47 protein-coding genes (1 of these 47 cut by a window edge) are annotated in these 57,671 nt (G+C 37.1%); 21 read left to right on the plus strand and 26 right to left on the minus strand.

The genetic code is table 11. From position 1 onward, the window contains the following. The 3 genes from posA to RFH42_RS05270 all read right to left on the minus strand — a co-directional run. A protein-coding gene (gene posA, locus RFH42_RS05260; RefSeq protein ID WP_308974534.1) for a delta-poly-L-ornithine synthetase PosA crosses the window boundary here: on the minus strand, window positions 1-2,295 show its 5' portion. The gene continues 1,695 nt to the left of window position 1, outside the view; the window shows 2,295 of its 3,990 coding nt (coding positions 1-2,295); the start codon lies at window positions 2,293-2,295; its stop codon lies beyond the left edge, outside the window. A 756-nt stretch (window positions 2,296-3,051) separates the two neighbouring features. Then, window positions 3,052-3,630 (minus strand): YceI family protein, encoded by a 579-nt coding sequence (locus RFH42_RS05265; protein ID WP_308974535.1) that lies wholly within the window; start codon window positions 3,628-3,630, stop codon window positions 3,052-3,054. Window positions 3,631-3,892: 262 nt separating this feature from the next. Beyond that, window positions 3,893-5,743, minus strand: coding sequence for an esterase/lipase family protein (locus RFH42_RS05270; RefSeq protein WP_308974536.1), 1,851 nt, complete (start codon window positions 5,741-5,743; stop codon window positions 3,893-3,895). 853 nt (window positions 5,744-6,596) lie between these two features. Here RFH42_RS05270 and catA point away from each other — a divergent pair. The 3 genes from catA (at window position 6,597) to RFH42_RS05285 (ending at window position 10,454) form a co-directional block, all read left to right on the plus strand. After that, window positions 6,597-7,532 (plus strand): catechol 1,2-dioxygenase, encoded by a 936-nt coding sequence (gene catA, locus RFH42_RS05275; RefSeq protein WP_308974537.1) that lies wholly within the window; start codon window positions 6,597-6,599, stop codon window positions 7,530-7,532. 88 nt (window positions 7,533-7,620) lie between these two features. Then, window positions 7,621-8,874 carry a GTPase gene (locus RFH42_RS05280; protein ID WP_308974538.1) on the plus strand — a complete coding sequence of 418 codons (1,254 nt, stop codon included), beginning with the start codon at window positions 7,621-7,623 and terminating at the stop codon, window positions 8,872-8,874. A gap of 2 nt (window positions 8,875-8,876) precedes the next feature. Then, the gene (locus RFH42_RS05285) at window positions 8,877-10,454 is read left to right on the plus strand and encodes a dynamin family protein (protein WP_308974539.1); all 1,578 of its coding nucleotides are present in this window, start codon (window positions 8,877-8,879) and stop codon (window positions 10,452-10,454) included. A 114-nt stretch (window positions 10,455-10,568) separates the two neighbouring features. On the opposite strand, the gene RFH42_RS05290 is transcribed toward RFH42_RS05285, so the two are convergent. From RFH42_RS05290 to tssB, 10 genes are all read right to left on the minus strand, one after another. Beyond that, window positions 10,569-10,838 carry a PAAR domain-containing protein gene (locus RFH42_RS05290; RefSeq protein WP_308974540.1) on the minus strand — a complete coding sequence of 90 codons (270 nt, stop codon included), beginning with the start codon at window positions 10,836-10,838 and terminating at the stop codon, window positions 10,569-10,571. Window positions 10,839-10,851: 13 nt separating this feature from the next. Next, the gene (locus tag RFH42_RS05295) at window positions 10,852-11,628 is read right to left on the minus strand and encodes an OmpA family protein (protein ID WP_308974541.1); all 777 of its coding nucleotides are present in this window, start codon (window positions 11,626-11,628) and stop codon (window positions 10,852-10,854) included. 84 nt (window positions 11,629-11,712) lie between these two features. Further along, window positions 11,713-15,438: a type VI secretion system membrane subunit TssM gene (tssM, locus tag RFH42_RS05300; protein ID WP_308974542.1), complete on the minus strand. Its 3,726-nt coding sequence runs from the start codon at window positions 15,436-15,438 to the stop codon at window positions 11,713-11,715. Window positions 15,439-15,463: 25 nt separating this feature from the next. Continuing rightward, window positions 15,464-16,729, minus strand: a complete 1,266-nt coding sequence (locus RFH42_RS05305; RefSeq protein WP_308974543.1) for a hypothetical protein — start codon at window positions 16,727-16,729, stop codon at window positions 15,464-15,466. Then, window positions 16,726-17,721 carry a type VI secretion system baseplate subunit TssG gene (gene tssG / locus RFH42_RS05310; protein ID WP_308974544.1) on the minus strand — a complete coding sequence of 332 codons (996 nt, stop codon included), beginning with the start codon at window positions 17,719-17,721 and terminating at the stop codon, window positions 16,726-16,728. Before tssG ends, RFH42_RS05305 begins: the two co-directional genes overlap by 4 nt. Then, window positions 17,685-19,493, minus strand: coding sequence for a type VI secretion system baseplate subunit TssF (gene tssF, locus RFH42_RS05315; RefSeq protein ID WP_308974545.1), 1,809 nt, complete (start codon window positions 19,491-19,493; stop codon window positions 17,685-17,687). The genes tssG and tssF overlap by 37 nt, the downstream gene beginning before the upstream one ends. Before the next feature lie 14 nt (window positions 19,494-19,507). Continuing rightward, window positions 19,508-19,981, minus strand: a complete 474-nt coding sequence (tssE, locus tag RFH42_RS05320; protein ID WP_308974546.1) for a type VI secretion system baseplate subunit TssE — start codon at window positions 19,979-19,981, stop codon at window positions 19,508-19,510. Window positions 19,982-20,017: 36 nt separating this feature from the next. Then, complete coding sequence (locus RFH42_RS05325; RefSeq protein ID WP_308974547.1) at window positions 20,018-20,521, minus strand: Hcp family type VI secretion system effector; 504 nt, start codon at window positions 20,519-20,521, stop codon at window positions 20,018-20,020. 37 nt (window positions 20,522-20,558) lie between these two features. Next, window positions 20,559-22,043, minus strand: a complete 1,485-nt coding sequence (tssC, locus tag RFH42_RS05330; protein WP_308974548.1) for a type VI secretion system contractile sheath large subunit — start codon at window positions 22,041-22,043, stop codon at window positions 20,559-20,561. Further along, window positions 22,036-22,545 carry a type VI secretion system contractile sheath small subunit gene (gene tssB, locus RFH42_RS05335; protein WP_308974549.1) on the minus strand — a complete coding sequence of 170 codons (510 nt, stop codon included), beginning with the start codon at window positions 22,543-22,545 and terminating at the stop codon, window positions 22,036-22,038. Before tssB ends, tssC begins: the two co-directional genes overlap by 8 nt. A 615-nt stretch (window positions 22,546-23,160) precedes the next feature. On the opposite strand from tssB, the gene tssA reads away from it, so the two are divergent. The 3 genes from tssA to icmH are packed head-to-tail and all read left to right on the plus strand — an operon-like array spanning window position 23,161 to window position 26,429. Beyond that, window positions 23,161-24,255, plus strand: a complete 1,095-nt coding sequence (gene tssA / locus RFH42_RS05340; RefSeq protein WP_308974550.1) for a type VI secretion system protein TssA — start codon at window positions 23,161-23,163, stop codon at window positions 24,253-24,255. Between the two features lie 6 nt (window positions 24,256-24,261). Continuing rightward, window positions 24,262-25,623 (plus strand): type VI secretion system baseplate subunit TssK, encoded by a 1,362-nt coding sequence (gene tssK / locus RFH42_RS05345; RefSeq protein ID WP_308974551.1) that lies wholly within the window; start codon window positions 24,262-24,264, stop codon window positions 25,621-25,623. Window positions 25,624-25,628: 5 nt separating this feature from the next. Further along, window positions 25,629-26,429 carry a type IVB secretion system protein IcmH/DotU gene (icmH, locus tag RFH42_RS05350; RefSeq protein ID WP_308974552.1) on the plus strand — a complete coding sequence of 267 codons (801 nt, stop codon included), beginning with the start codon at window positions 25,629-25,631 and terminating at the stop codon, window positions 26,427-26,429. Window positions 26,430-26,503: 74 nt separating this feature from the next. On the opposite strand, the gene RFH42_RS05355 is transcribed toward icmH, so the two are convergent. Beyond that, entirely contained in the window at window positions 26,504-27,052 is a 549-nt protein-coding gene (locus RFH42_RS05355) for a helix-turn-helix domain-containing protein (RefSeq protein ID WP_308974553.1), read from the minus strand. 92 nt (window positions 27,053-27,144) lie between these two features. Between RFH42_RS05355 and RFH42_RS05360 the strand changes: the two genes are divergently transcribed. Together RFH42_RS05360 and RFH42_RS05365 are read left to right on the plus strand one after the other, a co-directional pair. Continuing rightward, window positions 27,145-27,801: an AzlC family ABC transporter permease gene (locus RFH42_RS05360; protein WP_308974554.1), complete on the plus strand. Its 657-nt coding sequence runs from the start codon at window positions 27,145-27,147 to the stop codon at window positions 27,799-27,801. Continuing rightward, window positions 27,798-28,121 carry an AzlD domain-containing protein gene (locus RFH42_RS05365; RefSeq protein ID WP_308974555.1) on the plus strand — a complete coding sequence of 108 codons (324 nt, stop codon included), beginning with the start codon at window positions 27,798-27,800 and terminating at the stop codon, window positions 28,119-28,121. The genes RFH42_RS05360 and RFH42_RS05365 overlap by 4 nt, the downstream gene beginning before the upstream one ends. Before the next feature lie 56 nt (window positions 28,122-28,177). Here the strand turns inward: RFH42_RS05365 and RFH42_RS05370 are convergent, their stop codons facing one another. Genes RFH42_RS05370 through RFH42_RS05395 form a run of 6 tightly spaced genes read right to left on the minus strand, consistent with a single transcriptional unit; the run spans window position 28,178 to window position 35,006 of the window. Beyond that, window positions 28,178-29,236: a 2,3-butanediol dehydrogenase gene (locus RFH42_RS05370; RefSeq protein WP_308974556.1), complete on the minus strand. Its 1,059-nt coding sequence runs from the start codon at window positions 29,234-29,236 to the stop codon at window positions 28,178-28,180. Between the two features lie 21 nt (window positions 29,237-29,257). Beyond that, window positions 29,258-30,043, minus strand: coding sequence for an acetoin reductase (locus RFH42_RS05375; protein ID WP_308974557.1), 786 nt, complete (start codon window positions 30,041-30,043; stop codon window positions 29,258-29,260). Between the two features lie 11 nt (window positions 30,044-30,054). Next, a complete protein-coding gene (gene lpdA, locus RFH42_RS05380) occupies window positions 30,055-31,455 on the minus strand; it encodes a dihydrolipoyl dehydrogenase (protein ID WP_308974558.1) in 1,401 nt (466 codons plus the stop codon). A gap of 10 nt (window positions 31,456-31,465) precedes the next feature. Then, the gene (locus tag RFH42_RS05385; RefSeq protein WP_308974559.1) at window positions 31,466-33,007 is read right to left on the minus strand and encodes a 2-oxo acid dehydrogenase subunit E2; all 1,542 of its coding nucleotides are present in this window, start codon (window positions 33,005-33,007) and stop codon (window positions 31,466-31,468) included. Between the two features lies 1 nt (window position 33,008). Further along, window positions 33,009-34,028 (minus strand): alpha-ketoacid dehydrogenase subunit beta, encoded by a 1,020-nt coding sequence (locus tag RFH42_RS05390; RefSeq protein ID WP_308974560.1) that lies wholly within the window; start codon window positions 34,026-34,028, stop codon window positions 33,009-33,011. Window positions 34,029-34,043: 15 nt separating this feature from the next. Continuing rightward, window positions 34,044-35,006: a thiamine pyrophosphate-dependent dehydrogenase E1 component subunit alpha gene (locus RFH42_RS05395; protein ID WP_308974561.1), complete on the minus strand. Its 963-nt coding sequence runs from the start codon at window positions 35,004-35,006 to the stop codon at window positions 34,044-34,046. 355 nt (window positions 35,007-35,361) lie between these two features. On the opposite strand from RFH42_RS05395, the gene lipA reads away from it, so the two are divergent. After that, window positions 35,362-36,357: a lipoyl synthase gene (lipA, locus tag RFH42_RS05400; protein ID WP_308974562.1), complete on the plus strand. Its 996-nt coding sequence runs from the start codon at window positions 35,362-35,364 to the stop codon at window positions 36,355-36,357. A gap of 110 nt (window positions 36,358-36,467) precedes the next feature. After that, window positions 36,468-37,565 (plus strand): transcriptional regulator, encoded by a 1,098-nt coding sequence (locus tag RFH42_RS05405; protein WP_308974563.1) that lies wholly within the window; start codon window positions 36,468-36,470, stop codon window positions 37,563-37,565. 101 nt (window positions 37,566-37,666) lie between these two features. Here the strand turns inward: RFH42_RS05405 and RFH42_RS05410 are convergent, their stop codons facing one another. The 4 genes from RFH42_RS05410 to RFH42_RS05425 all read right to left on the minus strand — a co-directional run bounded on the left by RFH42_RS05410 (window position 37,667) and on the right by RFH42_RS05425 (window position 42,516). Next, complete coding sequence (locus RFH42_RS05410; RefSeq protein WP_308974564.1) at window positions 37,667-38,890, minus strand: MFS transporter; 1,224 nt, start codon at window positions 38,888-38,890, stop codon at window positions 37,667-37,669. Further along, window positions 38,880-39,290, minus strand: coding sequence for a hypothetical protein (locus RFH42_RS05415; protein ID WP_308974565.1), 411 nt, complete (start codon window positions 39,288-39,290; stop codon window positions 38,880-38,882). Before RFH42_RS05415 ends, RFH42_RS05410 begins: the two co-directional genes overlap by 11 nt. Before the next feature lie 164 nt (window positions 39,291-39,454). Beyond that, the gene (locus RFH42_RS05420) at window positions 39,455-41,560 is read right to left on the minus strand and encodes a TonB-dependent siderophore receptor (protein ID WP_308974566.1); all 2,106 of its coding nucleotides are present in this window, start codon (window positions 41,558-41,560) and stop codon (window positions 39,455-39,457) included. Window positions 41,561-41,676: 116 nt separating this feature from the next. After that, window positions 41,677-42,516, minus strand: coding sequence for a helix-turn-helix domain-containing protein (locus RFH42_RS05425; RefSeq protein WP_308974567.1), 840 nt, complete (start codon window positions 42,514-42,516; stop codon window positions 41,677-41,679). Window positions 42,517-43,139: 623 nt separating this feature from the next. Between RFH42_RS05425 and RFH42_RS05430 the strand changes: the two genes are divergently transcribed. From RFH42_RS05430 to RFH42_RS05460, 7 genes are all read left to right on the plus strand, one after another. Next, a complete protein-coding gene (locus RFH42_RS05430; protein ID WP_308974568.1) occupies window positions 43,140-44,342 on the plus strand; it encodes an SfnB family sulfur acquisition oxidoreductase in 1,203 nt (400 codons plus the stop codon). 9 nt (window positions 44,343-44,351) lie between these two features. Beyond that, complete coding sequence (locus RFH42_RS05435) at window positions 44,352-45,575, plus strand: SfnB family sulfur acquisition oxidoreductase (protein WP_308974569.1); 1,224 nt, start codon at window positions 44,352-44,354, stop codon at window positions 45,573-45,575. Next, on the plus strand, window positions 45,575-46,954 hold the full coding sequence (locus tag RFH42_RS05440) for an LLM class flavin-dependent oxidoreductase (protein ID WP_308974570.1): 1,380 nt from the start codon (window positions 45,575-45,577) through the stop codon (window positions 46,952-46,954). Before RFH42_RS05435 ends, RFH42_RS05440 begins: the two co-directional genes overlap by 1 nt. Before the next feature lie 83 nt (window positions 46,955-47,037). After that, entirely contained in the window at window positions 47,038-47,868 is an 831-nt protein-coding gene (locus tag RFH42_RS05445; RefSeq protein ID WP_308974571.1) for a MetQ/NlpA family ABC transporter substrate-binding protein, read from the plus strand. A 9-nt stretch (window positions 47,869-47,877) separates the two neighbouring features. Beyond that, window positions 47,878-48,714 carry a MetQ/NlpA family ABC transporter substrate-binding protein gene (locus tag RFH42_RS05450; protein WP_308974572.1) on the plus strand — a complete coding sequence of 279 codons (837 nt, stop codon included), beginning with the start codon at window positions 47,878-47,880 and terminating at the stop codon, window positions 48,712-48,714. A gap of 10 nt (window positions 48,715-48,724) precedes the next feature. Further along, window positions 48,725-49,801 carry a methionine ABC transporter ATP-binding protein gene (locus RFH42_RS05455; protein ID WP_308974573.1) on the plus strand — a complete coding sequence of 359 codons (1,077 nt, stop codon included), beginning with the start codon at window positions 48,725-48,727 and terminating at the stop codon, window positions 49,799-49,801. Further along, on the plus strand, window positions 49,779-50,441 hold the full coding sequence (locus RFH42_RS05460) for a methionine ABC transporter permease (protein ID WP_308974574.1): 663 nt from the start codon (window positions 49,779-49,781) through the stop codon (window positions 50,439-50,441). The genes RFH42_RS05455 and RFH42_RS05460 overlap by 23 nt, the downstream gene beginning before the upstream one ends. 116 nt (window positions 50,442-50,557) lie before the next feature. On the opposite strand, the gene RFH42_RS05465 is transcribed toward RFH42_RS05460, so the two are convergent. Continuing rightward, window positions 50,558-51,313 (minus strand): phosphodiester glycosidase family protein, encoded by a 756-nt coding sequence (locus RFH42_RS05465; RefSeq protein WP_308974575.1) that lies wholly within the window; start codon window positions 51,311-51,313, stop codon window positions 50,558-50,560. A 164-nt stretch (window positions 51,314-51,477) separates the two neighbouring features. Between RFH42_RS05465 and RFH42_RS05470 the strand changes: the two genes are divergently transcribed. The 3 genes from RFH42_RS05470 to bioB all read left to right on the plus strand — a co-directional run bounded on the left by RFH42_RS05470 (window position 51,478) and on the right by bioB (window position 54,347). Continuing rightward, window positions 51,478-52,008, plus strand: a complete 531-nt coding sequence (locus RFH42_RS05470; protein ID WP_308974576.1) for a lecithin retinol acyltransferase family protein — start codon at window positions 51,478-51,480, stop codon at window positions 52,006-52,008. A gap of 119 nt (window positions 52,009-52,127) precedes the next feature. After that, complete coding sequence (gene queG / locus RFH42_RS05475) at window positions 52,128-53,231, plus strand: tRNA epoxyqueuosine(34) reductase QueG (RefSeq protein ID WP_308974577.1); 1,104 nt, start codon at window positions 52,128-52,130, stop codon at window positions 53,229-53,231. A gap of 126 nt (window positions 53,232-53,357) precedes the next feature. Then, window positions 53,358-54,347 carry a biotin synthase BioB gene (bioB, locus tag RFH42_RS05480; RefSeq protein ID WP_308974578.1) on the plus strand — a complete coding sequence of 330 codons (990 nt, stop codon included), beginning with the start codon at window positions 53,358-53,360 and terminating at the stop codon, window positions 54,345-54,347. A gap of 58 nt (window positions 54,348-54,405) precedes the next feature. Here the strand turns inward: bioB and RFH42_RS05485 are convergent, their stop codons facing one another. After that, complete coding sequence (locus RFH42_RS05485; RefSeq protein ID WP_308974579.1) at window positions 54,406-54,615, minus strand: hypothetical protein; 210 nt, start codon at window positions 54,613-54,615, stop codon at window positions 54,406-54,408. Window positions 54,616-55,263: 648 nt separating this feature from the next. Here RFH42_RS05485 and RFH42_RS05490 point away from each other — a divergent pair. Further along, complete coding sequence (locus RFH42_RS05490) at window positions 55,264-56,895, plus strand: long-chain-fatty-acid--CoA ligase (protein ID WP_308974580.1); 1,632 nt, start codon at window positions 55,264-55,266, stop codon at window positions 56,893-56,895. Window positions 56,896-57,671 lie beyond the last annotated feature (776 nt).

Raw genomic sequence — 57,671 nt, forward strand, 5'->3', positions numbered from 1 at the left:
TGAACCAATACTAACGCCATCTTCCACAGTAAGTAACGATGGCATACGAATATGTACCGAACTCATATTCACATCATGCCCAATTTTAGCGCCTAATGCTTTTAAATATAAATTAAGTAATGTTGAACCTGAGAGTAAATAAACAGGTGAAATACTCAATATGCGGTCAGCCAACCACCAACGGAAATAAGTCATTCCCCAAAGTGGATAACGCCCTGCTTTAACACCTAGCATCAGTAAACGTTTCACACCAATAGAAATCACAAAACTACTGATGATCACCGCAATATACACGACTAAAGACATAAAAATAGCAAAAGGAATACTATCTCGACTGCCGCCAGTAAAATAATGATAGGTAAAAAATGGTGCCAGCCACTGTAGAATATTGATTGAAATAAGCACGGGAATCGTAACCAATTGTGCTAACGCACAGCACCATTTATAGACATGATTACGCGGATTATCTTGACCCAACTGACGATCTGTTTCCAGCTGTTCAGGCTGTTGTAGCATTACGTTAGCAATAGCACCAACTTTACGTGTCTGATATAAGTTTTGGATCGTTAAGTGACTATATTCAGCGTGCTGACGTAAATTAGAAATTAATACCGCAGCAAGCAATGAATGCCCACCCAAATCATTAAAGAAGTCTGAGTCTAATTTAATCGGTACATTAGGAAATAATCGAGTGAGTACTGCAAATAAAACCTCTTCTGCTGCATTTTGAGGTTGATCTGATTCACTACGATCTACCACACTGGTTAATTCACGTGCTTTAAGTGCCTTACGATCAATTTTCCCAGATAATAATCGTGGTACTTCTTGAATAACTTCAAAACGATTCGGCACCATATAAGGTGGTAACCGTTGCATTAACGTTTGCCGTAAATATTGAACATCAACAGGTTGCTTTGCTTCGAGTTCAGTGGCAATAAAGGCGATTAATTGATCTACGCCATCTTCTGCTCTTAAAATTACAGCAGCGGTTCCAATGCCCTCAATATCACAGAGTGCTGCTTCAATTTCACCCAACTCAACGCGAAAACCACGTATTTTCACCTGATCATCAGCTCGACCCAAACAGTGAACTTGGCCATGTTCATCTATTTTTGCAAGGTCACCTGTACGATAGAGCAATTGTTCTTGCTCATTTTGCGCCCAAGGATTTTGAATAAACTTATCTGCAGTTAAATCAGCACGCCCCAAATACCCAGGTGCAACGCTTGGACCAAAAATACAAAGCTCACCTGTTTCTCCTTGGGGGAGTAATTCTCTATCTGCATTAATAACCAACATACCGTAATTCGGTAATGGCTTACCAATAGTTACTAACTTACCTTTCGCCAAACGTTCTAAACTGGCCGTTACTGTTGTTTCAGTTGGTCCATAAGTATTAAACATTTGATGATGATCGAGTGCCCAACGTTCTACTAATGAATCTGGGCACATCTCTCCCCCCAGATTGATAATACGTAAATTGGGAACATCTTCAGGAAACAGTGCTAATAAAGTTGGCACAGCATGTAATACAGTAATTTGTTCTTGCTGTAATGTTTTACATAATCGTTCTGGGTCACTAACCAATGATTTAGGTGCAATCCATAGACTCGCCCCAACCAAATAAGATAGCCAGATCTCTTCAAAAGACATATCAAAAGCGACTGAAAAGCCTTGATATACTTTATCTTGTGTTTCAATCCCAAGAACTTCATTCTCACTACGTAAAAAATGACAAATATTACGCTGAGTAATTAAAATTCCTTTGGGTTTCCCTGTAGAGCCTGAGGTATAAATAATGTATGCAGGCTGCTCAGGTGTAGTTTTTTTCAACTCAACTGGTTGATCAAGTTTCTGCTGTAATTCTGTATTGCGCCATTTCGTTTGAGGTACATCAATTAATGCCTCATACCAGTCATCACTGGTAATGATTCCCACTGCTTGAGCATCTTCTAAGCAAACAGCAATACGATCTGCTGGAGTGTCCATATCAAATGGCAACCAAGCAGCACCACTTAAACAGATGGCTAACTGTGATTTTAATAGCTCTATGCCACGAGCCAACCATAACCCAACGATATCGCCAGCCTTTACTCCCCTTAGACTAAGCTGTTGAGCCATTAATAACGCTTGTTGATGGAGCTCTGCATACGTAATGCTTCGGTCTGCCTCCATCAGGGCGATTTTATTCGGGAATTGCTGAGCAGTATGAACAAAGATATCTGCGAGCACTTCGTGTTGTAGGAATTCTGGGTGGTTGCTGCCACGGATGATGTTTGTAGCATATTGATTCATTTAGTTGATACGCTCATTTCAATGTTAATTAAGCAAACAACTGAGTCAGTTATGATGTTATATTTTTCATTTTGTTTTCGAAAAAAAAAGACTCTCGAATAACCGTTTGAATTTCCTACGACCAAACTGAATATCAATGGTTTTAGCGCAATTATATTCCGCAATTTTTCTAGGTAAAGTCCCTAAATTACATAAAATTTACACTACTTGGTCGAATTATGTATCTCAACTTTTTTATACACCTTTCTTACTTTACACATTCGTTCACTATTCGCCAAAAATACCAGACAACCACATGAAATATATTAATATTTTTTTAGTTAACTTGTTTTCTATTCACATCGTCTGTCTGTTATTTAACAGTGTACTTTACTAATAAAATTTACAAATAATACATAAAAATCAAGATCTCTAGTTAAGTACACAGGCGATAAATGGCTGTTTCCATTGCCATTCTCTACAAAATTCGCCTAGTTCCATTTCACGTCAAAGCAACCAAGCTAATCATTTGATCCACTTAATGCTTAATTAAGCATAACCATTGCAATAAATATAATATCTTAAATGAATACACGTACAATCTTCTCAACCAATCTAGCCCATAATCCTAAATCGTGCCCCTACTGATTGCATATTGGAAAAATAAACAGCCAACGGCTGCAATAAAAGAACTCATAATGGCAGTGAATTCTTTATTTTGGATACCCACTATAAAAATACATCCTATAAACTACATAAAACGCTTGGAATTAATCCTTATTTAACCGCAATGGCCTCAGTCGTAATTTGAATACTCACTTCGTCACTTACTGCTGGTACATATGTAGCAATACCAAAGTCTGAACGTTTGATCTTGGTAGAAGCATTAAAACCAATGGCTGGAACTTTGAGCATTGGGTGTAATACTTGTTGATTTAAGACAGCAGTTAATACAACAGGCTTCGTAACCCCCTTAATCGTCAAATCTCCAGAGATTTTAAAGTTTTTTTGGTCATTGGTCTCAACTTGGGTACTCTTGAATACAATCATTGGAAACTTTGCTGTATTAAACCACTCACCCTCTTGGAGTTTTCGATCTAAAATTGCAACATTGGTGTTAATACTCTTTACGGGAATATTTACCATTACTGTAGATTTTTCAGGATACTCATTATCTACTGAAATATTACCTTGTATATCACTAAAATTAGCACTGGGATTGGAAAAGCCAAAATGACTCCAGCTAAATATCGTGGCTGTATGGGTCGGATCAATTTTATAGTTTACCGTTTCAGCAGCAGCTAAATTTGAAATTGCCAACAAACCAAGACATAACAGCATTTTTTTAAACTTCATTGAACCTCTCCAAAACCATGTATTTCATTCATCAAGCCCCATTCATGTAGCGCAGGAACAAGCCATTTAGTACGCTTCATCTTAATGATGAAATATACATAGATAAATAACCCATATACACAAATACCGTTCCACATTTAAAACGGTGGCAGACGATCTACCTGAGAATAACATTTAGTTTTAAAATTTTTTATGTCATTTGAATCATTAATAATTAAAAATCTGACCATACAATTTACATTATGGTCAGATCTCTTTTATTTTACTGTGCTAAATGTGCTCTTAAAATACGTTGTAATTCATATATAGCCTCAGGTGTTTCTTGTATAGAATGACCACCAGGTATAATCTTTTCAGAAATAGCATGATCTAAATGTGAGCTTCTATACGGAACAATGCCATCCGACATCACGGCTACATCTTGGCTCTGTGTTGCATTACCCATAATTGAATGATATTTAAAACCTGATACGGGTTCAATTTCACGCGTCAATTGCATAAAAGTAGATTGGTCACTCAAATCATTAGGGCCAATCGTCGCAACACCGAGTTTTACAGATTGACTGACTTTCTGTACTGAGTCAGCATTTTCTAAACTACCAAAGAAATCTCTAGGCAAACTAATCATTTGACGTAAACTTTTACTAAACCATCGATCAGCATAAGCTGTACCTCGATGTGGTGCTGCAATAAATACTGCACGACTAAAATTTTCAATTCGATCGAATTGAAAACGATCTACAATACTAGGATGAGCATAAATAAATTTACGTTCATCCTCACTAAGAAAAGGAATAGCCGTAGCCCTTATATCAGCATCGCTGACTAACAAGCGACTAATAATTCCACCCATACTGTGTCCAATCAATACAGCATTCTCAGCTGAAATAGAATTTGCCACTGTTTGACTAAAAGCTTGTTTGAGTAATGCATGAATTTGATAACGGCTCTCCCAAATAGGCATGTTAGTCGCATAAAATACCTGCCATACTTGATAATGCTCACGCAGAACTTTATCACCCATAATATTATTTGTTAGTGCAACCCATGCTTCAGGACTACTGGCCAATCCGTGAATTAAGACAATTACTTTTTTATTTGGCTGGTAAGGTTCAATCATAAATAAATGTGGCATCGCTGAACTTTGCCCCATGTTCAAAACCTTTTTATACCCTAGCGCACCAAAATTATTGGTAGACAACCATAAGCCATAAGGCACAGAAAAATTACCTGTAATTTTATAGTCATTACCTTCTACAGTTGCACTTTCCTCTTTATAAGGATCAAAGAAACGCAGTATAAATGGTGCTGTTAATATATTTTTTTCATTTTCTTGCTGTGGCTCTGCAATTACTGTGACTGGTAAATTTTTGGCAGGATAAATATTCCAGTCATCCGCATTTTTATAATATTGCTCAGGGTTAAAAATAAATTGTTTCGATTCATGGATTGGTTTTGTCTTTCGTACTACTACAAATTCTGCACCAAAACCATCACGTCTATTAATCGTAAAAAGTCCTTGGAAGTTCATATTGTAACTAGAACGAAACTGTTCAATGGTCATATCCTTTAGGTTCGGATAAGACTGAAAATCTAGAGAGTAGCTGTTATTCCCTACATTAAATACAGCGGGTATCGTTTCAAAATGCTGTTTTAAATACTGTAAAGTCATGAACCGAGATAAAGCATAATTGTAAAAAGTTCGTACCTGAGACTGACGAATACTAAAAACTCTCGACTGTGGTGTATCTGTTGTGCGAAATAAATACATATAGCTATAACGAATACTTTGATCTAGAGCGAATAATTCCTGCTCGATACATGCTTTTGATTGAGCATCAAGCGTAGATGGTTTTTCTTGTTTTAGCACTCGATGGCAAGCTGACGATTTTTCCAATTGTTGAGCATGAGCCAGATATACTTCACTAGCAGCTGAATATACTTCCGCATGGTCAATAAATGCATTGTCTTTCCATTGCTCAACACATTGTTCAGCACTTTCAATACATTTGGCTTGTGTTTGTCTACTAAGTAATAATAAATTTAAGCTTCCATTACTTAATTTAGGACTGGTCAAAATCGTTTCAAAATTATTTGACAGTTGAGTACTCATATTTTGCTGTTTCAGCGTTACCAACTGACAAGCATTAAAAAATGGGAGCAATGTACAATATAATAGGAGATGTTTAATACTTAATTTATTGATCATCTTAAAACTCATTAAAGTCAATATCTCTGCATTGCGTAAATCTATTTAGTAATATTATTGTATAACAGTACAATAAGTTTTGTCTTTTACTTAAAAAACTCAACGATTAATAAGCGCATGATCCTCGGAGTTTAATTATTTTTTGTATAAGACTTAAATTAAAATCTAGTCGACTTTTTATTATTTTTAAAACCAACCACAGCACTAAGATATACTCATTTGAGCATAATTCTTTTTTAGTATCGCAGTTAAAAAATAGCATTCCTAAAGATCAAACTTACTAGATTGACTCAATGGTCTATGGCTTATCTACGCAACAAAATACTTAGCACTTCGTCTAAAACACCCCTACAGCTCCCATTTTTAGGCATGATTTGTGCTTTCTTGGACAATGACATAATTATTTTGCTTATGTTTTAAAGCAGTTAACTCACAGTTATCAACTATAAGCTTCTTTTTAAAAAACACAATTCAATGATAGCTTGAGTAGGAAATTAAATACCCAAAAGGTATTTATATACACTTTTACGGTTCTTGTGCTATATCAGACAATACATATAATAAATTTCATCGAATGAAACAAAGCCTGTTTTTATTAGGATAAGACATTCTCTTTTACGTATGCTTAGACTAACTTAATCATAGAGTTGATCAGGTAGGTCAAGCAGCCAAATTAAAAAAGGATGGCCTCTAAACAAGGTATGTTGGATTTTTTTAAAAAAAAGCATTCATTTTTTGGCGTTTTAAGGAGATAGCCATGACTGTTAAGATTTTCGATACGCAGGAAGTACAAGAATTTATACGTCTAGCAAGTGGTTTAGAACAGGAAGGTGGTAGCCCACGAGTTAAGCAAATTATACACCGTGTACTTTCTGATCTATTTAAAATGATCGAAGACCTAGAAGTTACTTCTGATGAATATTGGCAAGGTGTAGCTTACTTAAACCAATTAGGTACAAGTCAAGAAGCTGCGTTATTGTCTCCAGGTTTAGGTCTAGACCGTTTCCTTGACATGCGCATGGATGCAGAAGATGAAGCACTCGGGATTAAAGCTGGTACTCCTCGTACCATTGAAGGTCCTTTATACGTTGCTGGTGCACCAGTAGAACAAGGCTATGCACGTCTAGATGATGGTAGCGACCCTGATGGTCAATTACTTATTATGCATGGTGTAATTTACGATGCAGATGGTAAACCATTCCCGAATGCACAAGTTGAAGTATGGCATGCGAATACCAAAGGCTTCTATTCACATTTCGACCCTACTGGTGAACAAGCACCATTTAACATGCGTCGTACAATTATTACTGATGCTGAAGGTCGTTATCGCTTCCAAAGTATCGTGCCTAAAGGGTATGGCTGCCCGCCAGAAGGCCCAACACAACAGTTGCTTAACCAACTCGGCCGTCATGGTAACCGCCCTGCTCATATTCACTTCTTCATTACTGCAGATGGTCACCGTAAGTTAACAACTCAGTTAAACATGGAAAATGACCCATTTGTATATGACGACTTTGCTTATGCAACTCGTGAAGGTCTTGTTGTTCCTGTTGTTGAGCACACAGATGAAGCAACAATTAAAGCAAACGGCCTAGATACACCGTTCGCTGAAATGGAATTTGACTTTAAGCTTAGTCGTCTTGTTGATGGTGTTGATAACCAAGTTGTAGAGCGTCCACGCTTACAAGGTTAAGGTCAACTTAAACCTAGCATTCATTTACATACAAATCAGGCTGGTACTCACCAGCCTGATTTATCTAAAGGGACAGTAGAGCAAAAGTATGGAAACATTTAACTTCGATGAAGCAGCCGCACAAATCCTCTGTGCTTTACCAGAAAGAGCAATTGATTTAGCACGTTTAAAAGCATTAAATCAAACAACGCTTACTCCAACCATTACCGTTATTGGTAAATATAATCACGGCAAAAGCAGATTACTCAACGAATTAATTGGTCAAGATATTTTTAGTGTCGCTGATCGTCGTGAAACTGTAGCACTCAATGAGCATCGGTATGAACAATTGTGTTGGCTAGATGCACCAGGCTTAGATGCCGATGTGGGTGGACAAGATGATCATTTGGCTCAGGAAGCTTTATGGTGTAAATCAGACATTCGACTCTTTGTACATTCAGTTAAAGAAGGTGAATTAGACGCTGCTGAACATCCTTTATTGCAGCAACTCCATTACGATGTTCAACGAAGTAAACGTCAAACACTCGTGGTGTTAACACAAGTAGATCAAGTACCTGACCAAACCGTACTCACACAGGTTATTGACTCAATTCAACAACAAATTCCTCAATTTAACCTTCTACCTGTTTCCGCTACACGTCATCGTCAAGGCACTGAAGCCAATAAGCAATTACTTATACAAAAAAGCGGTATTTCAGCCTTACGTCAAGCCTTAGATGATGCAATCGCTTTAGTTCCTCAAGCCCGCATACATGAAAAAGCATTACTCTTTACAGAAATGCGTCAACAGCTCACGAACTTACTCAACGCAGAACAGCAACAACTACAACAGTTACAACAGCTACAACATAATCAACGTCAATCATTTGATTCTGATCTAAATAAAACGCTAGATAAGGTATGTGTTGATCTCCAACCTACACTAGCAGATCGGGAGCATGACGATGCCTTAGTCCCAGATTCGTTTGAAAACATGTTTAAAATGACAGCGGGTAAGCAAGAACGTGCACGTATACAAGTGGCCTACTCGCATGCTTGTTTAGATATTGACAGTCATTTAATTCGTTACGGGGTAACAGGTTTACCAACTGAACAACAAACTCAAGTACGTAGTATTAATACAGTTATGATTGCTGTAATGGGTGTTTCTGTTAAATCTCGCCAAGATTTACGCAAGATATTTACAGAACAAAATGGGCGTGACAGATTATGTCGTGAATTTGCACACTATTTTGAAGTGTCTCCAGACCGCGTAGCTTTAGTTAAGCAAATTTCTGATGTTACAGCACAAGTAACAATGTATACACAGGCATTGACGGCACTGCAACATTTGGAGGCCTAATCATGAATAAGCATACTTCCATAGAGCAATTTATTCATACGCTTGATGCACACCAAAATGATCAACTTGATTTCTCCCCTGTCATCGAAAAAATGCATGATTGGCGTAGTGATTTTGCACAAGAACTTCAAACACATTTATTATCCAGTAACAGTTTCAGCCCTGATACTCAACTTAAACAACAGATTGACCATTTCAATCAACAAGTTATTACACATATTAATACTTGGGATGCACGATGGGCTGAACTTTCCCCAGCACAGTCTTTAGCAGATACTTTTGAAAACAAAGTGATGTTATTAATCTTTGGAAAATTTAATGCTGGTAAAAGCTCACTTTGTAATCTATTAGCAGATTGTTTTCGCCAGCATGGACAAAGTGTTAAATATTTTCATCTCGCCGATGGATCTCTGGTTTATACCGAAGAAGCATTACGTGAAGGTGCAACCGAAACAACTGCACGTTTACAAGGGGTGTGTTTAGGTGAAAAATTTATTCTGCTTGACACCCCAGGACTACATTCAGTCACTACTGAAAATGCAGCCTTAACTCAACGTTTTATTGACAGTGCTGATGGTGTACTTTGGTTAACCAGTTCTTCTTCACCTGGGCAAGTTCAAGAGCTTGATTCCTTGGGGCGTGAATTACGTCGCCATAAACCACTCTTACCCATTATTACTCGTAGTGATCAAATCGAAGAAGATGAAATTGATGGCGAAATTTGCACGATTTTATGTCATAAAAATGCCAATCAACGTGCAATTCAAGAAACTGATGTTTATAGCCGCAGTCAAGACAAATTAGAACAAATGCAGGTTGATGCTCGTTTGCTCAAAACACCTGTTTCAATATCTGCTCAAATGGTTCGTCAAACTGGCTTTGATCCACAATCGATGACTGAGGCAGGATTCGATCAACTTTTCTTAGCTTTATTAGATCTGATTGAACCAGCATTTGCATATAAACAACGCAAATCTGCTGAAATATTTTTACATTATCTGCAAGAAGCAGTACTAGAACCTATTGAAGAACTTTTGCAACAATCACTGTCAGTACTCACACAAATGACGCAAAACATGCAGATTGAGTTAACACAACAACAAGACAAGATTATTGCAAATACTTGGCGTGCAATCCTGCCACAAGTACCAAGGCTGTTAGAAGAGCATGCATCTACTCAAGCAATTGATGCAGTTACTCAAACGATAGTACAGTGGGCTGAGCAACATTTGACTGAACAGTTACACCAACAACTTAAAGACTATCGTCTAGAATATGTCATGGTTCAGGCATTGCCATTAGATCAAAATGTATCGTATGAGGTTATTACTGCAAGTACAGATCAACCTGAAACGATACGACATGATCGTTTATATAATGAAATCTCAAATAAACTGCAAGTGTTATTGACTGAACTGACTACTCCTGTAATTACACAGTGTCACGATCATCTTCAAGCGCTCAATGCGTCAATACAAAAGCTACAAAGCTTATCTGAGCAATTCGAGCAACATCTCAAGCAACATGCACAGCACCTTCGGAATCATCAACAAGATCCACATTACGCTTTGTGCGAATAGCTCTAAAAGCATTCTCTTAAATAAACTGCACCCTAAAAGTCGGACACGCTCAGTCTAATTTGAAGGGTGCTTTTTAATGGTTAAATACAGCAAAGCATCCATGCAAATGATTCACTATTTATGATCACCAGATACTAATTTTTGTTTGGCCAATAATTTACATCCACATGATAATAAATCATTCTCTTGTGCAGCAGGTTTGTTAAAGATCAGTAAATGTGGGTCCCCACTAATGATAGTGGAAATTGTTTGATGCAATGGACAGCTTGCCGTATCTCCAATACATGCCACTGCAACACCACCAATCAAAAACCGACTATTTCCTGTTAGCACCTCACCACCTCCTGTTGTTAAACAACCAACTGTTATATACGATTTCGTCATTTTTATGATTACCTTATAAAACTTCAAACTCAATACGACGATTCTTTTTACGACCATCTACAGTATGATTATCCGCGATTGGTTTCTCATCCCCCCAACCCTCTACACTTAAACGTGTAGCAGCAATATTCTGACTCATTAAATAATGCTTTACTGCTTCAGCTCGTTGTAAACTCAACTGCTTATTCTTTTGTTTATCTCCTGAACTGTCAGTATGACCAACAATTCTAATATGCCTTGCTTTTACTTTATTTAAAGCAATAACCATCTGATTTAAAATTAAAATTCCTGAAGGAGTTAGAGTTACACTATCTGATTCAAACTCCACCACACGATTATTTAAAGTATCATCCAATAATTTTTGCTCGCTGTGTTCTGAAAAAAGTTTGGCCTGAAAATGATAGGGTGCAGTAATTAGAGAGCTAAATAATTGGTTTATTTTTTGACTTTCTTCTGCATGAGAGACTGTTCCAGTTAATTGCACTGCAGTTCCATGTATATCGAGTTTGCCTTTTGATACTTTTTTTAAATCAGGCCTTATAAGTTCTTGAATGGTATTCATCCAAGTAGTAGGTGTTATTACCTTCTGCACTTCAATTTTATCTATAACTCTTTCTGAACCATAAACACTATAAACTTGATTCAGTATGGTCTGTTTATCTTCTTCATTATCAACATTACCAGATACAATGACGGGTTGAGCTAGGCTCAAACCAGTTGTATTCAAGTTACAAAATATTATTGAAGCAGTGACGAAAAATATTTTTTTAATCTTATTATTTAATCTCATATCAAACCATTTTTAATAGTGAATATATTGTTTTAAATTTTTTATTCTTAAATACATTTACGATTTTGTTTACATCCACATTTTCTATTCATTATCCGTTACAACAGTTGGTGTAGTTACCCAATCTACCAGTTTTAATCCAATATACTCTTGCTTAACACCAACATGATTACGTATACCACTCGGTACACGAAAAGCCACTGTTATAGCTAGTTCAGGATTTTGTTTGTTCGTCCATGTCATCTCAATATGATGGTCTTTTTTTATCTGTACAGCCGCATCAAATAACTGATTAATTCCATCTTCACCTGATGCTTCAAATACAACATAGCTTTTGCCGTCTAAATCAATTGCAGTAATACGCACACCTAAAATTGCTCCTTTATTTGGCCAAATAAAACTGCTCCATTGTTGAATCCCCTTCTCAAAGACCATGCGTTGTCCATCTATTTCTACGATATAAGACAACAGCTTCGAATTCGCTAAGGGGTATAATTGGAAATTTGATGGTAATTCCATCATTGTTTTTTCTGCTACATCAACCTTTACCATACCCTCTATTGGAGCTAAATAATTTGGTAAAGCAACTGAAAACTGAGGGTTTAAATGAATACCGATGTTATGCCATGTTTTTATGTTTAAACTACCCCCATGACGAATAACCACTGGTTCTAAAGTTTCTACTAAGTATTTTGAAACACGCCCAGTTTCCCCAAAAATTTCAGCAATTTCACTTGCACTCGCTTGTATCGTTACTGAGCGATTAAATGGGAATTTCAGTGCTAGTTTTTGAGTAAATGGCTGATAAACCTGTATGACCCAAAGTTTATTTAATTCTTCTTCAGCAGAGGGTAACAAAGTCTCAAATACCTGAGTTAATGGATTCAAAAACAAGGATTGTAGAATTTCTTGTTCAGTCTTTTTTATCCCAATTAAGATTTTTTCACCCACTATTTTTTCTGTTGCATTTAATACAGTATTCTTATCGTTTATCGTGTCTTGAACTAAAAGCAAAGCATTGGATGTCACTCCATTCGCATGTTTTAATGTATTTAATTTATGCCGAACTAAAAGTAAACTATTTAAATATTCATCAAGTAACGAGTGATTATTCTGCTCATTACGCTTGCGAACGACGTGATAAAAAGCATCAAACTGTTGTGAAATAAGTACCTGTTTCTCAATATTTGGCTGTTGCATTACTTTATGGTTTTCTTTTAGCAGCACCTTTGTTTTAAACCATGATATAAAGTCTTTATTTTCATTGAGTAATTCTGCTTGTATGCTTGGATTATCCCAATGCGTTTCTTTAACGACTCGATCCAACAATATTCGAATAGGTGAATGATTTGGATCACTTAGTCGATCAATCTGTTTTATTTGCTCTGTGAGATTAGTCGCTTTTACATAACGTACTTTCGCCAATAATTTTTTCCATTCTAGGGCATATTCTTGTTTATAAAGCTGAGTTAATTGCTGACGAATCTGCTCAGGACTTCCTGTAAAACTTAAATCATGAGATTCTGTATGATTAAACACCCAATCTTTAATCTCGATTGGGTGCTGAACAGCATCTTCAATCGCATTCGCAATATATTCACCCCATGCTTTCTGGGTAAATATTCCTGGTAAAATATAATCACCTGTTATTGTGTCTGTATTTTCCTGACCCACAATTTGATCGATACTTATCGTTGCAAAACGAACCGCTGCACGTTGTTTTATTTCATTATAAATACGATCAATTAGTGAAATCCCATGAATCACAGAAAGGAGGTTCTGACGTGACTGATCAACAAGCTGTGGATTGTCTTGAAGAACAGGGAATAATTCATCCTGAGCCAACGACAAGCTGTAATTAAGCAATAGCTGTACTTTTTGTGAAATCTGCAACTGTTTATCTTGATCATATCCATATGTTTCAAGCCATAAATACCAAAAATGAGCAACTTGGTTGTTTAATAATTCCACTTCAACATGTTCAGGTTTACTCAACATTAAATAAGCTTTTAACACGTAATAAGCATCATGTGATCCAACAGCTATAGACTGATGTTGATCATTATTTTCCTCACCAACGTCTTCGGCAACAACCTGCTGCTTCCCAATACTAAGCTGATCTTTTTTATTATTCAGTTGTTGTAAGTATTGAGCCATATTCTGCTGTGCTGGTAACAAAATAAGCTGTTTAATGCCATTTAAATACTCTGCTTTTAAGCGTTTTTTCAACTGCTTCCCCTGATATAAACCAAAGGAAAGTTTAAAAGGACGATGTCGCTCATACTCATCAAGTTGCTGTAAACGCCACTGTAATATCAATAAAACATCTACATATTTGCCTAAATCAAACTCAGCATTATGCTTTAAAAGCATGGCCTTATCTAAATCAGATTGAACCTCTTCAATTAGCTGTTGATTATTTTTATATGACCATAGCCAAAGTAACATACAAACCAATATGGAGAACAATACTAAAATAGAGCCCCAACAGCGCTTCCGCTTTGTCATTATATTCAGCTGTGGTTTAACTATTTTTCGATCTTTAAAAATCACATGGCTAAATAATTCTTTTAAGAAATAGCCTTGCTTAGGAAAGCTGTTAATATTGGTGTTGACTAATACCTTGTCTGATGTTTTTTCTAAATCAAACTCTTGAACAAGTTTTCGAGTGATTGGACTTTCACTAACTCCTTCTTGCAAGGCACTAGTAAAATAGAAGCCTCTAAAAGCACGCTGACTCTGAGATAAATGATCATCGAATAAAGCACGAACAAAAGCACTTAAAATGGGTTTTAACGCACTAAACTCTAAAGGGAAAGACATAGCATTTATAGAAATATCTGCCAGTGAGTTCCGGTTATAGTGCTTACGACTTACATACTGAAGACCTTCAGATAAAACTTGGAAATGCTGTTCAAACAACTCACCAATACTTGGTGATGACCGTGTAGCATAACTCAGCGTTGCACCCCAAACCTGATCACGCTCATAAACCTCATCATATTTAAAAAATGGTGTAAACCCTTCAATTAAATCCATTTGAGTAAATATCAGGTAAATCGGCATTGATATTTCTAAATATTCTGTGACTTGTTGAATTCTTGAATTTAGTCTTTTAACAAGTTGTGTTTCACCCACAGCATCATGATGCAATAGTTCTGTAATACTCACCATGATCACCAATCCGTTGATGGGTATCTCAGGACGATTTTTTTTCAATAGTCTTAAAAAACCAAGCCATTCTGGTTGATCGGCTATAGAGGTTGTATAACGACCCGCTGTATCTAATAACACACCATCTCGACAAATCAACCATTCACAATATGCCGTTGCTTGAGTTTGATCAGAAACATGCTCCTGCATACCTCCTGTGTCTAAAAATGTAAGCCCAGAATGTTTAAGTGCGGAACTTTTACCTGCCGAAGAGCTTCCAATCACGACATACCAAGGCAACTCATATTTACTTTGACAACTTTTTTTAGTGAGTAATTTAGATTGGTAAATAAAACGATGAGATTTTTTAATTTGCTGTCGCAAATACTTCAAACCTTCTCGATGCTGAATCTCCAACCCTCTATTTCTACTTATTTGTTTAAATAACTTAATATATTTTATCTGTACACCTAATCGTTTCACTCTGCGGTATATCAAATAAAATATAAATGCAAAACTAATCATCACACAGTAGATAAAAAAAAGAGATAAAGAAGTACTAAAACAAAAAAATGCAAATAGAGTCATTAGTATAAATAAGATTATTACTTTCCAATGAGCAACGAATTGACTTAAACCTTTTAAAATTGTATTCATCTTATTCTCAGTTATTTTATAATTTTTAATCTAATATGTCGTACTCATTTATTGATGAAATAAAAATTGGTGTCTTTAATGGCCCTGAATGATAAACAACTCTATACTTACAATTATGAATTTTCATCGCCAATATAAATCCAAAAATTAGACTTAAATTTTGACTACTCCCTAGACATTTATGTACATTCAATAAATGTTGAGTTTCAATCGCTGTATTGGCAAAACATTTCTGTTGTATTTTTATTGCCCTATTATCGGCAGGATCATCTAAAATAATAATAAAAGGACAGTCTAGATTATATTGCTCTGAATAAGTAAGTTCGAATTTCTTTAAAATATTAACCAATGGTTTTTTATGCCTATTAATATAAATATTTTCTATTTCATCCAATCCATGAATTTTTATTTTACTTGATGTTAATAAACAACTTGCTGCATATTCAGCTGCAATATAATTTGAAAAAAACCTAGTTTTTTCATCTATGAACTGTTGACTAATTTCCGAATCCATCACTATAAATAATGATACTTCTGTTGTTTGCTTACTCACCTGCATCAAACAGGATAACCATTGTGTCTCAATTGTTGAAGGTGATAAATAATGATATGTATATTTAATCTGGTGGGGTAGAAAACCTAATCTATCAAAAAAAGGTTCATATATATGATTACTTTTTTCCTCATCCAAAATTACCTTTATCTCCTCACTCACAATAAGATGAATATTAATCCTTTCAAAAACAGCCTGCCTAAATTGATTAGCAATTATGGTGAGTTCAATTGTATAGCGTTGTAATTCTTGCAAAAGCAAATATTCTAAACGTTGATGGATTGGAATAATGGGTCTTTTTTCTTTATTTCCGTCTTCATCAATACTGTTCATTCTAAAAGAAAGACAGGGTCTCAGTAAACTGTCAAATAGCTGAGTATCAAGTTTTGGCCCCTGAGCATGTTGCATTGCAGAAATAAGTTGTTCATTTTCACCGAACACACTACATACATTAACGGCATATATTGCAAGGCCCACTGTCTCATCTTGATGAATATTCGACTTTGGTTCTGATATCTGTTGCACCCGTGTTAAACAAATACTTGAAAACTTTTTTACACCTCTAAAAATAAAATATGGGGAAAATACAATCAATCCTACTCCAAATGGCACTAGCATTAAGTAGATAAATAAATCAAATACGGTTGGATCAAACTGGATATCACGCCAATACCTTATAGTGACAAAAATAATAGTGCTCACTATAGTAAACAATACCCATAACATTATCTTGTTCACGCTATACCCTGAAGTAATTGATAACAGGTTTGATCATTATTAGATTGATGTTCTGACATCAAAAACGCGGCTTGAGCTAATCCAATTTGATTCTTTGAACTTAAGCGTATAGGAGATATTGCCGTTTTACTTAAAATCAGTCGTAAATCAACATATAAACTTGCACTACTCCAAGACTGCAATATTGATTTAAGTATTTTGCTATTTTTAGCATTAGGTAAGAAATCTAGATATTGCTGATATACCAATGGCCCAATTACAATCTCAATCTTATCTGCAATTTGCTTTATACTTTGCCCACAAAAGCTTTTTCTTCCCAATAAATTTTCCTGTATCCCCCCCAATTGACATTGATGATTAGAAGACAGCTCAAACTTTTCAGGAATATACTCACGTATTTTAATATCGACATTAAATATACATTTCAATATATTTTCTAAAGCATGTTTACTATTGTTTTGCCCCTGCATTAAACCTGAAAACTCAGCAAAATAATCATCAATATGGTGTTGATTATGCTGATCGTGTATATATCCATTTAAAGCATGTAATATGTTTATATAATGATTTTCAGCTTCAAGCTCATAACGTAACGGTAATTGATAACATAAACTAGCATCAACAAATTGTGCTGTTAACTTATGGTTAAACAATGCAAGAAATTTTTGTGCTTCTAAACGTTGCTCTCTAGAAGTTTGCCATAATTTAGTTGTATAAACATATGGCAATATACCTTGAACCCCTGTGAGACCAATCATTAAACTTGTAATTTCAATGTATTGATCTGTGTAGTGTAGGGATTCAATCTCTGCATGGGGGAATTGAAGTTTTAAAGAATTTTCAAAATTAAATCTATCAGCCCAACACTTTAACTTAGATTGACAAGGGGTATGGCATAACAAACGTATTGCCTGAATAAATTCGAATTCAGTTGGCTGATTAAAGAGCTGGGCAATCACAGAAGCTTCTTGCCACCCATATTTTTCGTGCATCGATATAACTCCTGTTGATTTATTGCGTCAAAAACGATGACATCGACAAAACTATTCATTTGTACTTTTAAGTTAAAAACATGGCTTATCAATTGGCTAAACATATACAGGCTGTGTCCTCGAAAAACCGTAGAATTAATATATAAATATAGATTTAAACCACGGACACAAAGGGGAAAGGGTTGAGTATCAATCAATTTATTGCAGAGGGATAATTGAATAGCATGAATCGAATCAATCATTAGATGATTTTCTCTAGACTGCGGTAAATTATATAATTCAAGTAGTTCCTTTAAATGACTTATCCCGTCTCCTTTCATTAACGCTAATGTGTTTAAAGACAAATGCGAAATAATTCGCCATTGCTCCTTTTTATTTTGCTTAAATTGGAAGGTCATCGTTGGACGCTTTAAAACCAAAGCGCGTTGGACCAAATGACGATCATTCAGGCTTAAATAACCAAATGCATGTTTTATCGCTTTATGAGGGAGGTCTGAATTAGAACAAAGCAGTTGAGTGCTGATAAAATCAGCTGTAATCGCATCGGGTTTAAGCGCTTTAGAAATAATTGAATAATTTATCAATCCTGCTTTATGCGCATATGAAACTGGGCTCAATGAATAAAAAAACTTTACCGCATCACCATGATAATGACTCATTGCAAAGAATGGATAGACTTGAAAGCTCTCTCGTTCTTGCTGATTTTTCTCACGGATTATATTCATCTTAAGCACACTATACAGCTGATAATATTCAGGACGATGTGCATCTGTTATTAGTGAATATTGCGTCTGTCGGTGATCAATTTTTTGCGGTTCTGCATGTTTCTCAAACAAATTAATTATAGGGGTTGTAAATAATTTAAAATTTGCAATATTCAACTGACTATAATTTCTCATGATGGCTTGATCATTTAAATCAAGCTTAATATGAATTTCTAGTTCAAATTTTTCTGGTAATGATTTGATTTTTTTTAAGAAGTCTAATTTTAAATATAAATAATGGAATCGCTCTGGAAAGCAAAAATATTCGGTTAACAGTCTGTATGCGTGATGACTATGTTGATCCAAAGGTAATAAGCTGTCTTTTTCTTCAAAACCCAGAACCTCAAATGGATTATTAATATCAAGATGATACTCACCGATCTTAAGGCTGAAACGTGTATCTTTTTTAAAAATTTCATCAAGAACTTGCAAAGGAAAACTTGATATCGCATCCAAATAGATGGGTAAAATTTCGACACTTAAATTGTGATATTGAGGAGCAAATACTTCAAATGTCATACCCAAAGTTGCATTATGTTTTAAATGTAAATATGTGCTGGGTTTGGTATTAAAAGCTAAATCAAGCAATCGAATAGGAAGCAACCGTACTTCACTACAACTACTAAATGTACATTGCACACCATTAATACTACGAGACTTTAAAGTGCTTTTAGCTGGAATAATGTGTACTGTACTTAACTTTTTTTGCTGATTTATATCCTCAAAACTCACCACTGTGCATGAAGGAAAATGCTTCAAATACTGTGGAAACATGACTTCAAATAAAGCATGAGTAAAAAAATCATAACTATCTTCTAACTTTTTATCTATACGAGCAGAAATTAAAGAAAATGCCTGAATCAATCGTTCGATATGTGGGTCATCTATTTGCTCTTGATTTAAACTTAGGCGCTGCGCAATCTTTGGATAATGCTGGGCAAACCCACGAGCCTGCTGAGCAAATTCTTGTAATTGCTTTTCATAATAAGGTAATAATTCTTCAATCACAGTCTTTCCAATTGTTATGATTTTGCCATAATGATGTATTGTTGTTTTGTAGGTTGCAGTAAAGCATCAAACTTAATGACCTCACTGATTGGATAAACATTTAAAATTGCATGTATATTTAAATATAGCTCACCCGTAATAACATTGTCGGGGCAAATTCTGACTTGGATTTGCCGCAGTCTTGGTTCATGTACTGTAATTGCTTGCTCAATATACTGACAAATTTTCTCGCAATCTAAAGAGTCTGTAATAGATAAACCAGTAAAATCAATTAAGCCAAATTGTAAAATTGAATGTTTTGCAAGTTCAAAATCACCCTGAATACAATCTATTTTCGTCTGACGACTATTTAATAAATCTTCTAGATCTGTTGCTATTGAGTCTTGTAATGACTGTATGGAGACGCCTTTTTCATGCTCCAATGAACTAAGCAATTGATCAAATAAGGCATATCTAAATCCATATGGATACAAATGATCTAATTCCATTTACCACCTATTTACTCATTTCCCCCTTCAATATTACTAAGCATGATAAGAGGCAGTATTATTAGATAAAGACCATTTTTTAGTTACTGCACCTTTTGCAGTGCCATTTATATCTTGTTGATGATATGTCCACTCAACAGCAGCATACTTTAGACCGAAAGATTCAGTTGGTATGCCCTCTTCCTTAACGAGCGGGGTTACACTTGAGACCAAAACATGCTTCAGTTTCAACTGCAAATATTTAATTCTTTTATCACCATTTGCACGATAAAAGTCGATTTGTACTTCATCAAAGGTATATCCAGCTGAACATGCTTCCCAAAGTTTTGGACTAGTTGCATCTAAATCTTTAACAAAAACCATATCTGAATGCTCAACACGTTCTGCTGTATGTCCCCCAACACTTGATGATGTTGCAGACTTCGGTTGGCGAATATGATGTGCCCAAGAATTAACCTCCAGCCAACCTTTGTGCTCCGCATCCCGCGACTCACCATCTACGTTATATTTGCCACGAAACTCTAGATAGATATCTTTCATTATGTATCCTTTCTCTAATTTAATAATTCTTGTAATCTCATTGATTTAAGGCTTGGGGTAACTCTGTCACTAGACGTAATGAAACTGATAATTCATCCAGTTGGAAATGAGGCCTTAAAAAAACCACTGACTTGTAATAACCTGGAGCAGCTGGATTTTCTATCACTTTCACAGATGCTTCGCGTAATGGGAATTGAGCTTTTGCCTCTTGGGTAGCACCATCATCTAATAAGACATACTGAGACAGCCAATCATTCAAACACACCTCAACTTGGCTTGCTGAATTAAAACTCCCCAATTTATCTCTCATCATCGCTTTCAAATAATGCGCAATACGCGATACAGCTAGAACATATTGAATTTGACTCGACAGCACGGCATTTGCATTTGCGATATCTGTACTATATTTTTTAGGTTTTTGAGTCGATTGTGCCGCAAAGAAAGTGGCATAGTCTGTATTTTTACAATGTATTAAGGGAATAAAACCCAGATCACTTAACTCCTTTTCTCTTCGATCGGTAATCGCAATTTCTGTGGGGCACTTAAAGACCAGCTCACCATCAAGCGTTTTAAAATGATGTATGGGTAATCCTTGTACCAATCCACCACCTTCAACACCTCGAATGGCAGCACACCATCCATACAAATCAAAAGCATGTGTCAAACGAGTAGCAAAAGCATAAGCAGAGCTCATCCATAAATATTGCTGATGATTGTCCCCAGATACCGATTCAACAAAATTAAATCCATGGGTAAACATGCCATCCTTAGGATGATAAGGTAAACGACCAAGTACTCGGGGTAGTGTTAATGCAATATATCGAGAGTCATCACTCTCTCTGAATGAGCGCCATTGTACATATTCAGCTGTTTCAAAAATTTTAGTGATATCTCGCGGTCGATCAAGTTCAGTAAATGATTCTAGACCCAACAATTCAGGACTACTCGCAGCAATGAATGGTGCATGTGCAGCTGCTGCAATATGTGAAAGTTGCTCGAGTAAGTACATATCTGTTGGTATACGATCAAATGCAAAATCACCGATTAAAGCAGCAAAAGGCGCTCCACCAAATGTTCCATACTCTTCCTCATAGACCTTTTTAAACAAGTTACTTTGATCAAAATCTGTCGCACTTTGCAGGTCCTTAATCATTTCTCTTTTGGTTGTATCCAACATTGTTATTTTAATAAGTGGATTAGATGGTGTTTCTTGACAAAAATAATAAAGCCCACGCCATGTTGCTTCGACTTTTTGAAATTCTGGATGATGCATAATTTTACTGAGCTGACATGAGACTAACATATCAATTTCAGCAATACGTTGATCAAGTGATAACGCCATGTTGTCAGTGACGGTTACTGTTCCCTGTACAATTTCTTTGATTAACTCTCCTATTAAATACTTTACTCGATCATGTTCACTCTCATTGCGAGCAATGCAACTTTTATCAATAATTGAATCTAATAAACCTATTGGAGCTGTATTTTCACAACGCACTGAAACTGCCTGTAAATCAATCATTATTATCTCCAGTTTCAATACTTAACCGATGCAGTTGCTCTGTATGTCTTAATACTTCACCCAGTACATCTTCAAACTTTTCATTATTAGAAATTTTGTTACGTAAATCTGTTAAGCCTTCGCGTACCTTCATTAACTGGCATAAAGGTTTAATTTGTTGTACCAATTGCTCAGGACGAAAATCTTTCATCGATTTAAAACTTAAATCTATTGCTAAAGTTGTTCCTTCAGCAATTAAAGTATTTTCTGTCTCAAATAATACACGTGGCTCAATAGACCGCATCACTTCATCAATATTTTCCAAATCTACATCGATAAATTTCTTGTTCTTTAGTTTTATTTTCTTCACATCAGATGCTGCTGAAAAATCGCCCAAAACACCTATGACAAATGGCAGTTCTTTAGTTTCCTTAGCTCCTCCAACCTCTATGTCATAAGTGAGTTGTACACGTGGGGCTCGAACCCGTTGTAGTTTCTTCTGAATACTTTCTCTTTTTGCCATTATTTTACCTTCATCTACTTATTCGGAGTATTATTTTTATAGACAGCTTAAATATTGGTTTCATACATAATATAACGAATATTCAAATAGTGATTAAATATCCGATTAAAATCCAAAACCCCAACACTATTTATTATAATCATCACATGAATACCAATTATTATAAAATTATTTTAATCAACTCAATATAGTTCCCTTCCATTTTCATTCAATTCAGTTCAATTATTCTAAAAAATCCGACAGAATAAACTCTTTTTGATAAACACAACTATCTATAAATGCGCTTATAACTTATTCTACAAATAAAAATCAAAACAAGCTTTGTGCTCTTTACTTTTGTATAAAATGGATAAACGAGAGATAAAAATGGACAATCTAAAAATCCACTTTGTTAATACATCTTCACCTAAACTGATCTATTTTTCACAATCCATATTTTATTATCTTAATCAAAAAAATAATAAAATTAAAACTGAGCATATCATCTATCTTCCACTCAAATTTCAAGTAAACAAAGTTTTTATTAACCCACAAATAATCCCGAATATAAAAGCCCAATTTAAAAACACCGTATAAACAATTTATATTATATTCTTTAATAAAGAGAAACCCTCTATGCCCTTCAATCTAAATACCTATTTATCTCCAATATCTGAACATCTTCCTTGTGGAGATGATTTATCTCTTTCCCATGTATTTCATAAAATTAACAAAGCGAGAATACATGATGACATTTTACTTGAACAAGGAGAGTGGATTATTGAACCCAGACAAGCTGATTGGGAGTTTGTTGCTAAAACAATTGCTGAACTTTTTATCCAAAATACGAAGGATATTCGTTTACTTTCTTGGCTAATCGAAGCCTGGTCTCATTTGTATGGCTTCATGGGTGTTGCACAAGGCATTGAGTTATCTCATCGTGTATTAGAACAATACTGGAAGGAAATTCATCCAATCATCGATGATGATTTAGACCAACGTATTGGGTTATTACATGGTTTAATCCATCAACTTCCAACTTTAATTAAACAAATCCCGCTGACTAGCCATACCATACATGCCTACACCATATTTGATTATGAACGTTTGCTTTATCTGCAAAATAAAAACTCAAACACTGTACCTGAACAGGTCTCATCGCAAGAATTAACAATTGAATTACTCGAACAGGAATTACAGCAAGTACCAAACCAAGTGCTTTTAGAAAACTACCAACATTTCCAAAACATTCTTAAACATTGGAACAAAATTAAACATGTAATACATCATTTACTAGACATAGATTCTCCCAGCTTTTTAGCTATAGACTCACTATTTGAAGATATTCATCAACACCTCAAACGCCTTTATAAAGTAGAGCAACTATTACTCAGTCAAACAGCTAAAAATTCGTCCAATACTTCTGAAAAAATTGATGAAATTAATCAAAGTAATACCCCAGAGCTGCTTCCATCTAGCTTATTTTTCCAGCCTGAAGCGCAAACACATATTGAAAATCGACAACAAGCCATACAACTCCTACAGGAAATTGCAGTTTATTTCACCAAAAATGAACCACATAGCCCAGTAAGCTACATGTTAAATAAGACCATCAAGTGGAGTCAGCTTCCCTTACATGAATGGCTTACCCAAGTCATTAAACATGAGCATTCTTTGGAATCTATCCACGATATGTTAGGCATACAGCTATCTGAAATAAATCATTGGTGAGCAACTATGTTTAAAGCAGAAAAAGTACTTTGGGGAGAGGGATTGTTTCTCCGACCTCAACATTTTCAACTCCAAGATCGTTACCATGAACAGCGACTGAATTATACAATTCGATCAACTGTTCCCTTTGCATACGGTATCCAAAATTTAAGCTTTGATCAGGTATCATTAAGTCAACATGTTTTAGCCTTAACCAAGCTTGAAATACTCTGGCAAGATGGCGAGCTTTACCAAGCTCCTCATCAAGACCTACTCCCTGAACCCATTCAACTTGATGAATTCAATACCCACCATGAATTGTTAATTTACATTGCACTACCTATTCTTCAAGCCAATAAACCTAACCTATCTTTTGAAAATCAAATCCAGCAAGGACGTTATTGTTCTTATCTCGAAGAAACCCATGATCTATTCACAGATGCCTCACCTGCAGAAATTACCCTGCTTAGACGTCGTGCAGAATTTAAACTATTGCAAGGCATCCCTGATCAAATTATTCATGGTTTTTACTACTTGGCCATTGGAAAAATAAAGAGACAAAACCCTGATCGATTTGAGCTCGATGCAAATTTTATTCCCCCCATTTTACATATTCATGCGTGTCCAAGTCTAAATACTCACTTAACACGAACTTTAAATATTATTCAGGCCAAGATTAATGCACTCAAATCTAATCAACGAGAAAATGATCGGCAAATGATTGAGTTTCGCGCAGGAGATATCGCCTCATTTTGGTTAATGAACATACTCAATACAGCTTATGCAAAGCTAAAACATATATCATTAAACCCCCATATGCACCCAGAGCGGTTATTTCTCGAACTATTAAACTTTACTGCATCTCTACTCACATTTTCTAATCAATATACAGTTGACCAGCTTCCACAATACCAACACCATAAACTACAACACTGTTTCGAGGAATTAGATTCTATTCTTCGTCATTTATTAGAAATCATCATTTCTAAGCGTTGCATTCATATTCCTTTGAAAGAAACTCACCCATCTTATTGGTGTGCTAGTCTACAATCTGAAATAACTACTCGCTGTTTTCAGCTCTATTTGGCCATCTCAAGTGATGTTCTACCCATACAAGATTTAATTAAAAATGTACCTTTAAGATTTAAAGTTGGTAATAGTTTAGATGTGGAGCAACGTGTTGTTTCTGCCTTAGCTGCCATCCCACTACACCATCTTATACAGGCTCCTAGTGCAATTCCCGTTCGTACAGGGATGTGTTATTTTCAAATTGAAACTCAACATGAGTTATATCAACACGTAATCGACTCTGAAAGTATTTGTATTTATATCCCTACTGGGTTTGAAGATATTCATATTGAGCTTATAGCAGTACTAAATGAAAAATAATAAAAATGTCTATACTAAAAAAAATACCAATTAAATTAAGAGAAAAACAGAGCGTTCCTAAAAGCACTCTCGATTCTCTATCTAATGTAAAAATGACTTCTGATCTCATCGATTTACTTCGTGATGGGTTCTTTATCATTATTCTATTAAGACAAGCTTATCTACCCAAACATGCAGAACAATTTAAACAGAATATTTTGATATTACTACAACGTTTTGAACAACAAGCACGAGAATTACAATTTAATGAAGAAGAAATTCAACATGCAAAATATGCCTATTGCTCATTATTAGATGAAACTATAGTCACTCAACAAAACCCTCAATTTCTTCAACTGCAAAATATATGGCTTAGTAGTCCATTACAATTAAATCTCTTTGGTTCACAATTAGCTGGTGATCATTTTTTTGAAATTATAGAACATCTTCGTAGCCTCGCTAAAAATGGTTTGGTTAGGCTGGAAATATTTCACTACTGCTTATTACTAGGTTTTCAAGGAAAATATCGAATCCATTCCCTACTCTTATTAGACCATCTTAGTACATGTGTTGAAGATGAAATCAGGTCATATAAAAATCATTATACCTTTGCACCATTTTCATCCATTCCCGACCATATTCAACACACTCATACACATAAATTCCCTTTCTTTGCGCTGTTTATTGGTCTGCTTATACTGACTGTGATAGGCTTTTTAGGGATGTACTACACATTGTTTAAATACCAACAACAAGCGCTTGCCCCATATCAAAATATGATCATTGCTCCTCTAGAACAGGCTCATATCACGATTCATCTGCCCTAATCATGTTGATACTCTCTTTCAGCCAAAGGCATAGGTATCTACATTACAGATTGGATCCCTCGTAAGAAAACCAATTAGTTTTGTTCAGATACCAATAATGCACGTGTGTTTGCTTCTAAGGCCCTAAATATGTGTGCCTGATCTGCTGGATAACAAATATAATCCCCAGCATTTAATTCTATCGGATCATTCACCAAACCCACGAGTGCTCTACCCTGCATAATAATAATATGTTCTACACTCCCAATTGGGTGTGCTTCTGATAAACGATCTTGACCAGGTTCTACGACTAATAAATATAAATCACGGCGTGCAGCTGGTGGGCAGGTTGCCAACATAATCGCCTTGTACTGTGCAATTTCTGATGTTACAGCGACTCCCTCTCCGAAACGAATCAGTTGAGTTCGATTCAAATCTGGCTCCATTAACTGTGCGAATGGAATATTGAGTGCAACACACAATGCCCACAATGTTTCCAAACTTGGATTTCCTTGTGCGGACTCTAGCTGTGAGAGTGTTGATTTTGCAATACCTGCTCGTCTAGATACTTCTGCCAAAGATAATCCAGCTTTTTGACGTTCTCTTTGTAAACCTTTAGCAACGATTTCTATCGCCAATGTCATATATCAACCCTATATCGAACGTTCGTTTTGTTTGACGAACGAATAAACTCTAATTTATTATATCGTACGAATGTTCGATATAGACTTAAGTGATGAAAATTAAATTAAGTTATGAGTTAGTTAAAGCAATCAGCTTAATTGCGATTGCAACCGCTTTGGTCGGTATATCCTTAGGCTCTATTGCAGCAAGCTTTAATCTCCCTCTTTGGATTCCACTTCTTTTGGCCTTGACTGTATTGGCTGGTGCGGCTGAATTCACCTTTATTGGCATGATTGCAACTGGAACCAGCCCAATTTTTGCTGCTTTAACAGGTATACTCATTAACTTACGTCATCTGCCATTTGGGCTTTCAGTCAGTAGTTTTTTAGAAAAAAATAGCATGCGTTTTATAGCAACGCATATTATGAATGATGAAAGCGTCATGTTTGGTTTAAGTCAGAAAAGCCCTGAGTTACAAAAAGCGGCCTATTGGGCCTGTGGCTTAGCGATTGGCATCTTATGGCCTATTGGTGTGATGATTGGTTTTATTTTAGGTAAAAATATTCCCAACATAGAAGCACTCGGAATAGATGCTGCATTTCCAGCAATTCTATTTGCGCTGATTCTGCCACTACTTAAAAATAAAACAACCCGAAAACGTGCCATTTTAGGTGCTGGGTTTTCGCTACTTTCAATGCCATTTCTCCCAACAGGTTTACCTGTACTGATGTCATTATTGGCCTTATTATTTTGGAAAACCTCAATATGAATACACATAGCAGCATCTTACTCGGTATATTTATATTAGCAGCAGGAACCTATCTTATTCGTTATTCTGGTTTGTATTTAGCAAATCGTATACAGTTTACGGCTGCCCAAAAACAAATAATGTCAGACTCAGCATGTATTCTGCTCTTTGCTTTGGCTGTACTCAGCACTTTGTTTTCAGATAATCAGTGGAGTGATAGTAGTAAAATTATTGGTGTAATTATTTCCCTCATTTTTGCTTGGAAACAATACTCTTTGATTGTGGTTATTTTGGTTGCCGTACTTACCACAGCATTATTACGTTATATCGGGCTTCCTTAAATGAATAACCCCACTTCATGTAGAAGCAGGGTTATTATCAATTCAACGAACTTTGCTTATGGATGTACAATGATTTTAACAGCCGATTCATTATTATGAATCAATGTTTCAAAACCTTGAGCAACAAGATCATCTAAAGCTATACGCTGGGTGATAAAAGGCTCTAAATTAATTTTACCTTGCTCAACCAGTTTAATCGTCTCCTGATGATCATTTACATAAGCGATCGTACCGCGAATATCTAGCTCTTTCATCACGACACTGTGCACATTAATTGTGGCAGGGTGGCTCCAGATCGAAACAATAACCACAACACCCGTTGGCTTCATTGCTGCGACCAATGTATCCATGACTTTATTGACACTACTACACTCAAAAGCAACATCTACACCACGGCCCTCTGTAATTTTCATGACTTCAGCGACCACATCTACCTGTGATGGATCAAGTACATAATCCACAACACCTGCCTCAAGTGCTTTTTCTTTACGTTTCGCACTTAATTCAGTAATGATCACTGTTAGACCTTTGGCCTTTAAAATTGCAGAAAGTAACAAACCAATTGGTCCAGCCCCACCAACTAAAGCGATATCACCTGCTTTGGCACCACTTCGAACATAAGCGTGGTGACCTACAGACAAAGGTTCAATTAGGGCAGCTTGGTCTAATGGAATCTGCTTTGCAATAGGATGTACCCAACGTCGCTGTACAGCAATTTTTTCTGATAAACCACCACCACGACCGCCCAAACCAATAAAGTTCATATCCTTAGATAAGTGATAATGATCATTCGGGCCTGTAGGCACATCATCTGCAATGATATAAGGTTCAACAACCACATGTTGTCCAACCTCAATATCTGTGACGCCTTCCCCTACCTCGTATACCACACCTGAAAACTCATGCCCCATAGTAATAGGCGCTGACTCTCCAGAAATTGGATGTGGGTGACCACAAGGGGGAATAAAAATAGGACCTTCCATAAACTCATGTAAGTCTGTACCACAAATACCACACCATGCCACCTGTATACCTACTGTACCAGGTAATACTTTTGGCTCTGGGATGTCCTCAATTCGGATATCACCTTTATCATAAAAACGTGCTGCTTTCATTGATACACCCTCTTTATAGTATTAACGATAAACCATGCCACCATCGGTCAAAATTGACTGCCCAGTAATATAATCAGCGTCCTCACTCGCTAAAAATGCCACCAATGCTGCAACATCATCTGGTGTTTCTGCACGCCCTAAAGCGATGCCATCTACATATTTTTTATATGTTTCACCAAGAGGTTTAGCCGTAAGCTCAGAAAAACGCCGATCAATGTCTACCCACATGTCGGTGCCAACTACGCCTGGGCAATAACTATTTACCTTAATGTTCGCACTTGCATATTCTTTTGCTGCAGTCTGAGTTAATGCTCGAACTGCAAATTTAGTTGCTGAATATACACCTAGTAAAGCAAAACCTTCATGTCCAGCAATAGAACATGCATTAATAATTTTGCCACCATGCTGACGCTGTTTAAACTTATTTGCAGCAGCCTGAATACCCCATAGTACACCACCAACATTAATATTCATAATGCGGTTAAACTCTTCAGAATTGACATCTGATAAAGCATTTACTTGAGCAATACCAGCATTATTAATCATAATATCAAAACCATTTAATAATGATTCTGCATGTTCTACAGCAAGACTGATTTGTGTTGGATCTGAAACATCAGCAATAAATGTGGTTACCTTAACACCTAATGCCTCAATCTCCGCTTGCACCAGATTTAACTTATCTTGATTAAGATCAACCAACGCAATATGCACACCTTCTTGTGCTAAACGTAAAGCAATACCTCGTCCAATTCCTTGAGCCGCACCAGTAATTAGTGCAACCTTATTTTTTAAACCTCTAGGCATATTGCGACTCCTTAAATATGAATTGCACGTTGCATTGAAGCCAAAATAGATTCATGCATTGCCTCAGATAAAGTCGGATGTGGGAAAATCACTTGAGCCAGACTTTCATCTGTAGCTTCCAAATATTTTGCAATCGCAAAACCTTGAATATGCTCAGTCACTTCATGGCCCACCATATGCGCCCCTAATAATTCACCTGTCTCTTGATGAAAAATTGTTTTTACGAAACCTGCTGCATCAGCCAAGGCCAGAGCTTTACCATTGGCCTGCAATGGAAACTTACCAACTTGAATGGGTAAACCAGCAGCTTTAGCTTTTTGCTCCGTTAAACCAATACTTGCAACTTGTGGGTGAGTAAAAATACAACCTGGTATTTGTCCACGATCAAGCGCATGCACTTGGCTTAAACCTGCTATTTTTTCAACACATAAAATCGCCTCATGGCTTGCCTTATGTGCCAAACATGGCGCACCTGCCACATCACCAATTGCATAAACCCCAACAACATTGGTTTTACAGTATTGATCTACCTTAATAAAACCATTTTCAAGCTCTATACCTAAAGCCTCTAACCCGAGGTTTTGTACATTCGGTTTTACCCCGATGGCTGAAAGTACTTTTTCAACCACAATGTTTTGGGTTCCTGTTGCAGTTTCAAGCTCACAATGTACTTGGCCATTTTCTACACGTACACTTTGCACACGGGTATCAGTCCATACCGTCATGCCTTGTTGTTGAAACTGTTTTTGCACGTATTGAGCAACTTCAGCATCTTCACTGGGTAATATTTGCTTCGCAATATCAACCAAAGTAACCTGACAGCCTAAATCTTGGTACAAACTTGCAAACTCGCTACCAATTGCCCCAGAGCCAACAACCAAAAGAGACTTTGGTAATTGTGTTGGAACTAAAGCTTCTTTATAACTCCAGACATGTTCGGCTTCGACAGGTATGTGCGGTAAATGTGCTGCCTTAGCACCAGTTGCCACAATAATATGAGGAGCACGAATATGTTGTTGATTCCCTTCTGAATCAATTAACTCTAATTGCTCTTTTGCAGTAAATTTAGCGGTTGCATTAAAAAGCTGAACTTGATTTTTTTTCAGTAATTGGCCAATACCCTGCACCAATTGTTCTGAAACTTTGCGACTATGTTGCACCAAGGTCTGAATATCAAAATCAATAGCACCTAATTGGAAACCAAATTGACCTGCCTTCTTAAACTGCTGCGCAAGTGTTGCTCCACTCAGTAAAGCTTTAGTTGGTATACAGCCCCAATTTAGGCAAATCCCACCTAGATGCTGTGCTTCGACTATCGCGGTCTTTAAGCCCAGTTGGGCTGCACGAATTGCAGCCACATATCCACCTGGGCCAGCACCAATAATGATCACATCAAATTGTGTGTCTGACATATACATCTCCCTACACCAAAATCAATGCAGGATTTTCTACAAACTGCTTAAATGCAGCCAAGAACTGAGCACCCAATGCACCATCAATCACACGATGATCACATGACAAGGTTGCTGTGACTATTTGCGCCATAACCATTTCGTCATTTTGAACAATGACACGCTTTTCAGCAGCGCCAAGGGCTAAAATTGCACCTTGAGGTGGATTGATAATGGCATCAAATTGTTTAATCCCCAGCATACCTAAGTTTGAAATACTAAAACTGCCTCCCTGAAACTCATCAGGAGCCAATTTCCCAGTTTTCGCTCGTGTTGCTAAGTCACGCATATCATTAGAAATTTGTGCTAAAGACTTACTATTCGCCGCTTTAATGATTGGCGTAATCAATCCATTTTCAATCGCAACCGCCACAGAAATATCTGCTTGATTAAATTGAAGAATTTTCTGATTTTCTTCATCAAATTGCACATTCACTTGTGGCACTTTCATCAGTGCAGCGGCAGCCGCTTTAATCAACATATCATTGATTGACAGCTTTACCTGTGGAACAGTGCTATTGATCTGTTGACGTAAAGCCTGAACTGCATCAACCCGTAAATCAACGCTCAAACGGAAATGTGGAGCATTGCGTTTCGCTGCTTGCAGTCTAGTCGCAATTGCTTTACGCATACCGTTCATTGCAGTAGTGGTAAATTGAGCGGTTTGTTCAGCTACAGCACGGGTCTCATGCTGGCCTTGTATCGGATTTTCCCGATAATAAACAGCCTCAACATCTTCTTTACAAATTCGACCACGTGAACCAGAAGCACGGCAATCGTGTAAGTTAATTCCCCACTGTTTTGCTAATCGTCTAGCAACTGGTGTAGCAGCCACTTGACTGTCATCTGCTGTAGACTTCGCAGCCTTTGAACTGGCTTGATGCTGAACATTCGGCCAAGATCCACCTGCCGACTGAACAGCAGTTTGAATATCTTTTACACTAATACGTCCAGCACGTCCTGAACCTGTGATCGCCTGTAAATTGACATTATGCTTTTCTGCCAATTTTAATGCATGTGGTGTCGCGAATAATTCTGCATTAAATTGATAACCTTGCAAAGTAGCAGGAATAGCATATGCACCCTGAGCAGAAACAACTGTCTGTGCTGCCTTGCTCACTGTCGCATTCACAGCCACACTTGGTGCTTCATTTATAACAATGCTTTCTGTTTTTTCTGCAACTACCTGTGCAGCTGGAGCTGGAGTTGCACCAATAGCAGCACCTGATAAGCTTTGTGCAAATGCTTCAATCTCGGCATCTGTTACTTGCTGATCGGCACAAAGCGCAATAGCACCACCAACAACAAGCGTGTCACCATTATGGGCAATGATCTTACGTAAGGTACTGTCAAATGGTGCTTCAAGGACATTAACGATCTTGGTTGTTTCAATTTCGCATATCTCTTGCCCTTTCGCAAAAGACTCACCCTCTTGAATTAACCACTGTGCAATGGTGCCCTCTTCCATTGACAATCCCCATTTGGGAATCTCTAAGGTTTTAATCTCGCTCATCCTAAGCCTCCAATGTTTTACGTACGGCTTGTTCAATACGCTCTACACTTGGTAACCACTCTTTCTCAAGCACAGGTGAAAACGGTACTGGAGAATGAGGTGGTGTCACCAATTCGATTGGTGCTTTTAGATAATGGAAACCCTTCTGCGCAATCAAAGCAGCAACATCATGACCAAAACCACAACGTGCAGCAGATTCATCAACAATAACGACACGACCTGTAGACGCAACAGACTCTAAAATACCATCTTCATCTAATGGAGAAATGGTACGAGGATCGACCACTTCAACCGAAATACCTTCTTTAGCTAACTTATCTGCAACTTCATTCGCACGATGAACCATCAAGCTTAATGCAATGATCGTAATATCAGTGCCTTCACGAGTATAGTTAGCAACACCAAATGGAATAGTATATGACTCATCAGGAACTTCGCCCTTAATGTCATAAAGTAATTTATGTTCACAAAATACAACTGGGTCATCATCACGAATAGCTTGGATTAATAGACCTTTTACATCATATGCGCTTGAAGGGACGACCACCTTTAAACCAGGAACAGCTGCAAATACATTGTATGGTGACTGAGAGTGTTGTGCTGCTGCAGAAAAACCTGCACCAATCATACCGCGTACAACTAATGGGGCTTTGGCTTTACCACCAAACATATAACGGAACTTCGCTGCTTGGTTATACAACATGTCATGGCAAACGCCATAGAAATCCATAAACATCAGATCCGCAACTGGACGTAAACCTGTTGCTGCTGCCCCCGCAGCCATACCAATAATGGCTGATTCGGTAATAGGTGTATCAATAACACGTTCAGACCCAAACTCTGTCCATAAACCTTTGGTAACTCCTAACACACCTCCGAAGCCTTCGAGTTTATTGTCATCGGTATTTTTACCGCCATGACCACCACGTACGTCTTCACCAACCACGATCACACTTGGATCACGGCGCATTTCCGATTCAATCGCTTCTTTAATCGCGTTTCGATAACTTTTATTTGGCATTACTTTACTATTCCTTTAGTAAGAGACATAAACGTCAGTAAGAAGTTGAGAGACTTCTGGGTAATTGGCAGCACGGGCTTTTGCTACGGCTGCATCTACATTAGCTTTAGACTCAGCATCAATCGCATCTAGTTTGGCCTCATCAATCTTTCCTGAAACTTTTTCACGGAAAATTTTCAATGGGTCTTTATGTTCTTTGACATAATCCAACTCTTCTTTAGAACGAATCAGACCTGGATCACCTTCAAAATGCCCATAGAAACGGTTAGTAATCGTTTCAATTACGCTTGGTCCTTCACCACGACGCGCACGTTCAATCGCTTTTTGTGCAACCTCATATACAGCAAAGAAATCTGTACCATCTACTTTCTCTGCTGGCATACCGAATCCTGCTGCACGCGCAGCAATGTCCTTACTTCCTACAGCATAATCATGTGCTGTACCTTCACCAAAGCCATTATTTTCAAAAACAAAAACCACTGGTAATTTCAGTACTACTGCCATATTCATGGCTTCAAAAGTTAAACCCTGATTAGAACCGCCATCACCTGTAAAAGATAATCCAACACCGCCAGTTTTAAGGGTCTTCGCTGTTAAAGCTGCACCAATAGCCAAAGGAGGACCACCACCAACAATACCGTTAGCACCAAGCATCCCTTTGTCTAAATCGGCAATGTGCATTGAGCCGCCTTTACCACGGCATAAACCATCATCTTTACCAAAGATTTCCAGCATCATCCCGTGGATATCACATCCCTTAGCAATACAGTGTCCATGACCACGATGTGTTGATGTAATGAAATCTTTATCGGATAAGTTTTCACAAATCCCAACCGCAACAGCTTCCTCACCACTATAAAGATGAATAAAGCCAGGAATATCGCCTGTATTATTTTCTTCGTGAAGTCGATCTTCAAATTCACGAATATCTCGCATCCGTTTGTATGCTGCTAGCAATTGCTCTTCCGTTAATTGCATATATTTAATCCTTCATGCTGCCGTTTAAAACATAAAACCATATATTTAAAAAAACATAGGAGTTTATAATCCGTCTTTTTATATAAAAACATTTTCATTTAAATTGATATTAGACTAAAAATATTTATTCAAATTTATAATAAAAAAATTATTTAAAACAAAGTGTTATAAAAACTATTTTTTTGAATTTTTTTTAATAATTATCAACAAGTTAAAAACCAAACCTTTAGCCAACCTTTATTTTGTATGATTAATATTTTGCACCTTAATTTATTATATTAAAAATAATTAAACATAATTGACATCATTAAAATAATCATATTATATATTATTAAAATTTATGGACACATTTTAAATGGAATTAAAACGTTCAGTAAAAACAGGTGAGAAATTACGTGGTGCTGAAAAACTTGCGCGTATCCCTGTTAAGGTTATTCAAACTACACAGATCCCTAAAAAACCAGAGTGGATTCGCAGTAAACTCGCCAAACCAGAAGAAGTGGAATATATCAAGGCACTATTACGCCAACAAAAACTGCATACTGTTTGTGAAGAAGCGGCTTGCCCTAATCTGCCCCAGTGTTTTGCAGGTGGTACAGCAACATTTATGATTATGGGTGACATCTGCACGCGTCGCTGTCCTTTTTGTGATGTTGCACACGGTCGTCCCAATCAGCTTGACCCCAATGAACCTCAACATTTAGCCGATACCGTTAAAAACCTAAATCTAAAATATGTGGTCATTACTTCTGTAGACCGTGATGATCTAAAAGATGGTGGAGCTCAACACTTTGCAGACTGTATTCAAGCAATCAGAAAAACCAGTCCAGAAACGTTAATTGAAATCTTGGTTCCTGATTTTCGTGGCCGAATGGATATTGCACTTGAAATTTTAAGTGAAACACCACCCGATGTGTTTAATCATAATATTGAGACTGTACCTCGCTTATACCATGCCATGCGTCCGGGTTCAGACTATCAACACTCACTGGATTTATTAAAAAAATTCAAACAGAAACGCCCAGATGTAGCAACCAAATGTGGTTTAATGGTGGGTCTAGGTGAAGTTGAAGCCGAAGTCATTGTCCTGCTCAATGACCTCAGTGACTATCAGGTAGATTACGTCACTATTGGACAATATTTACAGCCATCAAAATCACATGCTGCTATCCATCGTTTTGTTCCATTGGAGGAGTTTGATTCCTATCAAAAACATGGACAATTATTAGGTTTCAAGAACATATGGAGTGCGCCTATGGTTCGTTCGAGCTATTTTGCTGATCGACAATATAAAGGTGAAACAGTTCCTAAACCTTTTTCTCGACAAGATGTTGAATTAAGCCTTGAATAATCAAAACCTATATAGTTTACTCGATAATAGAAAATATTGATCCAGTACAAAGTATAACCATTATCGGCCTAGCTGCTTTTAGATATCGTTTGATCATAAAGGAATATGATATGAATCTATGCAATCGTTTAGCAATACCAGCTCAGTCTTTACAAACAACGCATTTTGTCAATTTAGAATCGGTTCAAGCGGCTCCGTTGTTAAAGCTACCTCAAGAGGAACAGCCTTCCTTATTTCGGCGTTCTTTACGGCATCATCAACGAGAACTTCTTAAAATTGCAAAAGATGCAGGAATGGCGATTGGTATCACAGACCATCAAGGTACGCTGCTTTGGACATGGAGTAGTCAACAAATGCTTTCTTCTGCGGAGCAAGCACATTTTGTTGAAGGTGGGCATTGGTCAACGCAAGCTGTAGGCACCAATGCTATTGGGCTTGCACTGAACAACCATGTCTCCAGCTGTGTATATTCTCACGAAAATCAAATGCAAAGCGTGCGTGACTGGGTTTGTTATGCAGCCCCCATTGTTGACCCTGTATCTGGACAATTTCATGGCATTATTAATTTATCAACTAAATATAAAAAACATACATCATTGGGTGTGTTAGCTGTTGAACGCTGCGCAGAGTTGCTCAAAGAAGCAATTCAATTTGAACAAAAAAATGTGCTCTATATCAAAGCACTCGGTACACCTCAAGTATTGTTTAACCAACAAATACTCCCTCTGACACATCGACAAATTGAGATTTTATCAATACTTGCAATAAAGCCTGAAGGGATTGCATTAAATGAATTACATGCCGCTCTGTATGGTGATCGTAATGTCAGTGAAAAAACATTAAAAGCCGAACTGTCTCAACTGAGAACACTCCTACCAGACTGCATCATGTCTCGTCCTTATAAACTATCATGTGAAGTACAATGTGATTTCCTTAGTGCAGAAAGATCGCTAGATGCAGGCTTTCTCGCCAGTACGTTTTCACTTTATAAAGGAAGTTTTTTAGTTAAATCAGAGAGCCCTATTTTAAGTACTTGGAGAGAATGCTTTGATGCTCGCCTAAGTCATCTGATTTATCAAATGCAAGATATTGATCCGCTCTTAAAATTGGTTGGCCGTATTCCAGAACAAGTAGATGCGATATATCGTTTGCTTGAATTGTTACCTTCCGATAGTCTACAGCGCGTTCGAATTGAAAAACTACTGTAACGGGTTAATACATCTAGAAGCATGTACAAATCTAGCTATAGTGTACGCTCTTAAAAATTATTCACTGCGGTTCATTAAAACCGCAGTCTAACCGCTTAAAATCAAGCCTGTGCTATTTTTAGATTTCTCAATAATAAAAATATCACCACTACCGCAGCGATAATTCCCAATGCAAAACTGATGCTATAACCGACTATTGCAGCAATTGCGATTAGGGAAGATGACATACTCATTTCACCCAAATCACGTGCACTTTGTATTGCTGTCATATCTGTTCCAGCTTGCGTGCCTTGTTGAGCAAAACGCATAGCCCGAGTCATCAGTGCAACGGATGCCGCACCAGATCCAAAACAGCCAAAAATTGTTGCCATAAGTGCATAAGTAAAACTAATTTGGCTCATCTGAGTGAGCATAATCCAAATTGTAGCGGAACAGATTGTCATCGCTAAACCTAAAATGAAGATTTTCCCAGTACCAAAATGTTGAATCAACCATGCACCACCACCGCAGCCAAGTAAAATTGTTACAACTCCACCATACATCCCCAATTGTCCAACGCTTTGTATGCTCCATGCTTGATCTATAAGCACTAGTTTTCCTAGCCCAAAACCTGAAACCATAGCCAATGAAGACAAAAAAGCCATTGCCAATAAAGCAATTGAACCTTGACGTTTAATGAAGTGTTTTATACTTGCAGTACGCTGTTCCTGTAACATCTGATTATTATTTACAACATTCTCTGCTGGTTCTTGCCAACACCATAACAACATCAAGCTACTCAACACGATTACCAGAGGTAATAAAACACCATACTGTAGACCTAAGTAGCCACTCAAAATCATTACACCAGCACCGCCTAGAAAAAATCCGACCATCGTCCCCCCCACTTGAATCATGTTGGCACGTACTAAATCTTTCCCAGTAAACAACTCTGCGGCTAAACCATCTGTCGCAATATCTTGAGTTGCACTCGCCATAGAAGCAATGAACATGAATAATAAGATATAAGGCGCATGTTGCTGTTCGATGCCCAACCACCACACCAATATTAAGGTAATAAGCACCAAAGCTTGCATAGGTACAAGCCAGCTTCGACGTCGGCCAAAATGGGGGAGCTTGTAATTATCGACAATGGGTGCCCAAAGAAACTTTAGAATCCAAGGCAAACCAACTAAGGGTAAAAAGACTAAACTCTGTAAGGATGCTCCTTGGTTTTTTAAAATACTGGGTAATGCATCCATAGCTAATCCAAGTGGCAAGCCTTGTGAGATATACAACAATGTAATCATCAACCACAGTCGCATTTTTGCAAGATTAAACATCATATTGCTCCTGCACTTTTACAATTTTACTGCCCTGTGCTGGAGTAAAAAACATCAACTGGCCTGGATGATGAACTTCAAGGCGATGCCAAGTATCTTTTGCCACAACTAAGACTTCACCAGCCTGTAGCACTATACTTTTCACATTCTGAAAAGATTCATCGCAATAACTCAGTACAATTTTTCCAGACAGGAGTAATAAAGTCTCATCACCCTTTGGATGTTTCTCCCAATAATGCCCATGCAGTGCGTGTGTGTTTTCAAAATCTTTAATCGCAATAATCCAATCTGCATCGCTACGTCCCTTATTCTGTATCGACTCAATTGTGGTATTAAAATTTTCCACATGTAGTCCGATAAGATGAGCCTGCATCTTAAAAGCTTGAAACGCTTGATTTGACATAAGTGATTGCCTCTAAATATGGCATCTGAACAAGACAACTGGTGTCCTACAACAATCTGCATGACCCAATTACAGCGAATTTGGCTATTGGCTTGTTCAAATTTAATAGCATTGAAGACAGGTATCTCTCTTTAAGTACTGTACTTAAATGAGATACTCAGTATTTAGAATCGTGTATTCACCATCAACATGGCTGAACGTGGCTCGCCATACCGATTATTCCAGTTCACCCCCGATAAACTTTGATAATAACGGCGGTCAAATAGATTTTTGACAAAGACAGAAGCCTCTATATTCGGACTGATTTGATAACCCAATTTGCTATCCACAATACTGTAACCACCTTGATTTAGTGTTACTTCACCTGACGTCACACTAAAAGCACTTTGTGCACGCAATCCTAAAGCAAGATTCAGTTTTTCCGCCCCAATAGCTGGCACATAATTTACCCAAAGATTAAACATATGTTTGGGAGCAAATCGGCTAAATGATTGACCTTCTGACTTTGCATCGCGTAAATATTTTGTGTAATTTTGACTATAACTTGCAGTTAGAGAAACTGCCTCTGTGAGCTGTCCCTTTGCTTCCAATTCAAAGCCACGGCTACGCACTTTACCATCGGCAATATAGCAAAAACCATCGAGTTGCGAAGCGCAAGGGTGTTCAGGATCTTCCTGTGCTCGGTCTTCTTGAATAATTTGATAAATTGCTGCATTGAAATGAAGACGATCATCTAATAAATCTGCTTTTAATCCTGTTTCAACGTTGCTCCCTCGTATAGGATCAAGCAACTGACCATTCACATCTTTTTGTTTTTGAGGTTGGAAAATTTCAGCATAACTAACATAAGCATTCCAGTTTGGATTTAATGTCCAAACTAGACCGGTATATGGGGTAAATTCGTTATTCAACTGAATGGTTTTATTATTCGCGGTGTTTTTCCAATTACTCAGACGTCCACCTAAAATAAATTTAATTTGATCAGATACTGAAAAGCGACCAGTAGCATAATAACCTGTTTGTTCGGTGACATCAGGACCACGTGATAGGTATTGGTCCATAATAGGTCGTGCTACACTTGATGGCTCCCAGTGCCAAGGATCAACTTCAATATTTTTATCTAATCCAAAGACACTGGCTGTAAATTGTTCAGAGGTAATTTTCTGATATTGCGCCCCTAATAATAATTCATGATCACGGTCAAACAAGTGAATATCACCCTTTACATAGGCATCCACACTGTCCTGTTTCTGATCAAATTGATAAGATCCCCCAGTGAGTTTTAAACCTTTATGACTGATCGGATCGAGTTTACCGCTTGCCCCTGCATAGTCTAAATATGATTTACCTTGAAAATGATTATATTGCACATTAGCAAACCAGCCATTTTCAAATCGATAATCTAGACCACTAAAAATGCGTGTATTATTCCAGTCAAAACGATCCCAATCAGCATCTAAATATGTGCGTCTAGGTAAATGAGCATCCTGCCCATTCGCATAAAATGGCACACCTGACATATTGGAGCCACCACGTATTTTTTGTTCATGCACGCCTGCATAAAGTGTTGCTTGGTCTGTTAAATCGAAATCGATGACACCATAATAATTTTCAGATCGCTGCTTTGATGTGTCATAGAAAAAGTCTTTATCATAAGCACTCGCAACAAACCTTGAACGTACCCGCCCATCTTTACTTAAAGGCACACTGACATCAAGACCAGCATTTATATGATTCCAACTGCCATAACCCAATGATGCTGATCCAGTGAAATGATCTTGAGGACGTTTTGGAACTAAATTGACTGTTGCTGCTGGATTCCCAGTTCCTTGCAGGAGCCCATTTGCCCCTCTTAATACTTCAACCTGTTCGTAAATTGACATTTCTTGTGGTGCTGCAGCCATATTACCCATCAACACCGGCACACCATTTTGACTAAAGGAATCAATTTTAAAACCACGGGTATAATATGCAGTCGTAAGGAGTTGATAAGGCTGTGTCGTAATTCCTCCTGCTGCTTGTAATACATCATCTAAACTTTGTAAGTTTCTTTGCTTCATCTCTTGTTCTGAGATCACAGTTAAAGCCTGAGCCACATCTTTATTGGATTGACCGAGTTTCCCCAAACTCGGTGCTGTAGGATCAGCTTGAGCTTCAAGACGAATCACATCTAGAACAATAGCATCATCAGCAAATGCAGTTGAATGCACAAAACCACTCAGCGCCCCTAGGCTCAACACCAAGGCTGAACGCCGAATCTTTACCTTCATCAAATACGCCATAACATAAACCAAAATTTGAACGAGAATCATTTTTATTAATTTTAGAAACTCTGGCGTTAATATTTTGGTGAATTCAACAGATATTTTAGCGAAAAAATATCAATTCAATGCTGGCGTCTAAGTTGTAGTGGATTAAAACCTAAGTGTCGTTTACACACTTTGGTAAAATGTGAATCAGTATAGCCACAGCGAAAAGCCACCTCATTCACGGGAATATGTGTACCGACCAATAACTCATAGGCTAGTTTCATCCGTAACTCAGTTAAATACTCATAAACACTTTGTTGAAAAAATTGCTGGAAAGACCATGAAAGTTTATTCGGATTTAAGCCAACCTGTATGGCAAGTTGTCTTAAATTCGGTGCATTTTGTAGATTCTGTTGCAGTATATGCTTTACCTCATATAACTGTTGGATCACTTGCGGGCTCAATTGCACTTTAGTTTGATATTGTGCTTGATGCTTAAGACATTCCGTTAGAAGTTCCACCGCCTTTACTGGAAGAATCAATTGGTTGAGAGGATCTTGTGGGTTGAAAGTCGATATATATTGACTAAGCTTTAAAATTTGATGATTTACCTGATGATCACATACATGCAACTTAGGCATTTGCGGAAAAACAGGGTCGACCATTTCCGTTAAAAATTCAGCATTATGATCCATTGGTAAACGCAAGGATATAAACTGAATTGGCTCACACGAACCATATTCATGCTGGATACTCAGCTGTTGATTTGCTCGCAATAAATGATAACAAGGCCCAACTAATTTCGCTTTTTCTGAAAATTCAGTTTGATAAGAAACTTCTCCGCTCAAAATAACCACCAATTTGAGCCCTTCCACTTCCTGTTCCTCTGTTTCTAGAGCTGAGTTTTGTAGTAACTTTCCTTGGGAAATATGTAGATGAGGAAAATACATTGCTGTTTGCCAAGTTGAAATTGTCATCGCTCACATCTGATAATGATTATCGTTTAATATTAATACTTTTAATAATAGAGTCAAAGCAAAATAAGTGGCATCCACGTAGGATATAAAAAATAAAATTCAATTCCCAAGCATATAAGCAATTATGCAGCAAATGAAATATTTTACTGGCACAACAACAAATAAATCATATGAGTATTACTTATCTCATAAACATTTAAATTTAGCTAAAAATTTAATATAAAAAATATTATAACAAAAATAAAGAAAAATTAATTTTAATATATTTTTTTAATATAAACAGAAAATTTAATATTTTAACTTTTAAAGAAAAAACAAATAAAAATTATTGAAAATAAAATTTAAAAAAAGAGAAAAATTTTCAAAAAAGTTTTATATAAATAATTTAAACATTTAAAATCAATAAATTAAATCTTCAACCAAACATCATTTTCTTTAAAAAATCAAATAAATTTTATTTGTAAAATGTTTTTATTTAAAAAAGATATATAAAAAACAACTATAGCTACATTTATGAAAATTAAGTCCCATATTTAAAATTAATGCTAAGCTTTTATGAATACTTTATTTTATATCAAAAAATAACATCCATAAGATAAATAAAGTCTTTTGTGGGTAATATTATGTCTTATTTAAAATCTCCGCCTATTCATATTATTGAAAATGATTTGGATGCAATACGAGCTGCACATCAAGTTGCAGATTTTTCTTTAAAAGGTAGAAATGAACGTGACCAAAATCGGCGCTTACCTTTTGCGGAAATTGATTTATTCAGTCAAACAGGTTTAGGGGGATTACGCATTCCTAAACAATTTTCTGGCGCATTTGTCTCTAACAAAACACTAGCGCATGTCTTTCGTATACTTAATAAAGCAGACTCAAGTGTGGGACAAATTCCACAGAATCAGATCTCTTTACTCTATGTCATCGACTTAATTGCCAACCAAGAACAAAAAAAATTTATTTATACGGAAATACTTAATGGTAAGCGCATAGCCAATGGCGGTCCAGAACGACATACCAAGGATACAACAACACTAGCAACAACCCTGCATATTGAGAATGACCGTTATTTTGTAAATGGTGAAAAATTTTATTCTACAGGAAGTAGTTTTGCTCACTGGCTTGCGATTAAAGCCCTACACCCTCTGGGGCATGTAGTACTTGTCCTTATTCCTCGCGAGGCACAAGGAGTTAATATCATTGATAATTGGAATGGCTTTGGACAAAGAACCACATCAAGTGGAACAGTTAAACTCGATCAGGTTGAAGTTGATCCTTTTCTCATTTTTGATGAACGTAAACTTACCGCGCAGCCTACGTATCGTGGGGCTTTTTCCCAGCTCTTACAGGTTGCAATTGATGTTGGCATTGCTGAAGCAGCTTTAGCAGATACAATCACTGCTGTACAAAAAGCTCGCCCGATTATAGATGCACAAGTTGAAAAAGCCAGCGATGAGCTCTACACCTTACAAGAAGTTGGAAAATCCGTTGTTCTACTCGATGCTGCAATTTTACTGTTAGATGAAGCAGCTGAATATTTAGATGAACTTGATCAATTAGACCATATTAGCGAACAACAAGCAGCTCAAGCCTCAATTCTAGTTGCACAAGCCAAAGTCTATGCCAACGATGCAGCATTACATATTTCTGAAAAATTACTTGAACTCGGTGGTAGCCGATCGAGTTTAAGTAGCCACAATTTAGATCAACATTGGCGCAATGCACGTGTTCATACCTTACATGATCCTATCCGCTGGAAACTGCACGCCTTAGGAAATTACTTCCTAAATAACACATTACCTGCCCGCCATGCCTGGATTTGAGGAATTTATATGTCATCTTTTCAAAATATCGTTACTTTTAAACCTCAACTTTCAACTCCAGCACATGTGATTCAATCTGATGCTGAGGCTTTAAGTATTGCCCAACAACTGGCTCAACAATTTAAAAAAAATGCAGTTAAACGTGACGCACAACGTATCTTACCCTTTGCAGAAATTGAGGCTTATAGTCAGTCTGGACTTTGGGCCATTACTGTGCCGAAGGCATTTGGTGGAGCTGATGTATCTAGCTATACGGTTGCACAAATTATTGCTTTAATGAGCGGTGTTGATGGATCAATTGGTCAAATACCTCAAAATCATTTTTATGCACTCGAAGTACTCAGAAATACTGCTAGCGATGTACAAAAACAAAAACTATATGCCGAAGTCCTTAAAGGTGCACGATTTGGTAATGCACTCGCCGAATTTAACACTCAAAATGCTGCAGAAAAATACAGTCGTATTGATCAAACTCCACATGGCTATGAGGTCAACGGTGAAAAATTCTATTGCACAGGTAGTCTATTTGCACATCGCATTCCAACATTAGTAAAAAATCAACAACAACGTGAGTTTCTTGCATTTATTCCACGAGATAGTCAAGGCTTAGAACTCATTGATGATTGGTCTGGCTTTGGCCAGCGTACAACTGGAAGCGGCACTGTCAAATTTCACCAAGTCAAAGTTGCAGCAGAAGATGTGATTGCTTTTGATACAGCATTTAGTCAACCAACCTTGGTTGGCCCATTTGCACAAATCATGCATGCCGCAATTGAAACAGGTATTGCACGTGCAGCTTTTGAAGAGACCTTACTTCGTATTCGTCAGGCTCGTCCTTGGATAGACTCAGGTGTAGAACATGCTTGCCATGACCCCCTGACTCAATACGAATTGGGTCGCATAATTGCAGATGTACGTGCCAGTGAAGTATTACTCAAGCAAGCCGCGCGAAGTATTGATGCAGCCAAACCTCATCCAACAGCGGAAAATATTGCTCAAGCTTCTCTAGACGTGGCTAAAGTTCGCGCCCACAGTACAGAAACGGCATTAAAAGTTTCCTCAAAGTTAATTGAACTTGCTGGAAGCCGTGGCAGCCAACGTGAAGATGGTCTTGATCGCTTCTGGCGCAATGCGCGTGTTCACACCCTACATGATGCTTCACGTTGGAAATATTATTTTATTGCCAACCATTTACTAAATGGTGTTAAACCACCACGCCGAGGAACTTTGTAATGACGGTTCACTCTCCTACAACGGCCAAACACATTTTACTCAATGCCTTTGATATGAACAGTGCTGGACATATTAATCATGGTTTATGGACACACCCTCGTGATGAGTCACATCGTTTTAATGAACTCAGCTATTGGACTGATTTAGCTAAATTACTTGAAGAGGGTTTATTTGACGGTTTATTTATTGCAGATATTACGGGTGTTTATGATGTTTATCAGCAAAACATAGATCTCACACTAAAAGAATCCATTCAATTACCCAGTCACGATCCAAGTACACTTGTTTCAGCCATGGCTGCTGTCACAGAACATTTAGGTTTTGGTATCACAGTCAATTTAAGCTATGAGTCACCTTATCAATTTGCACGGCGGTTCGCCAGTTTAGACCATCTCACTCAGGGGAGAATAGGCTGGAATATTGTTACTGGTTATCTAGATAGTGCAGAGCGTTTGATTGGCCAACAAGGACTAAAAGATCATGACCTTCGCTATGAACAGGCCAATGAGTTTCTTGAGCTTTGCTATAAATTTTGGGAAGGCTCTTGGGAAAATGATGCCGTTCAAAAAGACAAGATCAACCGAATCTTTAGTGACCCAAGTAAAGTACATCAGATTCAGCATCAAGGAAAATTTTACCAAAGCCAAGGTGTGTTCCAAGTTGCCCCATCTATACAACGTACTCCTGTCCTTTATCAGGCTGGCGCCTCAGCGCGTGGTTTAGCCTTTGCAACTCAACATGCAGAAGCAATGTTTATTGGTGCAGATCACCCTGATAAAGTTAAAGCCCAAGTAGAAACCATCCGTAAACTGATCAAAACACAGGGACGTGATCCTGAATCAATCAAGCTATTTGTGGGTATTAGTGTAGTCACGGCTGAAACCGACCAGCAAGCACAGGAAAAATTTTCAGAATATATACGCTATGCCAGCCCTGAAGCTGGATTAGCACATTTCTCCAGTTCAATTGGTTTAGACCTTTCTCAATTCGCAGATGATGAGGCTATTCCATATAAACAGAGTAATAGTATTGTTTCAGTGAATAATAAATTTAAACAGCAACGTATTACTCCCCAAGATCTCAAAGCACAGCATCAATTAGGTGGACGATATCCTGTATTTGTTGGTAGCCCTTCTCATGTTGCAGAGCAATTAATTCAGTTTTTAGACCACACTGGGATTGATGGTTTTAATCTCACTCGAACTGTGACCCCAGAATCACATCAAGATTTTATTCGTCTAGTGATTCCAGAACTCCAACAACGAGGCCGATATAAAACAACATATACACCTGGCAGCCTAAGACATAAATTGTTTCAGCAAGGTGATCACCTCTCTACGCTACACCCAGTACAACAGTTCCGATGTACACCACAGTAAATCAATGCGTCATTACCAAACGAAAGTAATGACGCAATACAAAAATAAGCTATTGAAATATTAATTAAATTATTGAGGTGCATATGGCGCATTCGACTAAAACCAAATTTACGGTCATTGGGGTAATTATTGCCATCTTGATTGTGGGCTTTGTTATTTGGCATAAACAAAAAGATTCTTCACCAGATGAATTGGTTATTGGGGTTAGCCCTTCTTTTGCTCAACCACTCCAAGTTGCAGCAGATGAAGCAAGACAACAAGGGCTACATGTTAAATTAATTGAATTTTCTGACTGGAACACTCCAAATATCACCCTAAATCATGGTGATATTGATGCCAATTTTTTTCAGCATCAGCCTTTTCTTGACAATGTCAAAAAAGAAACTGACTTTAAAATCAAGGCATTTGCATTAGGTGCAGCCACACATGTTGGTTTGTATTCTAAAAAATATCAAACGATTTCAGCTCTGCCTCAACATGCAAAAGTGGTCATTCCTAATGACCCTGTTAATCAAGGTCGTGCTCTACAACTCTTACAACAAGCTCAATTAATCACCCTAAAACAACCTGATAATTTCTTGTCTAGTTTAAGTGATATAGCAAGTAATCCTAAGCAATTACAATTTATTGAAGTTGAAGGACCACAAACAGCACGAGCAATTGATGATGCAGATTTAGCTTTTGGTTATCCACATTATTTACGCTTAGCGAAAACTGCTGATCCAGAAAAAGCACTCCTTTTTGATTCTAATACCGATAAACGTTTTGCAATCATATTTGCAGTACGGGATGACTATAAAGACCAAGGTGGGAAGCTTCAAAAATTTGTAGATATTTATCAAAACTCGGAAAAAGTGAAGCAAGCCTTAGATAAAGATTTTGGCGCCAAACTATGGTTTCCAGGTTGGAAATAGGGCCAGATCATGTCTAAAACACGTATAAACGCTCTTGGTTTTATTCTCATTCTTATCGCTATCATTACGCTCATTGCTGGCGTGGTGTTATACCGTGGTGCAAATCATCATGAACAGAAACAGACACTTAAAATTGGTATTAGTCCACCTTATGCCGAGCTGTTACAAAGTGTCGCAGATGAAGTTAAAACACAGGGCATCAATGTTGAACTGATTGAATTCTCTGATTGGCAAGCACCTAACATTGCTGTTCAAAATGGTGACATTGATGCGAACTTTTTCCAGCAACGTGTATTTCTAAACAATGCGATTAAACAAACTGGTTTTGATCTGCACAGCTTTGCAATTGGTAGTGGCAGTCATGTTGGCTTATATTCTAAAAAATATAAAACATTAACCGATCTTCCAGAAAAAGCCCGTGTCGTCATTCCAAGTGATCCTGTCAATTTGGCACGTGCTCTGATTTTGTTACATCGAGCTGGGCTGATTCAACTTAAAGATATAAACAATGAGCTGTCTACTTTACAGGATATTCGTTCTAATCCTAAACAATTACGCTTTATTGAAGTTGAAGGTCCACAAACAGCACGAGCAATTGATGATGCAGAGCTAATTTTTGGCTTTCCACATTATTTAAAGATGGCAAAAAAAGCCGATCCGCACAGTGCATTATTTTTAGACCCAACCGATAAGAAATACGCCATTTTATTTGTGACACGTAAAGACTATCAAGACACAGATCAAAAGCTTGCAACCTTTGTACATGTATTTCAAAACTCGGCAAAAGTAAAAGCCATTCTAGATCGTGATTTTGGCAAAAACATGTGGTTTGAAGGCTGGAAATAAGGAGAACATTATGGTCAGTTTTGGCGCTCAGGTAGATTTTGCCCTACCCCATATCCAAATTCGTCAGTTAAATAAATATTATGATGTACAAGGTACAACAGTTCATGCACTCAAGAATATTCATTTGGATATTCCTCAAGGCAAAATCTTGGGCATTATTGGTAAAAGTGGTGCAGGAAAATCCTCACTACTACGTACTATCAATGGATTAGAAGATATTAATACTGGAAGTATTCAGATTCATCATCAAGAGCTTACTCAGCTCAAACATGCTGACCTCATTCAATTGAGACAAAAAATAGGGATGATTTTTCAACATTTCAACCTCATGTCAGCAAAAACGGTCTATGAAAATGTAGCCCTACCTTTAAAAGTAGCAGCCTATCCAAAAGCTGAAATACAGGCCCGTGTCACCGAAGTCTTACAGCTTGTAGGCTTAGCTGACAAGGCTCAAAATTATCCTTCACAACTCTCTGGTGGGCAAAAACAACGTGTAGGAATTGCACGTGCTTTAGTACACCATCCTGAGATATTACTTTGTGATGAGGCAACCTCAGCTCTTGATCCTGAAAGTACATCAGTTGTACTCGCACTTTTAAAAAAAATTAATCAACAATTAGGAATCACCATTGTACTCATTACCCATGAAATGCAAGTCATTCGTGATCTATGTGAGCAAGTAGTTGTGATTGATCAAGGGGAGATTGTTGAATCTGGAGAAGTTTGGTCTGTTTTTTCTGCACCACAACAACATATTACGCAAGAACTACTCAAGCTAGAACAGCTCACACTTCCACTGCAATTTGAGGGCACTTATCAAACCATACACAGTCATGCCTTGTTGAAGCTCAGTTATGCAGCTTTAGTTTCAACTTCACTCGATATCAAGAGCTTATTTGATCAGTTTAATGGAGCAGTACATCTCTACCAAAGTCATGTTGAGGTCATTCAGAATCATCTTATTGGTCATTTCACCTTCACGATTCCAGTCAACCCCCCCGTCGATTTAACTCAACTGGGCCTACAGCAACACCCTCACATCACTCAACTCGAGGTACTTGGTTATGCACAGCTCCCAACTCATTGATTTATTACTCACTGGTACACTAGATACTTTAATGATGGTCGGTGTTTCAGCTTTTGTTGCTTTCTTTATTGGCCTTCCTATTGCGGTGCTTTTAGTCAGTACATCTGAACATGGTATTTATCCATCAAAGAGCATTCAAAATAGTTTAGGTTGGTTCGTCAATGTCACGCGTTCTATTCCTTTTTTAATTTTAATGGTTGCCTTAATTCCAATCACTCGCTGGATTGTTGGAACCAGCTACGGTGTTTGGGCAGCAGTTGTCCCACTAACACTTGCAGCGACACCATTTTTTGCACGCATTGCAGAAGTAAGTTTGCGTGAGGTCGATCAAGGATTAATCGAAGCTGCGCAAGCAATTGGTTGTAATCGAAAACAAATTATTTGGCATGTGCTATTGCCAGAAGCGCTACCAGGTATTGTTGCCGGTTTTACAGTGACCTTAGTAACTATGATTAACTCCTCTGCAATCGCTGGAGCAATTGGTGCAGGAGGCTTAGGTGATATTGCTTACCGATATGGTTATCAACGTTTTGATATGCAAATCATGCTCACCGTAATTGTTGTGCTTGTTGTACTGGTTATGTTTGTACAAGCAACAGGTGATTATGTTGCTCAGCAACTCGATAAAAGAAAAATCTGAATGTATTTAAATCATAATCACCCTTTTAAAGGTCGCTATACTGCAATTAAAGGGTGATTTTCTTGATGTTTAGCTTTGGATTTAAATGATATATCCATTTAAAAGTTTTGCTCTTTTTAGTTCAATTCTGCATGACATTGCTCATCTGCCAATAACGCCACAATTGGACCCAACTTAGCACGTTGAAGGTATAAATTTTGTGTAGGTAAGTAAATACTTGAAATAGAACCATCTAAATAGAGTGCTTGATCAATCGCCAAATCTTCCTTAAACACTTTAGCGAACTCATAAAAACTTACTGGGGTTCGGCTAATCACAAAATAGACTTGGTTGTTTTTTACACCAACTCCATTTCTTATTTTTAATGACTTTGAATCTTTTAAAAACTGTGGATTAATTTGCCCATTAATAACTAACATTGGTCCAGATTGAGTTGCATAATTGGCTACAAAATTTGTTGAGGCATAATCTGCTGTTGTTTTAATCACTGCATTTTGTTCATTCCATGCAAAAACACCATTAGGCTGCATGAAAAAGTTACCTGCCCCGTTGTCATAATTCAAGGGCGTGTAGCCTTGCCCCTGCTCAATATATAATCCTACAGGTTGATAATTAGCGTGATACATTCCTGCATTCATTGCAAATTGTAATGTTTTACAAGAGCCCAGATTTTTCTCTAACGATTTAAAATTATGATAAGGCCGATGCTGTGCATCATTTAAAAACAATTGTAAATTTTTTAATTGATCAATAAGCACAATATCCATATTTACTGTAGGTAAATCCACCCAAGTATATTGTGCTTGAGATTGACTACACGCTGTCCCTAGCACGCTAGAAAGCACAAATGAAAGTAGTCTAAATAATTTCATTACTAATATTGCCTCAGATAAAGCTTAAGTGTTTTAAAACTAGTTTGATCGCAAAATACCGAAACAAAACTGTGAATTATTTGACACCAGCATAGCAAAATTATATGTATAATGAACTGCGAGTTTCACTGTAAATGGATAGATAGTATTGGATTAGAGCCATTATGGAAAAGACAGCAAAGAAATATCCGCTCGGCGCACACTTAATTGTAAAAAGTTTTGGTTATAGTCACCATGGCATATATGCAGGCAAGGGTCGAGTTATCCATTATTCAGGCCTTGCACATTTTTTCAAAAAACAACCTATTGAAATTACATCACTAGAAAAATTTGCCAATCGACGTGCCATCTCTATACGAAATTATCATCAACCTAAATATAAAGGTCGTATCGTTGTAAAACGAATGCGTACTCGTATGCATGAAAATAATTATCATCTGATTATCAATAACTGTGAACATCTATGTAGTTGGGCAATTACGGGTATAGAAAGCAGCCCTCAAGTTGTAAAAATGATGAACCGCTTAACGACTATAGGCTATATTAGCTCTCTTGTTAGTTATATGAATAGTTTATTCTTAACCATTGCAACTACTTGCTTTGCACTTGTATTTTATATAAAGATGAAACTACGAGAAAAAGCAAAAATGGCAATACCCAATTATTTATTACTTAAACAGCAACAGAAAAAATAATCCCTTTACAAAGTGCAATTCACTGCGCCACATACTCTTAAGTTAGGCATGATGTAAGTCCTACATCAATTATGCTAAACTCCTTCAAAATTTAGCACTCATTTTCTTCCCCTTGCTCTATGTCCTCTCGCTCATCATCCCAACAAATTGTTTTACAAGAAACACTCTCCCCACAGCAGTTAAAAAATTGGATTTTTGAGCAAGCCCGATTATTAGGTTTTTCTGATTGTGTAATTGCCCAGCCAGATACACAAGCTGAGCTTGAGCGTTTCAAAGAATACCTCAAACGTGGGTATCATGCCGACATGGATTATTTAAAAGAAAATTTAGATAAACGTGCAGATCCCACACTATTGGTTCCAGGTACAAAAAGTATTATTTGTGTACGCATGGATTATTTGGTCACACGCCCTACGCCACGCTCTGTACCCAATATACCCAACCTTGGCATTATTGCACGTTATGCGCGTGGTCGTGATTATCATAAAGTGATGCGTGGCCGATTAAAAATACTTGCAACCAAAATACGAGAAAAAGTCGGTGAATTTGAGTCGCGCCCTTTCGCAGATTCTGCACCCATTTTTGAAAAAGCCCTAGCGGAAAATGCTGGTATGGGTTGGACTGGTAAACATACCTTACTCATTAACAAAAAATCAGGTTCTTTTTTTGTTTTAGGCGAATTATTTACTTCACTAGAATTGCCTTTTGATACACCAACTACGAAACACTGTGGTTCTTGCCAAGCCTGCATGGACATCTGCCCAACCCAAGCTATCGTTGAGCCTTATATGCTAGATGCTCGAAAATGTATTGCTTATCTAACCATTGAGTATAAAGGTATTATTCCAATTGAGTATCGCAGTGCGATTGGTAATCGCGTATTTGGTTGTGACGACTGTCAATTAATTTGCCCATGGAATCGTTATGCACAAATTACAACAATTGATGATTTTCATCCTAGACATAATCTAGATCAAGTTACTTTGCTCGAACTTTGGCAATGGGATGAAGAAACATTCCTATCTCGAACAGAAGGCAGCCCGATTCGTCGTACTGGATATCAAAGTTTCATGCGCAATATCGCCATAGGTTTAGGAAATGCACCTTATTCTATAGAAATCATACAGGCATTAATGCAAAAACGTGACATACATGATCAGGTCGTACAACCCCATATAGACTGGGCATTACAAGAGCAACAAACCAAAATTAAATTGAAGTAACACCAGTTGATTGATTAAAAATCAAAAAACGAATTGACACTAAATTTTGAAATTTTTTACCCTTTTCACTCGGCATATTTCATGTATGATCAATAAAGTTTTAGTTTTAAATATAATGGATAAAACATGCAAGTACGCAATGATTGGACTCGTGACGAAATACAAGCACTTTATGAACAACCATTTTTAGATTTGGTTTTCAAAGCCCAAAGCGTGCACCGTGAGTATTTTGATGCAAACACCATTCAGGTCAGTACCCTACTCTCAATTAAGACAGGTAAATGTCCTGAAGATTGTAAATACTGCTCTCAATCTGCCCGTTATGACTCAAAATTAGAAGCAGAAAAACGTATTGCTGTTGACAAAGTTATTCAAGAAGCTAAAGAAGCACTTGCTTCAGGTTCCTCACGTTTCTGTATGGGAGCAGCTTGGCGTAATCCGCACGAAAGAGATATGCCATATGTGCTTGAAATGGTCAGCGAAGTAAAAGCGCTTGGTTTGGAAACCTGTATGACATTAGGTATGCTCAATCAATCTCAAGCTGAACGACTCAAAGATGCAGGCCTTGATTACTATAATCATAACCTTGATACATCACGTGAATATTATTCTCATATTATTAGCACACGCACATTTGATGACCGACTTAATACCTTAGATCATGTCCGCCAAGCTGGGATGAAAGTATGTAGTGGCGGCATTGTCGGTTTAGGTGAAACCCGAGAAGATCGTATTGGACTTTTACTTGAACTTTCAACATTGCCAATCCATCCTGAATCTGTGCCAATCAATATGCTAGTTCCAATTGAAGGTACACCATTGGCAGATGTGGAAAAACTTGATGTTGTTGAGTGGATTCGTACGATTGCTGTTGCTCGTATCATTATGCCGCATAGTTATATTCGCCTTTCAGCAGGTCGTGAATCATTATCTGACTCAGACCAAGCACTTGCATTTATGGCTGGAGCAAACTCATTATTTTCTGGTGAAAAATTGCTAACCACTCCTAACGCTGGTGAAGGGAGAGATAAACAATTATTTAACAAACTTGGGCTAGTTGCCGAAAAAGCAAAAGCAAGTGTCCGCGAGTTATCTGTAGATGCAATGGCTGTATAAATAAATCACATTCAAGCTATTTAAAAGCCCGATTTACTCGGGCTTTTTTACCAACTGATTATGAGGTTAATAAAATACCATATGTTGCGTTCAAGTAATGTCCAACACGAATGATATCAATACCATTTGCATGCTCGACAGAAAGCTCTTCACGAGCAACGTCATAATGTAATGCATCAAAACAATCTTGATGTTCACTTAACCAATGCAAAGTATCTGCTAAATTTTCATCCACAATATAACTGAGCGCTTTAAAATCCTTCACCATTTTATATGACTTAAATCCAAATAGAATCTTACTGATATTATACTGATAGGTAATATTAAAACTAAATAGTGTGGTCCATTTATCTTCAAATTCGAAAGACGTATGTAATTTATTTTAATCAACGACTAAATGACAGAATAATTTATAAGTTTCAAAGCACCCATATTGTAATTGATTTTAAAAATAATCCCAATCTAGGTGCTAATCACCGTATGACAACTATTGGTGCAAAATACCACACTTACGACACTCTTTAATCAGTTGATTATTTTTACCAATCTCATACTCATAAGTATGTAAGCAAAATAGTTTTCTAAGTTTTCGAAACATATAGAGTAACTCCTTTTCCCTCACTCTCACCAACAAAGCAAATCATGTGCTTCTTGAAACATTAATGACAAATGAATGACATCAAATTACTTTTAACATAATTAATAAATTGTGCAAGACAAGTAGAGCACTTTTTACAATTTTTATTTTAGCTTACAAATCCGATGCGCTGAGTTAATGATAGTTTTAATAAGATTAAGTTTTTGGAATATTACTGATCAGTAAAAACTTAAGTTTTTCCTTTAGCTATTTTTAGGCTATATTCCATCTCATAGTGAGAAACTTTATTAATACCACCCACTAAAATAAGGATAAGTTATGCAAGGACGTATGATGTTTCAACCGCTACTTATTAGTAGCTTTATTGAACATGCTGCACAGTATCATGGTGATACTGCTGTTATTTCAAAAAATACTGATTTATCGATGACGCATACCACATGGTCAGAAGTTGCAAATAATGCGAAACGATTCGCTAAGGCATTAAATAGTCTTGGTCTACAAGCACATCATCGCATTGCAACAATTGCATGGAATAATCATCGTCATCTTGAAGCTTGGTATGCAATTTCTGGCAATCAAATGATTTGCCATACAATTAATCCACGTCTATTTCCTGAACAACTTATTTTTATTATTAATGATGCTCAAGATCGCGTTATTTTATTTGATAAAACCTTCTTACCATTAATCGTTGCAGTTAAAGCACACATTCCACTGGTAGAACATTTTATTTGTCTAAGTGACTATGATACAGATGTTATTGAGGCACTGCCTGAAGCACAGTTTTATGATGTACTTGTCACTAAACAAAATTCGGAATTTAACTGGCCAATCTTTGATGAAACCACAGCAAGCTCACTATGCTACACATCTGGAACTACAGGTAATCCAAAAGGTGCATTATATAGTCATCGTTCAACTGCTTTACATAGCATGGCTATTGCTCTACCAGACTCAATGGGATTATCAGCCAAAGATGTAATGATGCCTGTAGTACCAATGTTCCATGTCAATGCATGGGGCACACCTTATGCTGCGGCGATGGTTGGCAGTACCTTAGTACTTCCAGGACCAGGGCTTGATGGTACTAGTTTAGTGAATTTAATTGATCAATACCAAGTAAGTATTGCATTAGGTGTACCAACAATTTGGCAAGGTCTACTCACCGCAGCTAAAAATATGGGCAGTCAGTTAAGCAGTATGAAGCGCAATGTCGTTGGAGGTTCAGCCTGCCCTGCTTCAATGATCCATACTTTTAAAGATGTTTACAATTGTGACACTATACATGCTTGGGGAATGACAGAAACCAGTCCCTTAGGTACCGCAGCCCAATTAAAAACTAAACATTTAGGTCTTTCACAAGAGGAGCAAACCTATGTTCGTCTATCACAAGGTCGTCCACCATTCGGTGTCAGCCTAAGATTATGTGATCAAGAACAAGGAACAAATACGATTCCATCAGATGGAAAACAAACGGGAAATCTACAAATTAAAGGACACTGGATCATTGATTCCTACTTTGGTAAGGACCAATCTGCACTGACTATTGATGGTTGGTTTGACACGGGTGATATTGCCACCGTTGATATGGATGGTTATTTAAGGATCAGTGATCGCGCAAAGGATTTAATTAAGTCTGGTGGAGAATGGATTTCATCAGTCGAACTGGAAAATATTGCACTTGATTTTACTAATGACATTAGTATGGCTGCCGTAATAGCAGCCAAACATCCCAAATGGGATGAACGCCCTATACTAATTGCAGTTAAACACGCAGAAAGTCAATTAACAGAGGCTGAGATTCTTGAGTACTACGCTAAAAAGGTAGCAAAGTGGCAAATCCCAGACAAAGTCATTTTTGTACAATCTATCCCTCTTAATGGCACAGGAAAAATACTAAAAAAAGAGTTGCGTGAACAATTTGAGCATATACTGCTTGAAGAATAGGATAGGTCAACTAGCTTATGAAGACCTAGAATAAAGTAGACTTTCCTTGCACTAAAACTGGGCTTATTTACGCCCAGTTTTAACATACTTTATATTGCAGTTTAGCAAAAACGAAAACTATTACTTTTTTTTGACTAAAAACAAATATATTGTCCCCACAAATATGAACAAAGCTTTCTTTACTGTAAAACATGAGGTAATGATATCTAAAATAGATTAATAATTTTTTTTTATTGAAAAAAATAATCAAAGTATGATGAAAAACTTCTAAAAATTGATTTTTTTGTTAAATATCAAGTTGTTAAAATTATAGTGATTTACTCGGTATTTAATATACGAATGGTTAGTATTTCTACACTATCATCAAAAAATCATATAGACTAACTGCACAATTATAAAAAATAATAATTCAGCGCCATAATAATGTAAATATAGCTTTGAACTGAGCCTGTATGACCCTTGACCGCCATACAGGCTTTATTTTTCTAGCCTAAAAAACCCACTAAAACTTAGTGGGTCAAAAAAGAAAATTCAGCGCGATATAAACATGTATTTAATATACCACAATGAATTATAATTTCCAAAAAAAATATGAGCCTCTCATACTATATTAATTTCTCACGTACCTTACTCACACCAATTCCGCCTCCATTCCTATACTACTCGGACATTGGAACCTGAACAAAGTGTTCTGAATGCTTAGGCTGATCAAAGTTTTTCACTTTGATCAGCTATTCACTATGCTTTGATTCTGCTCTGCATAAAGTTATGACATT

Source organism: Acinetobacter rudis (assembly GCF_031157835.1).
GTDB lineage: Bacteria > Pseudomonadota > Gammaproteobacteria > Pseudomonadales > Moraxellaceae > Acinetobacter > Acinetobacter rudis_A.

Coding starts and splice junctions, on each gene's coding strand:
- tssM (WP_308974542.1), bottom strand. CDS start 15,438: ATGAATACAATTTTAAAAGGTTTAAGTCAATTCGTTGCTCATTGGAAA.
- RFH42_RS05410 (WP_308974564.1), bottom strand. CDS start 38,890: ATGATGTTTAATCTTGCAAAAATGCGACTGTGGTTGATGATTACATTG.
- RFH42_RS05445 (WP_308974571.1), top strand. CDS start 47,038: ATGGCGCATTCGACTAAAACCAAATTTACGGTCATTGGGGTAATTATT.
- tssE (WP_308974546.1), bottom strand. CDS start 19,981: ATGGAATTAGATCATTTGTATCCATATGGATTTAGATATGCCTTATTT.
- tssC (WP_308974548.1), bottom strand. CDS start 22,043: ATGATTGATTTACAGGCAGTTTCAGTGCGTTGTGAAAATACAGCTCCA.
- lipA (WP_308974562.1), top strand. CDS start 35,362: ATGGAATTAAAACGTTCAGTAAAAACAGGTGAGAAATTACGTGGTGCT.
- tssA (WP_308974550.1), top strand. CDS start 23,161: ATGCCCTTCAATCTAAATACCTATTTATCTCCAATATCTGAACATCTT.
- RFH42_RS05455 (WP_308974573.1), top strand. CDS start 48,725: ATGGTCAGTTTTGGCGCTCAGGTAGATTTTGCCCTACCCCATATCCAA.
- RFH42_RS05360 (WP_308974554.1), top strand. CDS start 27,145: ATGAAAATTAAATTAAGTTATGAGTTAGTTAAAGCAATCAGCTTAATT.
- lpdA (WP_308974558.1), bottom strand. CDS start 31,455: ATGTCAGACACACAATTTGATGTGATCATTATTGGTGCTGGCCCAGGT.
- RFH42_RS05415 (WP_308974565.1), bottom strand. CDS start 39,290: ATGTCAAATCAAGCGTTTCAAGCTTTTAAGATGCAGGCTCATCTTATC.
- RFH42_RS05450 (WP_308974572.1), top strand. CDS start 47,878: ATGTCTAAAACACGTATAAACGCTCTTGGTTTTATTCTCATTCTTATC.
- RFH42_RS05490 (WP_308974580.1), top strand. CDS start 55,264: ATGCAAGGACGTATGATGTTTCAACCGCTACTTATTAGTAGCTTTATT.
- RFH42_RS05435 (WP_308974569.1), top strand. CDS start 44,352: ATGTCATCTTTTCAAAATATCGTTACTTTTAAACCTCAACTTTCAACT.
- RFH42_RS05405 (WP_308974563.1), top strand. CDS start 36,468: ATGAATCTATGCAATCGTTTAGCAATACCAGCTCAGTCTTTACAAACA.
- RFH42_RS05485 (WP_308974579.1), bottom strand. CDS start 54,615: ATGGTGAAGGATTTTAAAGCGCTCAGTTATATTGTGGATGAAAATTTA.
- RFH42_RS05355 (WP_308974553.1), bottom strand. CDS start 27,052: ATGACATTGGCGATAGAAATCGTTGCTAAAGGTTTACAAAGAGAACGT.
- RFH42_RS05420 (WP_308974566.1), bottom strand. CDS start 41,560: ATGAAGGTAAAGATTCGGCGTTCAGCCTTGGTGTTGAGCCTAGGGGCG.
- RFH42_RS05265 (WP_308974535.1), bottom strand. CDS start 3,630: ATGAAGTTTAAAAAAATGCTGTTATGTCTTGGTTTGTTGGCAATTTCA.
- RFH42_RS05440 (WP_308974570.1), top strand. CDS start 45,575: ATGACGGTTCACTCTCCTACAACGGCCAAACACATTTTACTCAATGCC.
- catA (WP_308974537.1), top strand. CDS start 6,597: ATGACTGTTAAGATTTTCGATACGCAGGAAGTACAAGAATTTATACGT.
- RFH42_RS05390 (WP_308974560.1), bottom strand. CDS start 34,028: ATGCCAAATAAAAGTTATCGAAACGCGATTAAAGAAGCGATTGAATCG.
- RFH42_RS05395 (WP_308974561.1), bottom strand. CDS start 35,006: ATGCAATTAACGGAAGAGCAATTGCTAGCAGCATACAAACGGATGCGA.
- RFH42_RS05270 (WP_308974536.1), bottom strand. CDS start 5,743: ATGAGTACTCAACTGTCAAATAATTTTGAAACGATTTTGACCAGTCCT.
- tssK (WP_308974551.1), top strand. CDS start 24,262: ATGTTTAAAGCAGAAAAAGTACTTTGGGGAGAGGGATTGTTTCTCCGA.
- RFH42_RS05375 (WP_308974557.1), bottom strand. CDS start 30,043: ATGCCTAGAGGTTTAAAAAATAAGGTTGCACTAATTACTGGTGCGGCT.
- RFH42_RS05295 (WP_308974541.1), bottom strand. CDS start 11,628: ATGAGATTAAATAATAAGATTAAAAAAATATTTTTCGTCACTGCTTCA.
- tssG (WP_308974544.1), bottom strand. CDS start 17,721: ATGCACGAAAAATATGGGTGGCAAGAAGCTTCTGTGATTGCCCAGCTC.
- RFH42_RS05280 (WP_308974538.1), top strand. CDS start 7,621: ATGGAAACATTTAACTTCGATGAAGCAGCCGCACAAATCCTCTGTGCT.
- tssB (WP_308974549.1), bottom strand. CDS start 22,545: ATGGCAAAAAGAGAAAGTATTCAGAAGAAACTACAACGGGTTCGAGCC.
- RFH42_RS05460 (WP_308974574.1), top strand. CDS start 49,779: ATGCACAGCTCCCAACTCATTGATTTATTACTCACTGGTACACTAGAT.
- queG (WP_308974577.1), top strand. CDS start 52,128: ATGTCCTCTCGCTCATCATCCCAACAAATTGTTTTACAAGAAACACTC.
- RFH42_RS05370 (WP_308974556.1), bottom strand. CDS start 29,236: ATGAAAGCAGCACGTTTTTATGATAAAGGTGATATCCGAATTGAGGAC.
- RFH42_RS05385 (WP_308974559.1), bottom strand. CDS start 33,007: ATGAGCGAGATTAAAACCTTAGAGATTCCCAAATGGGGATTGTCAATG.
- RFH42_RS05430 (WP_308974568.1), top strand. CDS start 43,140: ATGTCTTATTTAAAATCTCCGCCTATTCATATTATTGAAAATGATTTG.
- RFH42_RS05285 (WP_308974539.1), top strand. CDS start 8,877: ATGAATAAGCATACTTCCATAGAGCAATTTATTCATACGCTTGATGCA.
- RFH42_RS05425 (WP_308974567.1), bottom strand. CDS start 42,516: ATGACAATTTCAACTTGGCAAACAGCAATGTATTTTCCTCATCTACAT.
- RFH42_RS05290 (WP_308974540.1), bottom strand. CDS start 10,838: ATGACGAAATCGTATATAACAGTTGGTTGTTTAACAACAGGAGGTGGT.
- icmH (WP_308974552.1), top strand. CDS start 25,629: ATGTCTATACTAAAAAAAATACCAATTAAATTAAGAGAAAAACAGAGC.
- RFH42_RS05465 (WP_308974575.1), bottom strand. CDS start 51,313: ATGAAATTATTTAGACTACTTTCATTTGTGCTTTCTAGCGTGCTAGGG.
- bioB (WP_308974578.1), top strand. CDS start 53,358: ATGCAAGTACGCAATGATTGGACTCGTGACGAAATACAAGCACTTTAT.
- RFH42_RS05325 (WP_308974547.1), bottom strand. CDS start 20,521: ATGAAAGATATCTATCTAGAGTTTCGTGGCAAATATAACGTAGATGGT.
- RFH42_RS05365 (WP_308974555.1), top strand. CDS start 27,798: ATGAATACACATAGCAGCATCTTACTCGGTATATTTATATTAGCAGCA.
- RFH42_RS05470 (WP_308974576.1), top strand. CDS start 51,478: ATGGAAAAGACAGCAAAGAAATATCCGCTCGGCGCACACTTAATTGTA.